The organism is Streptomyces sp. NPDC101181, assembly GCF_044767975.1.
Taxonomy (GTDB): Bacteria; Actinomycetota; Actinomycetes; order Streptomycetales; family Streptomycetaceae; genus Streptomyces.
On sequence record NZ_JBIWOX010000014.1, the window covers coordinates 1 to 56,663 of the forward strand.

At 72.3% G+C, this 56,663-nt stretch carries 48 protein-coding genes (1 of these 48 running past the window's edge); 14 read left to right on the forward strand and 34 right to left on the reverse strand.

The genetic code is table 11. The features are described from left to right. Positions 1–173: 173 nt before the first annotated feature. Positions 174–1,370, reverse strand: coding sequence for a glycoside hydrolase family 64 protein (locus ACIRRU_RS20650; protein ID WP_403682519.1), 1,197 nt, complete (start codon positions 1,368–1,370; stop codon positions 174–176). 387 nt (positions 1,371–1,757) lie between these two features. Between ACIRRU_RS20650 and ACIRRU_RS20655 the strand changes: the two genes are divergently transcribed. Next, entirely contained in the window at positions 1,758–2,690 is a 933-nt protein-coding gene (locus tag ACIRRU_RS20655; RefSeq protein ID WP_403682521.1) for an FAD-dependent oxidoreductase, read from the forward strand. Between the two features lie 325 nt (positions 2,691–3,015). Here ACIRRU_RS20655 and ACIRRU_RS20660 read toward each other — a convergent pair whose 3' ends face one another. Together ACIRRU_RS20660 and ACIRRU_RS20665 are read right to left on the reverse strand one after the other, a co-directional pair. After that, positions 3,016–4,797: a BCCT family transporter gene (locus tag ACIRRU_RS20660; protein ID WP_363200105.1), complete on the reverse strand. Its 1,782-nt coding sequence runs from the start codon at positions 4,795–4,797 to the stop codon at positions 3,016–3,018. Positions 4,798–4,869: 72 nt separating this feature from the next. Further along, entirely contained in the window at positions 4,870–6,273 is a 1,404-nt protein-coding gene (locus tag ACIRRU_RS20665; protein WP_403682523.1) for a M14 family metallocarboxypeptidase, read from the reverse strand. A 159-nt stretch (positions 6,274–6,432) separates the two neighbouring features. On the opposite strand from ACIRRU_RS20665, the gene ACIRRU_RS20670 reads away from it, so the two are divergent. Beyond that, on the forward strand, positions 6,433–7,536 hold the full coding sequence (locus tag ACIRRU_RS20670) for a hypothetical protein (protein ID WP_403682526.1): 1,104 nt from the start codon (positions 6,433–6,435) through the stop codon (positions 7,534–7,536). Positions 7,537–7,574: 38 nt separating this feature from the next. Here ACIRRU_RS20670 and ACIRRU_RS20675 read toward each other — a convergent pair whose 3' ends face one another. Next, on the reverse strand, positions 7,575–8,441 hold the full coding sequence (locus ACIRRU_RS20675; RefSeq protein ID WP_403682529.1) for an oxygenase MpaB family protein: 867 nt from the start codon (positions 8,439–8,441) through the stop codon (positions 7,575–7,577). A gap of 176 nt (positions 8,442–8,617) precedes the next feature. Between ACIRRU_RS20675 and ACIRRU_RS20680 the strand changes: the two genes are divergently transcribed. Then, positions 8,618–9,349, forward strand: coding sequence for a MerR family transcriptional regulator (locus ACIRRU_RS20680; RefSeq protein ID WP_403682532.1), 732 nt, complete (start codon positions 8,618–8,620; stop codon positions 9,347–9,349). A gap of 32 nt (positions 9,350–9,381) precedes the next feature. Here the strand turns inward: ACIRRU_RS20680 and ACIRRU_RS20685 are convergent, their stop codons facing one another. The 4 genes from ACIRRU_RS20685 to ACIRRU_RS20700 form a co-directional block, all read right to left on the reverse strand. After that, the gene (locus ACIRRU_RS20685; protein WP_403682534.1) at positions 9,382–11,553 is read right to left on the reverse strand and encodes a 3-hydroxyacyl-CoA dehydrogenase NAD-binding domain-containing protein; all 2,172 of its coding nucleotides are present in this window, start codon (positions 11,551–11,553) and stop codon (positions 9,382–9,384) included. A 44-nt stretch (positions 11,554–11,597) separates the two neighbouring features. Then, positions 11,598–12,812 (reverse strand): acetyl-CoA C-acetyltransferase, encoded by a 1,215-nt coding sequence (locus ACIRRU_RS20690; protein ID WP_363200111.1) that lies wholly within the window; start codon positions 12,810–12,812, stop codon positions 11,598–11,600. A 43-nt stretch (positions 12,813–12,855) separates the two neighbouring features. Then, the gene (locus ACIRRU_RS20695; protein WP_403682537.1) at positions 12,856–13,998 is read right to left on the reverse strand and encodes an acyl-CoA dehydrogenase family protein; all 1,143 of its coding nucleotides are present in this window, start codon (positions 13,996–13,998) and stop codon (positions 12,856–12,858) included. A gap of 170 nt (positions 13,999–14,168) precedes the next feature. Then, on the reverse strand, positions 14,169–15,299 hold the full coding sequence (locus ACIRRU_RS20700; RefSeq protein WP_363200113.1) for a CaiB/BaiF CoA-transferase family protein: 1,131 nt from the start codon (positions 15,297–15,299) through the stop codon (positions 14,169–14,171). 210 nt (positions 15,300–15,509) lie between these two features. Here ACIRRU_RS20700 and ACIRRU_RS20705 point away from each other — a divergent pair, with 210 nt between their 5' ends. Further along, entirely contained in the window at positions 15,510–16,700 is a 1,191-nt protein-coding gene (locus tag ACIRRU_RS20705) for a saccharopine dehydrogenase family protein (RefSeq protein WP_403682539.1), read from the forward strand. A gap of 49 nt (positions 16,701–16,749) precedes the next feature. Here the strand turns inward: ACIRRU_RS20705 and ACIRRU_RS20710 are convergent, their stop codons facing one another. Further along, positions 16,750–17,436, reverse strand: coding sequence for an endonuclease V (locus tag ACIRRU_RS20710; protein WP_363200115.1), 687 nt, complete (start codon positions 17,434–17,436; stop codon positions 16,750–16,752). 103 nt (positions 17,437–17,539) lie between these two features. Here ACIRRU_RS20710 and ACIRRU_RS20715 point away from each other — a divergent pair, with 103 nt between their 5' ends. The 5 genes from ACIRRU_RS20715 to ACIRRU_RS20735 all read left to right on the forward strand — a co-directional run bounded on the left by ACIRRU_RS20715 (position 17,540) and on the right by ACIRRU_RS20735 (position 23,900). Beyond that, a complete protein-coding gene (locus tag ACIRRU_RS20715) occupies positions 17,540–17,827 on the forward strand; it encodes a YciI family protein (RefSeq protein ID WP_363200116.1) in 288 nt (95 codons plus the stop codon). Between the two features lie 325 nt (positions 17,828–18,152). Next, positions 18,153–18,569, forward strand: a complete 417-nt coding sequence (locus ACIRRU_RS20720) for an SsgA family sporulation/cell division regulator (protein ID WP_403682542.1) — start codon at positions 18,153–18,155, stop codon at positions 18,567–18,569. Between the two features lie 225 nt (positions 18,570–18,794). After that, complete coding sequence (locus tag ACIRRU_RS20725; protein ID WP_403682544.1) at positions 18,795–20,426, forward strand: ABC-F family ATP-binding cassette domain-containing protein; 1,632 nt, start codon at positions 18,795–18,797, stop codon at positions 20,424–20,426. 76 nt (positions 20,427–20,502) lie between these two features. After that, a complete protein-coding gene (locus ACIRRU_RS20730; protein WP_403682547.1) occupies positions 20,503–22,794 on the forward strand; it encodes an ATP-binding cassette domain-containing protein in 2,292 nt (763 codons plus the stop codon). 131 nt (positions 22,795–22,925) lie between these two features. Then, complete coding sequence (locus ACIRRU_RS20735; protein WP_403682550.1) at positions 22,926–23,900, forward strand: acyl-ACP desaturase; 975 nt, start codon at positions 22,926–22,928, stop codon at positions 23,898–23,900. Positions 23,901–24,050: 150 nt separating this feature from the next. Here the strand turns inward: ACIRRU_RS20735 and ACIRRU_RS20740 are convergent, their stop codons facing one another. The 3 genes from ACIRRU_RS20740 to ACIRRU_RS20750 form a co-directional block, all read right to left on the reverse strand. After that, the gene (locus ACIRRU_RS20740; protein WP_363200121.1) at positions 24,051–24,305 is read right to left on the reverse strand and encodes a WhiB family transcriptional regulator; all 255 of its coding nucleotides are present in this window, start codon (positions 24,303–24,305) and stop codon (positions 24,051–24,053) included. 79 nt (positions 24,306–24,384) lie between these two features. Further along, complete coding sequence (locus ACIRRU_RS20745; RefSeq protein WP_403682553.1) at positions 24,385–25,179, reverse strand: VOC family protein; 795 nt, start codon at positions 25,177–25,179, stop codon at positions 24,385–24,387. 147 nt (positions 25,180–25,326) lie between these two features. Further along, positions 25,327–26,406, reverse strand: a complete 1,080-nt coding sequence (locus ACIRRU_RS20750) for a multicopper oxidase domain-containing protein (RefSeq protein WP_403682556.1) — start codon at positions 26,404–26,406, stop codon at positions 25,327–25,329. A 270-nt stretch (positions 26,407–26,676) separates the two neighbouring features. Between ACIRRU_RS20750 and ACIRRU_RS20755 the strand changes: the two genes are divergently transcribed. Together ACIRRU_RS20755 and ACIRRU_RS20760 are read left to right on the forward strand one after the other, a co-directional pair. Further along, positions 26,677–29,181: a ThuA domain-containing protein gene (locus ACIRRU_RS20755; RefSeq protein ID WP_403682559.1), complete on the forward strand. Its 2,505-nt coding sequence runs from the start codon at positions 26,677–26,679 to the stop codon at positions 29,179–29,181. After that, the gene (locus ACIRRU_RS20760; RefSeq protein ID WP_403682560.1) at positions 29,178–31,415 is read left to right on the forward strand and encodes an OmpL47-type beta-barrel domain-containing protein; all 2,238 of its coding nucleotides are present in this window, start codon (positions 29,178–29,180) and stop codon (positions 31,413–31,415) included. The genes ACIRRU_RS20755 and ACIRRU_RS20760 overlap by 4 nt, the downstream gene beginning before the upstream one ends. Positions 31,416–31,434: 19 nt before the next feature. Here ACIRRU_RS20760 and ACIRRU_RS20765 read toward each other — a convergent pair whose 3' ends face one another. Both ACIRRU_RS20765 and ligD read right to left on the reverse strand, forming a co-directional pair. Further along, positions 31,435–32,514 (reverse strand): ABC transporter permease, encoded by a 1,080-nt coding sequence (locus tag ACIRRU_RS20765; RefSeq protein ID WP_403682563.1) that lies wholly within the window; start codon positions 32,512–32,514, stop codon positions 31,435–31,437. Then, positions 32,511–33,551, reverse strand: coding sequence for a non-homologous end-joining DNA ligase (ligD, locus tag ACIRRU_RS20770; protein ID WP_403682565.1), 1,041 nt, complete (start codon positions 33,549–33,551; stop codon positions 32,511–32,513). The genes ACIRRU_RS20765 and ligD overlap by 4 nt, the downstream gene beginning before the upstream one ends. Positions 33,552–33,628: 77 nt before the next feature. On the opposite strand from ligD, the gene ACIRRU_RS20775 reads away from it, so the two are divergent. Together ACIRRU_RS20775 and ppk2 are read left to right on the forward strand one after the other, a co-directional pair. Then, positions 33,629–34,690, forward strand: a complete 1,062-nt coding sequence (locus ACIRRU_RS20775; RefSeq protein ID WP_403682568.1) for an ATP-dependent DNA ligase — start codon at positions 33,629–33,631, stop codon at positions 34,688–34,690. A gap of 104 nt (positions 34,691–34,794) precedes the next feature. Then, on the forward strand, positions 34,795–35,748 hold the full coding sequence (gene ppk2 / locus ACIRRU_RS20780) for a polyphosphate kinase 2 (protein ID WP_403682570.1): 954 nt from the start codon (positions 34,795–34,797) through the stop codon (positions 35,746–35,748). A gap of 124 nt (positions 35,749–35,872) precedes the next feature. Here ppk2 and ACIRRU_RS20785 read toward each other — a convergent pair whose 3' ends face one another. After that, on the reverse strand, positions 35,873–36,601 hold the full coding sequence (locus ACIRRU_RS20785) for a hypothetical protein (RefSeq protein WP_403682573.1): 729 nt from the start codon (positions 36,599–36,601) through the stop codon (positions 35,873–35,875). Between the two features lie 218 nt (positions 36,602–36,819). On the opposite strand from ACIRRU_RS20785, the gene ACIRRU_RS20790 reads away from it, so the two are divergent. After that, positions 36,820–37,239 (forward strand): ATP-binding protein, encoded by a 420-nt coding sequence (locus ACIRRU_RS20790; RefSeq protein ID WP_403682576.1) that lies wholly within the window; start codon positions 36,820–36,822, stop codon positions 37,237–37,239. Here the strand turns inward: ACIRRU_RS20790 and ACIRRU_RS20795 are convergent. The 19 genes from ACIRRU_RS20795 to ACIRRU_RS20885 all read right to left on the reverse strand — a co-directional run. Beyond that, positions 37,194–37,637, reverse strand: coding sequence for an STAS domain-containing protein (locus ACIRRU_RS20795; protein ID WP_403682579.1), 444 nt, complete (start codon positions 37,635–37,637; stop codon positions 37,194–37,196). The genes ACIRRU_RS20790 and ACIRRU_RS20795 overlap by 46 nt on opposite strands. Then, positions 37,634–38,725: a B12-binding domain-containing protein gene (locus tag ACIRRU_RS20800; protein WP_403682582.1), complete on the reverse strand. Its 1,092-nt coding sequence runs from the start codon at positions 38,723–38,725 to the stop codon at positions 37,634–37,636. The genes ACIRRU_RS20795 and ACIRRU_RS20800 overlap by 4 nt, the downstream gene beginning before the upstream one ends. Continuing rightward, positions 38,722–40,383, reverse strand: a complete 1,662-nt coding sequence (locus ACIRRU_RS20805) for a PP2C family protein-serine/threonine phosphatase (protein WP_403682585.1) — start codon at positions 40,381–40,383, stop codon at positions 38,722–38,724. The genes ACIRRU_RS20800 and ACIRRU_RS20805 overlap by 4 nt, the downstream gene beginning before the upstream one ends. Before the next feature lie 178 nt (positions 40,384–40,561). Then, positions 40,562–41,839 (reverse strand): lytic transglycosylase domain-containing protein, encoded by a 1,278-nt coding sequence (locus ACIRRU_RS20810; RefSeq protein WP_403682588.1) that lies wholly within the window; start codon positions 41,837–41,839, stop codon positions 40,562–40,564. A 37-nt stretch (positions 41,840–41,876) separates the two neighbouring features. Then, positions 41,877–42,626, reverse strand: a complete 750-nt coding sequence (locus ACIRRU_RS20815) for a hypothetical protein (protein WP_403682589.1) — start codon at positions 42,624–42,626, stop codon at positions 41,877–41,879. 45 nt (positions 42,627–42,671) lie between these two features. Continuing rightward, positions 42,672–43,229, reverse strand: a complete 558-nt coding sequence (locus ACIRRU_RS20820) for a hypothetical protein (RefSeq protein ID WP_403682591.1) — start codon at positions 43,227–43,229, stop codon at positions 42,672–42,674. Between the two features lie 101 nt (positions 43,230–43,330). After that, positions 43,331–44,053: a hypothetical protein gene (locus ACIRRU_RS20825; RefSeq protein ID WP_403682593.1), complete on the reverse strand. Its 723-nt coding sequence runs from the start codon at positions 44,051–44,053 to the stop codon at positions 43,331–43,333. Between the two features lie 20 nt (positions 44,054–44,073). Continuing rightward, the gene (locus tag ACIRRU_RS20830; protein WP_403682595.1) at positions 44,074–44,595 is read right to left on the reverse strand and encodes a hypothetical protein; all 522 of its coding nucleotides are present in this window, start codon (positions 44,593–44,595) and stop codon (positions 44,074–44,076) included. Further along, entirely contained in the window at positions 44,592–45,824 is a 1,233-nt protein-coding gene (locus ACIRRU_RS20835) for an MCE family protein (protein ID WP_403682596.1), read from the reverse strand. Before ACIRRU_RS20835 ends, ACIRRU_RS20830 begins: the two co-directional genes overlap by 4 nt. Beyond that, positions 45,821–47,056 (reverse strand): MCE family protein, encoded by a 1,236-nt coding sequence (locus ACIRRU_RS20840; protein ID WP_403682598.1) that lies wholly within the window; start codon positions 47,054–47,056, stop codon positions 45,821–45,823. Before ACIRRU_RS20840 ends, ACIRRU_RS20835 begins: the two co-directional genes overlap by 4 nt. Further along, positions 47,053–48,204, reverse strand: a complete 1,152-nt coding sequence (locus tag ACIRRU_RS20845) for an MCE family protein (RefSeq protein WP_403682601.1) — start codon at positions 48,202–48,204, stop codon at positions 47,053–47,055. Before ACIRRU_RS20845 ends, ACIRRU_RS20840 begins: the two co-directional genes overlap by 4 nt. A 1-nt stretch (position 48,205) precedes the next feature. Then, a complete protein-coding gene (locus ACIRRU_RS20850; RefSeq protein ID WP_403682603.1) occupies positions 48,206–49,225 on the reverse strand; it encodes an MCE family protein in 1,020 nt (339 codons plus the stop codon). Further along, positions 49,222–50,253 (reverse strand): MCE family protein, encoded by a 1,032-nt coding sequence (locus ACIRRU_RS20855; RefSeq protein WP_363200144.1) that lies wholly within the window; start codon positions 50,251–50,253, stop codon positions 49,222–49,224. Before ACIRRU_RS20855 ends, ACIRRU_RS20850 begins: the two co-directional genes overlap by 4 nt. Beyond that, a complete protein-coding gene (locus tag ACIRRU_RS20860; protein ID WP_403682607.1) occupies positions 50,250–51,551 on the reverse strand; it encodes an MCE family protein in 1,302 nt (433 codons plus the stop codon). The genes ACIRRU_RS20855 and ACIRRU_RS20860 overlap by 4 nt, the downstream gene beginning before the upstream one ends. Further along, positions 51,551–52,354, reverse strand: coding sequence for an MlaE family ABC transporter permease (locus ACIRRU_RS20865; RefSeq protein WP_403682609.1), 804 nt, complete (start codon positions 52,352–52,354; stop codon positions 51,551–51,553). The genes ACIRRU_RS20860 and ACIRRU_RS20865 overlap by 1 nt, the downstream gene beginning before the upstream one ends. 5 nt (positions 52,355–52,359) lie before the next feature. Next, the gene (locus tag ACIRRU_RS20870; protein ID WP_403682612.1) at positions 52,360–53,247 is read right to left on the reverse strand and encodes an MlaE family ABC transporter permease; all 888 of its coding nucleotides are present in this window, start codon (positions 53,245–53,247) and stop codon (positions 52,360–52,362) included. Further along, a complete protein-coding gene (locus ACIRRU_RS20875) occupies positions 53,244–54,230 on the reverse strand; it encodes an ABC transporter ATP-binding protein (RefSeq protein ID WP_403682615.1) in 987 nt (328 codons plus the stop codon). Before ACIRRU_RS20875 ends, ACIRRU_RS20870 begins: the two co-directional genes overlap by 4 nt. Positions 54,231–54,560: 330 nt before the next feature. Further along, positions 54,561–56,063 (reverse strand): DUF6801 domain-containing protein, encoded by a 1,503-nt coding sequence (locus ACIRRU_RS20880; protein WP_403682618.1) that lies wholly within the window; start codon positions 56,061–56,063, stop codon positions 54,561–54,563. 330 nt (positions 56,064–56,393) lie between these two features. After that, positions 56,394–56,663: the end of a hypothetical protein gene (locus tag ACIRRU_RS20885; protein WP_363200150.1), read on the reverse strand. The gene runs 387 nt beyond the window's last position; the window shows 270 of its 657 coding nt (coding positions 388–657); the start codon falls outside the window, past its right edge; the stop codon is at positions 56,394–56,396.

The window sequence follows — 56,663 nt, forward strand, 5'->3', positions numbered from 1 at the left end:
GGGGGGTTTGTGGGGGGCCCCGGGCCCGGTCCGCCCCCCCCCGGCCCCCCGCCCCCCCCCGGGCCCGCCCGGGGGGGGCGGGGGGGGCCGCCCCCCCCCGGGGCCGGGAGGAGCGGACCGGGAAGAGCTGTCCGGAGGATCAGGCCGAGGCGCGGCCGGCCGGAGGGCGGTGGTCAGCTGAAGCGGTCGAGCGTGATCAGCGCCTCCTGCGGATCGCCGTCGTGGACGAGCGACTCGTGGGCCCCCACGTCGTCGAAGGCGAATCCGTACGCCTTGCCGTCCACCATCTGCGCGTGGATGTGGCGGGAGTAGTGGTTGGTCACGGAGTCCTTGTAGAAGTTCGCCGCGTTGTTGTCGGGGTGGTTGGTTCCGTTGAGCAGGGTGGAACGGTTGAAGCCCGCGCACAGGGTGCGGGAGATCGGGCCGCGCACCTGGTCGTTGGGGGCGTCCAGGTGCTTGTAGCAGCCGAAGACGCTGTCGGAGTCCGGCTTCTGGAACGAGGTCACGACGGCGCCCGCGCCGTTGGTGAAGTCCATGACGTTGCCCGAAACCCGCCCGTAGTACTTGGTGTTGGGCTCGTGCGCGAACGGGGTCACCGTCAGCACGGATGTGCTGTAACGGCTCCAGACCCGGTTGATGTAGTCGTTCATGATCCCGGCCGGCAGGGCACCGCTCCCGACACCGTGCCCCGGGGACAGGGCGCGCAGCACCGTTCCGTCGGACCGGGTCTGGATCAGGCCGGACCAGCCGCCGGACTGGTTCCGGAGGTTGTTGAACACCGCGTTGTAGCCGCCCTGCTTGAGCTTGCCGGTGCTCCTGACGGCCCCGCCGGGCGCCCTGACACCCACGGAGTACGGGGCGGAGAACATGTCGACCTGGGTGCTGTTGATCCACAGACCCGCGTCGTTGAGCGTGTACTCGGTCCAGTTGAACAGGATGTTCCTGTTCGGATCGCTGGGGTTCTGCACCGCGGGCTGCACGAGACCGCCGGTGGTGACCTTGAACACGAGCTTCTGACCGTACGAGAAGTAGACACGGCCGGAGAACTTCGGCATCCGGATCGTCACCGACTGCCCGTTGCGCGGTCCGGCGATCGACGCGTCCGGGGCCGGGGTGGGCGGGTTGCCCCCGGCCGGCCAGGGGTGGAAGGTCCCGTTCGCGTCCGCCCAGCCCTGGCGGCCGGTGGAGAGCTGCGTTCCGAGGTTGTAGATGTAGATCTGGTCCGCGCGTCCCGAGTCGTTCTTGATGGTCAGCGGGATGGTCGCGGGCACCGCCGCCTCGGCCGGGGTCTGGGCGACCCCGGTGGTGAGGCCCAGGGCCAGGGCCAGGGCGGCGGTCAGCGCACCGAGGCATCTTCGTAGAGCGGGCATGCTCGTCCTCCTCGTGGGGCGGAAGCGGGGGTGGAGCGGGGGCACATCACCTGGAGTCGCCTGGAGCATGAGAGCGCTCTCAGAATCCTGCCGGGGGCGGTCGCTGTCAACGAGCCTGTCTCAACTTGTTGAACTCGTACGGGAGATGGGCCGGTCTGCGCCCTGCGGGGCCTACGGCCGCCGAAGCTTCGGATCTCGCCCTTCGGGCGCTTCGGGCGCGCGCTTCCGGCGCCCCGGACCACGCCCTTCCGGGGGTCCGGGCACGCGCTCACGGGTCCGCCGGCCTCGCCTTCCGGTTCCGTCGGCCTCGGGAGGATGCCGCTGGCCCCGGGATTCCGCCGTCGGTTAGCGTCCGGTCAGCGACGCGCGCGAGCCGAGCGGGAGGGAGTGACCGTGGTGACGGATGTGATCGTGGTGGGCGGCGGGGTCATCGGTCTCACCACCGCCGTGACGCTGGCCGAACGCGGAGCGCGGGTGCGGGTGTGGTCGCGGGACCCCGCCGGGGCGACGACCTCCGCGGTGGCGGGTGCGCTGTGGTGGCCGTACCGGATCGAACCGGCGGACCGGGTCGGCGCCTGGTCCCTGGCGACGCTCGCGGTGTACGAGCGGCTGGCCGCCGCTCCGGAGGAGACCGGCGTACGGCTGGTGCCGGGTCTGCACGGCGGGGAGCGGTTCGCCGCGCTGGGGGCCTGGGCGGCGGAGCTGAGGGGCGCGGTGGAGGTGCCCGAGGGGCTGCGGGTCACGCTGCCGCTGCTGGACATGCCGGTGCATCTGGCGTGGCTGGAGCGGCGGTTGACGGCGGCGGGCGGGGCGGTCGAGCGGCGGGCGGTGGCGGGGTTCGACGAGGCGGCGGAGGTGAGTCCGGTGGTCGTGAACTGCACCGGGCTGGGGGCGGCCGGGCTGGTGCCCGACGCGGGGGTGCGGCCGGTGCGCGGACAGCTGGTCCTGGTGGAGAACCCGGGGATCGACGAGTGGTTCACGCGGGCCGATCCGGGCTCCGCCGCGACGACGTACTTCTTCCCGCAGCCGGGGCGGCTGGTGCTGGGCGGCACGGCCGAGGCGGACGACCCCCGCCCGGAGCCCGACCCCGGGACCGCCCGGGAGATCGTGGCGCGGTGCGCCGTCGTACGCCCGGAGATCGCCGGGGCCCGGGTGCTCGGACACCGGGTGGGACTGCGTCCGGCGCGGGAGGCGGGGGTCCGGATCGAGGCGGAGCCCCTGCGGGACGGCGGTCGGCTGGTCCACAACTACGGCCACGGCGGCGCGGGGGTGACCGTGGCCTGGGGGTGCGCGCGGGCGGCGGCGGCGCTGGTGGGGTGAGCCGACGAGACACCCCCGGGCCGGGCGCGGCACCACCGGGCCGAGCACGGCGTCCCTAGGCCGGGCGCGGCACCACCGGGCCGAGCACGGCGTCCCCGGGCCGGGCGCGGCACCACCGGGCCGAGCACGGCGTCCCCGGGCCGGGCGCGGCACCACCGGGCCGAGCACGGCGTCCACGGGCCGGCCGGCGTGGCACCACCGGGCCGAGCACGGCGTCCACGGGCCGGGCGCGGCGTCCACGGGCCGGGCTCGGCACCACCCGGACACGGCCGGAGCCCGCGACCGGCGGGCGGTCGCGGGCTCCGGGCGTGGTGCGGCGGGGTGGTCAGTCGGTGGGGCGCTTGTCCACCGAGGTGGCCGTGGAACCCGAGCCGCCCGGCTCACCCGACTCGTGCTTGTGGCGCTCGTCCGTGACCGGCGCGGCGCCGGGGCCGATGCGGATCTCGAAGTCGCCGTCGTACTTGGCGTGCCCCTCGATCACCGCGGACTCGACCGCCTCCACACCGAACTCCTCGCGGACGATCTGCGGGTCCCTGCGCAGGTCGCGCATCAGGGCGACGCACATGAGAATCATCACCACGGTGAAGGGCGCGGCGACCAGGATGGTGAGGTTCTGGAGCCCCTCCAGGGCGTTCTCCTTGCCGTCCCCGATGAGCAGCATGATCGCGGCCACGGCACCGGTGACGACACCCCAGAAGATGACGACGTACTTCCCCGGTTCGAGAACGCCCTTCTGGGAGAGCGTGCCCATGACGATCGAGGCGGCGTCCGCGCCCGAGACGAAGAAGATGCCGACCAGGACCATCACGAGGATGCAGGTGGCGGTGGCGATCGGGAACTCCTGAAGGACGCCGAAGAGCTGCGCCTCGGGAGTGTCCGCCCCGGTGAGCTTGTCGGCCTGGTCGAGCTTCATGGCGGAACCGCCGAAGACGGCGAACCAGATCAGGCTGACGGTGCTGGGGACCAGGATGACGCCGCCGACGAACTGGCGGATCGTGCGGCCGCGGCTGATCCTGGCGATGAACATGCCGACGAAGGGCGTCCAGGAGATCCACCAGGCCCAGTAGAAGACCGTCCAGCCGCCCAGCCATTCGGCCACCTCGCCGCCGCCGGTCGCCTCGGTGCGTCCGACGAGCTGACCGAGGTCGCTGAGGTAGGCGCCGAGCGAGGTGGGCAGCAGGTCGAGCACGAAGATCGTGGGACCGGCGATGAAGACGAAGACCACCAGGAGCAGCGCCAGCACCATGTTGATGTTGGACAGCCACTGGATGCCCTTCTCCACACCCGACACGGCGGAGGCGATGAAGGCGACTGTCAGGACGGCGATGATGGTGACGAGCAGGCCGGTCCCGGCCTTGGTCATCCAGTCCAGTTCCTGGATTCCGCTGCCGATCTGGAGCGCGCCGAGGCCCAGCGAGGCCGCCGAGCCGAAGAGCGTCGCGAAGATGGCCAGGATGTCGATGACGCGCCCGACGCCGCCGTAGGCGTGCCGCTTGCCGATCAGCGGCTCGAAGACCGCGCTGATGGTCTGCCGCCTGCGCATCCGGTAGGCGCTGTAGGCGATGGCCAGACCGACCACCGCGTAGATGGCCCACGGGTGGAGCGTCCAGTGGAAGAGGGTGGTGGCCATGGCCGTCTGCATGGCCTCGGCCGCGTCCGCCGGGTCGGTGCCGGGCGGCGGGGTACGGAAGTGGGCCAGTGGCTCGCTGACACCGTAGAACATCAGGCCGATGCCCATACCGGCGCTGAACATCATCGCGATCCACGAGATGGTCCGGAACTCCGGCCCCTCGCCCTCCTGGCCGAGGGTGATCTTCCCGTAGCGGCTGACGGCGAGCCACAGGGCGAAGATCACGAAGCCGGTGGCGGCGAGCATGAAGGCCCAGCCACCGTTGTGGATCAGCCCGGTGAGCAGCTTGCCGGAGACCTTCTCCAGGGAGTCGGTCGCCGTCGCACCCCAGATGACGAAGGCGAGGGTGAGGATCGCCGTGACGCCGAAGACCACCCGGTCGGTGGTCGGGGCACTGTTGCTGGCCGGCTCAGGGGGGAGGTCCGCCGTGACCGGCAGCACCTCCCGCCCGTCCGTGGTCTGGTCATCCTGGGACACAAGGGCACCTTTCGGAAAGTCTTGAAAACGCTCTCCGTAGGCAGTACCACACCTGCCCGGGATCCAGAAGGATCAACAAGCCGTTATCGGTTGACCGTTTGCGAAGTGATATGTCGCGCGCTGATCGAGAAGCAGCGGAATCAGGTTGCGAGCAGACTGACGCAACGGCACAAACACGCCATCTCTCCTCTGTTCAACCCGGACGCCATGGAGAGCCAGTTCGTCCCGCACGTCCTTGTACGCGGCCGCGTCCAGCCGGTAGCCGCACGGCGGGTCGGCGAGGATCTCGTCGGGCTCGGCCGGGTCGTTGTCGGCGCCGCCGAGGTGGACGGGGCCCCGGTAGGCGAGTCCGGCCAGCCGCGAGAGGGCGGTGGCCCCCCGGAGCCGGGCGTGCTGCTCGACGGTGAAGTCGAACAAGCCGCCGAGCGCTGTCACCTGGGAGTGCACCCTGCGCCGCTGGTTGAGCGCCGGATCGGCCTTCTCCGCCGCGCTCAGCGCGTCGACCCGGGACTCGATGAGCAGACCGGCCGCGTGCTTGAGCCCGGAGGCGTTGCGCAGGATGCGCTCCTGGCCGTCGCCCGCGGTCTGCTTGACGGGCTCGCCGGTGGCGGGATCGGTCCAGATGCCGTAGTGCCCGCTGCTGTAACCGCCGGCTGTCGCGGCGGTGCGGACGTAGCGTTCGGAAAGGGTCCGTGAGGCCTGGTGGACCCGGTCGTGGACGTTGAGGTTCCGGGGCCAGAGGACGAACAGGTCCTTGTCGTAGTACGGCGGGGTCGCGCCGTACTCGTGCAAGTCGTAGATCACGTCCGGCCGTTCGTCGCGCACGACGGCGGCGACCGCCCGTGCCTCCGCGGTCTCCAGGGCGATGTGGTCGCGGTTCACGTCCACGCCGTCGGCATTGCCCCGGGTGTCCGCGGCCCGCCCGTCGGGGTTGGCCGTGGGCAGTACCAGCAGGCGCGTACGGGAGAGCAGGGCGCGGGTCTCCCGGTCCTCGGCGAAGGCCAGGTCCCGCAGCGTGGTCAGACACGCCTCACGCCCGGCGGGCTCGTCCCCGTGCTGGCTGCACACCAGCAGCACGGTGGTGGCGGCGGGGCGCTGCCGGCCGATCTGTACGAGGTTCAGGGGCCGCCCCTCGCCCGTCGTGCCGATCCGCTCCAGGGAGACCCGGTCGCTCCCCCGGTCCACCGCCGCGAGGAACGCCCGCTCCTCCCCCTCGTCGGTCCAGCGGGCCCCCTCGCTCGTCTCGAACCCGGTGCGCGGCGGGGGCGGCGCGGCTTCGGCGGGCGCGATGGCGAAGGGAACGGCCAGCGCGGCCAGCGCCGCCGCCACCACCGCCCGGCGCCTCGCCCGCACGGCGCGGAACGGCGCGGCGCCCTCCGGCCGTACGGCGCTCTGCGGCCGGGAGGGCCCCGGGACCGGCGCGAGCCAGGGGTGCGGGCTGAGCATGCGGAGTGCGCGGGCGACGCGAGGGTTCATCGGTGGCTGCCTCCCGTACGGGGGCGGACACCAAGATGCCCGCCGGGCCTGTCGGCGTGAGCGGACGTTACCTTGGTCAACTCCCTTGCGACAGAGGGCCATGACCGCACCCGGTGGTGTCGTCCGCACGGCCGCCCGTGACGACGGAATGGCGATCGTGTGACAGGACCGCCCGGGAGCGCCCGCGATCCCTACTACCCGGCCGGCGGAAACGGCGGCTACGACGTCTCCCACTACGACCTGCGGCTGAAGTACCAGCCCACGACCGACCTGCTGGAGGGCACGGCGACGATCATCGCCACCGCCACGCAGGATCTGACCCGCTTCAACCTCGACTTCGGCCTCGCCGTCTCCGAGGTGCGGGTGGGCGGCAAGAAGGCCCGGTTCGCCACCAGCGGGGACCACGAGCTGGAGGTCACCCCGGCGGACCCGCCGGCGAAGGGCGGTCCCGTCGCGGTCGTCGTCCGGTACGCGGGCAAGCCCTCCGAGCTGAAGATCAACGGCTGGACCGCGTGGGCCAGGACCCCGGACGGCGGGGTCGCCGCACAGGAGCCGGAGTCGGCCGTGTGGTGGTACCCGAGCAACGACCACCCGCTCGACAAGGCCACGTACGACATCTCGGTCTCCGTGCCGGACGGCACCCAGGCGATCAGCAACGGGGTTCTCCAGTCGCAGAGTTCGAAGCTGGGCCGGACGCGGTTCACGTGGCGCTCCGACAAGCCGCAGGCCACGTATCTGTCGACGCTGGCGATCGGCAGGTTCGACATCACCACCGACCGGACCGCCGACGGCCCGCCGGTGCTCAACGCCTACAGCAAGGATCTCGGCCCCCACGCCGGTGCGGCCCGCGCGAGCATCGAGCGGACCACCGAGGTCGCCGAGTGGCTGACCGGGGTGTTCGGACGACGGGTGGAAGGACACTGGATCAAAGAGGGCTTCGCCCGCTACAGCCAGTGGCTGTGGTCGGAGAAGGAGGGCGAGGGCACCGCGCAGGAACTGGCGGACCACGCCTACGCCCAGCACCCGGCCGACGACCCGTTCTGGGAGGTCGAGCCGGGCGACCCCGGTCCGGACGACCAGTTCGACATCGCCGTCTACGACCGGGGCTCGCTGGCCCTCCAGGCGCTGCGCAACGAGGTCGGTGAGGACACCGTGCATGACCACGGAGACCGGGGCGGCCACGCGGGGCACTCCGGTCAGGATGGGCACAGCGGACACGCCCGGCACGACGCCCGGGGCCGCACGGGCACCGGGCACCGCTGACGGGGGACGCGCCCCGGGTGCGTCGGAGCGGGCAGCGGTCAGCCGTTCCGCCGCGCTCGGGCGCGCCACGCGGCGCGGGCTTCCCGCGCCCTCGGCAGGTAGCGCAGCCGCGCGGGCAGGGCGGGCACCACACACCGCAGTACCGCGCACATCCGCCGCAGCCGCCTCTCCTGACCCGCGGTCCACGGCAGGCCGATCGCGGCGCGGGCGTCGGGCGGCATGAGCCCGATGGTGACGAAGCGCCGGAAGCGGGCCAGCGGCGGCAGCAGCACCGGCCACACACCCCGTAGTGCGAGCCGGAGCGGCCAGGGCCCCCGGTCGGGTGCGGGGACGGGCTGGTCGGTGGCGACCAGTTCCCGGACGACGGGGGTGGCCTCGACCTCCCCGGCGAGCGCCTTCTGCCAGTACGGCCAGAACTCCTCGATGGTCGGGGGCATGTCCCGGTCGTGGAGGCCGAGGATCCGGCCGACCTGGAGCCACTCCCGGTAGAGCGCGCGCTCCTGGGCGGGGCTCAGGGGCCGGATCAGATAGCGGGCGGCGTGGCGGTAGACGGGGAACCCGGTGGCGTGCACCCAGGCGTAGTGCGCGGGCGTCAGGGCGTGGTAGGAGCGGCCCCGGGTGTCCGTGCCCCGGATGGTGCGGTGGAGCCGCCGCAGCCTGCGGCCCTCCGCGGCGGCCTCCGGGCCGCCGTAGACCCAGAGCTGGAGCGAGCGCAGCGAGCGTTCGCCGCGCCCCCAGGGGTCCGTACGGAAGACGGAGTGCTCGTCCACGCCCGCGCCCACGGCCGGGCGGGCGACCTGGAGGGTGAGGGCGGCGGGCAGCATCAGCAGGGCGCGGATGTCCCCGGACAGGCTCCAGAGCACGCCGCCCGGCGGCGGCGGCAGGGGGTCCGTCTCGTCGCTCATCCCGGGCTCCCGCCGTGGTGGCGGGCCTGCCGTGCGCGGCCCGCTCCTTCTGCCTCCATGATCCCGCACCCCGGGCGGCCCGCGGGGTGGACGGGGTCGGCCCGGTGGCGGACACTTTCACAGTGCTGGTGAGACACCGGCACTGTCCGACACGAGCTCGATCGCGGGGAGCAGGGATGGGAACGGGGACCGACGGGCCGACGCTCACGGTGGACGAGCTGGCGGCGCGGGCCGGGGTCACCGTGCGCACCGTGCGGTTCTACAGCACCCGGGGCCTGTTGCCGCCCCCGGCCATCGGACCGCGCCGGGTCGGGCACTACGGACCCGACCACCTCTCGCGGCTCGCGCTGATCGAGGAGCTCCAGCACCAGGGCATGACCCTGGCGGCGATCGAACGCTATCTGGAGCAGCTGCCGCCCGACCTGAGCGCCCACGATCTGGCGATCCACCGGGCCCTGGTCGCGGCCTGGGCCCCGGACACGGCGGAGGACATGAGCCGGGCCGAGCTGGAGCGGCGGGCCGGGCGGGCGCTGTCGGAGGCGGACGTGGAGCGGCTGGCGGCGATGGGCGTGCTGGTCCGGCCGGAGGGGGGTCGCGGGGCGTACCGGGTGGATCCGGGGCTGCTGCGGCTCGGGGTGGAACTGCTGGACGTGCCCGTCGCCCACGAGACGATCCTCGCGGCCCGGACCGTGCTGCTGGAGCACACCCGCTCCGCCGCCCAGGAGCTGACCCGGCTGTTCCGGGACGAGGTGTGGAACCCCTACCGGGAGCGCGAGGGCGATCCGGAGCACGTGGCGGCGATGAAGTCGCTGTCGGCCCATATGCAACCCATCGTCGTGCAGGCGCTGGTGACGGCCTTTCAGCGGTCGCTGAAGGAGGAGCTGCGGGCCGCGTTCACCGCGGAGTGACGGTGGACGCGGCCCGGACACCGGCCCGCGGCTCAGTCGTGGAAGGTCTCGCCCTTCTCCGCCTTCTCCACCAGCAGCGCGGGCGGCAGGAATCGGTCGCCGTAGCGGTCGGCCAGCTCACGGGCGCGGGCCACGAAGCCGGGCAGGCCGCCCTGGTAGCCGTTGATGTACTGGAGGACGCCGCCGGTCCACGGCGGGAAGCCGATGCCCATGATGGAGCCGATGTTGGCGTCGGCGACGGAGATGAGGACGTTCTCCTCCAGGCAGCGGACACTGTCCAGCGCCTCGGAGAAGAGCATCCGCTCCTTCATGTCCTCGAACGGCACGTCCGCGTCGGGCCGGGTGAAGTGCTCGCGCAGGCCGGGCCAGAGGCCGGTGCGCCTGCCGTCCTCGTCGTAGTCGTAGAAGCCCGCTCCCCCGCTGCGGCCGGTGCGCCGGAACTCGTCGACCATGCGGTCGATGACGGCGTCGGAGGGGTGTCCGGGCCAGGCGCCGCCCGCTTCCTCCACCGCCCGCCTGGTCTCGTCGCGGATCTTCCGGGGCAGGGTCAGGGTCAGCTCGTCCATCAGGGAGAGGACCTTGGCCGGGTAGCCGGACTGGGCGGCGGCCTGCTCGATCGACGCGGGCTCCACGCCCTCACCGACCATCGCGACGCCCTCGTTGATGAACTGGCCGATAACGCGCGAGGTGAAGAAGCCGCGTGAGTCGTTGACGACGACCGGGGTCTTCTTGATGCGCCGCACCAGGTCGAAGGCGCGGGCCAGCGCCACCTCGCCGGTCCGCTCGCCCTTGATGATCTCGACCAGCGGCATCTTGTCGACCGGTGAGAAGAAGTGCAGCCCGATGAAGTCCGCCGGGCGGGAGACGCCTTCGGCGAGGACCGTGATCGGGAGGGTGGAGGTGTTGGAGCAGAGCAGCGCGTCCGGCTCGACGACGTCCTGGATCTCCTGGAACACCTTGTGCTTGAGGGTGGTGTCCTCGAAGACGGCCTCGATCACCGCGTCGCAGCCCGCGAGGTCGGCGACCTCGCCGGTGGGGGTGATCCGGGCCAGCAGCTCGTCGCGCGCGGCCTCGGTCGTACGTCCCCGGGAGAGCGCCTTGGCGAGCAGCTTCTCGCTGTAGGCCTTGCCCTGTGCGGCGGCCTCGGTGGAGACGTCCTTGAGGACCACGTCGATCCCGGCCCTGGCGCAGGAGTAGGCGATGCCCGCGCCCATCATCCCGGCGCCGAGCACGGCGACCTTGCGGACGGGGCGCTCGGGGACGTCCTGGGGTCGGCTAGCCCCGGAGTTGACGGCCTGGAGGTCGAAGAAGAACGCCTGGATCATGTTCTTCGCGACCTGGCCGGTGACCAGCTCGGTGAAGTAGCGGGCCTCGATGGTCAGGGCGGTCTCGAAGTCGACCTGGGAGCCCTCGACGGCCGCCGCCAGGATGTTGCGCGGTGCGGGCATCGGCGCCCCCGCGAGCTGCTTCTTCAAGTTGGCGGGGAACGCGGGGAGGTTGGCCGCGAACTTCGGGTGGGACGGGGTGCCGCCCGGGATGCGGTAGCCCTTGACGTCCCACGGCTGCTGGGACTCCGGGTTGGCGTCGATGAAGGCGCGGGCCTTGTCGAGCATCTCCTCGCGGGTGGCGGCGACCTCGTGGACGAGGCCGTTCTCCAGGGCGCGCCGCGGGGTGTACTGGGTGCCCTGGAGGAGCACCTTGAGCAGGGCGTCGGCGATGCCCATGAGGCGGACGGTGCGGGTGACACCGCCGCCCGCCGGGAGCAGGCCGAGGGTGACTTCGGGCAGCCCGATGCGGGAGCCGGGGGTGTCGAGCGCGATGCGGTGGTGGGCGGCGAGCGCGATCTCGTAACCGCCGCCGAGGGCTGCGCCGTTGAGGGCGGCGACGACGGGCTTGCCGAGGGTCTCGATGCGGCGCAGCGACTTCTTGATGGCGGTGCCGGTGTCGAAGGCGGCCTGGGCGTTCTCCGGGCCGACCTTGATCATGTCCTTGAGGTCGCCGCCCGCGAAGAAGGTCTTCTTGGCGGAGGTGTAGATGATGCCGCGGATGGTGTCCTTCTCGGCCTCGGCGCGGTCGGCGACGGCCGCGATGGAGTCCTTGAAGGCCTGGTTCATCGTGTTGGCGGACTGGTCGGGGTCGTCCAGGACGAGGGTGACGACGCCGGTCTCGTCCTGTTCCCAGCGGATGGTGGTGCTCTCGGTCATGTCGGTGTCTTCTCCGTAGGCGGGGGTGGCCGGGCTGGGAGCGGTCAGACGCGTTCGACGACGGTCGCGACGCCCATGCCGCCGCCGACGCAGAGGGTGACCAGGCCGAACCGCTGGTCGCGGCGCTCCAGTTCGTCGATGACCGTGCCGAGGATCATCGCGCCGGTCGCGCCGAGGGGGTGGCCGAGCGCGATGGCTCCGCCGTTGACGTTGACCTTGTCCAGGCTGAGGCCCATGTCCCTGACGAAGCGCAGGACGACTCCGGCGAAGGCCTCGTTGATCTCGACCAGGTCGATGTCGTCGATGGTGAGACCGGCCTTGGCGAGCGCCTTGCGGGTGGCGGGAGCCGGTCCGGTGAGCATGATGGTGGGCTCGGAGCCGGAGACGGCCGCGGAGACGATCCGGGCGCGCGGGGTGAGGCCGTAGCGCTCGCCGACCTCCTTCGAGCCGATGGCGACGAGGGCGGCGCCGTCCACGATGCCGGAGGAGTTGCCCGCGTGGTGGACGTGGTCGATCTTCTCGACCCAGTGGTACTTCTGGAGCGCCACCGCGTCGAAGCCGCCCATGTCGCCGATGGCGGCGAAGGACGGCTTGAGCCCGGCGAGGGAGTCGGCGGTGGTGCCGGGGCGCAGGTGCTCGTCGCGGTCCAGGACCAGCAGGCCGTTGCGGTCCTTGACGGGGACGACGGAGCGGGCGAAGCGGCCGTCCTTCCAGGCCGCGGCGGCGCGGTCCTGGGAGAGCGCGGCGTACTCGTCCACGTCGCGGCGGCTGAAGCCCTCGATGGTGGCGATGAGGTCGGCGCCGATGCCCTGCGGGGCGAAGCCGGTCTCGAAGCTGGTCATCGGGTCCATCGCCCAGGCCCCGCCGTCGGAGCCCATCGGCACCCGGGACATCGACTCGACGCCCCCGGCGAGCACCAGGTCCTCCCAGCCCGAACGGACCTTCGCGGCGGCCAGGTTGACCGCTTCCAGGCCCGAGGCACAGAAGCGGTTCTCCTGGACGCCCGCGACGGTGTCGGGGAGTCCGGCGGCGATGGCGGCGATCCGGGCGATGTCGGAGCCCTGGTCGCCGAGGGGGCTGACCACGCCGAGGACGATGTCGTCGATCGCGGCCGGGTCGAGATCCGGGAAGCGGCCCCGGAGTTCGTGGATGAGGCCGACGACCAGGTCGATCGGCTTGGTGCCGTGCAGGGCGCCGTTGGCCTTGCCGCGGCCGCGCGGGGTGCGGATCGCGTCGTAGACGAATGCTTCGGTAGTCAATTCAGCTGCCTTTCGGGGGTGGTGGGGGCGGGAGGTCCGGGGCTCAGGCGAGCAGCGAGCGGCCGATGATCTCCTTCATGATCTCCGTGGTGCCGCCGTAGATCGTCTGGATGCGGCCGTCTGTGAACGCCTTGGCGACCCGGTACTCGCTCATATAGCCGTAACCGCCGTGGAGTTGCAGGCAGCGGTCGGCGACGCGCTTCTGGAGTTCGGTGGCCCACCACTTGGCCATGGAGGCGTGGACGGCGTCCAGCGTCCCCGCGGAGTGGTCGGCGATGCACCGGTCGAGAAAGGTGCGGGTGACGGCGCACTCGGTGGCCATCTCCGCGATCTCGAAGCGGATGTGCTGGAGTTTGGCGAGCGGACGTCCGAAGGCCTCGCGTTCCTTGACGTACCGCGTGGTGATCTCCAGGAGGTGTTCGGCGGCGGCGATCCCGGCGACCGCTATGCCCATCCGCTCCTGGGCGAGGTTGGTCATCAGGTGGATGAACGCGCCGTCCGGTTCGCCGAGGAGGTTCTCCTTGGGGACGCGCACGTCCTTGAAGAACAACTCGGCGGTGTCCTGGGACTTCTGGCCGATCTTGTCGAGGTTGCGGCCCCGCTCGAAGCCCTCCGCGCCGCGCTCGACCACGAGGAGGGAGAGCCCCTTGGCCCCGCCCTCGGGGGTGGTCCTCGCGACGACGATCACCAGGTCGGCGAGGATGCCGTTGGAGATGAAGGTCTTGGAGCCGTTGAGCAGCCAGTGGTCGCCCCGGTCCTCGGCGGTGGTGCGGATGGCCTGGAGGTCGGAGCCCGCGCCCGGCTCGGTCATCGCGATGGCGGTGATGGTCTCGCCGGTGCAGAAGCCGGGGAGCCAGCGGCGCTTCTGCTCGTCGGTGGCGAGAGAGGTGAGGTAGGGGCCGACGATGTCGTTGTGCAGGCCGACCGCGAGACCGGCGGCCCCGGCGCGGGTGAACTCCTCGGCCAGGACCGCGCTGTAGCGGAAGTCGTCGCTGCCGCCGCCCCCGTACTCCTCCGGGACGGCGAGGCCGAGCAGCCCGGCGCGCCCGGCGGCGAGCCAGGCGTCCCGGGAGACGATGCCGTCCTGCTCCCACTGCTCGTAGTACGGGAGGACCTCCTTGGCCAGGAAGGCCCGGACGGTCTCGCGGAACGCGTCGTGTTCCTCGGTGAAGATCTGCCGTTGCACGGGGTCTCCTAGGGGGTGTCTTGCTGGTCGGGCCGGATGAGGGAGCGGGGTCCGGTGTCGTGCGTCGCCAGGCGGAGGAGGGAGTGGGCGCGGAGCGTCGGAGACCGACGACAACGCCGCGAGGTGCGGCATCAGGCCCCGCGAGCCCGGCATGATCAGCAGGACACCCCCTAGTGGTGAGGGGCGGGCCGGAGCCCGGGGACGTCCCAGTCGGCGGCGACGGCCTCGGTGTCCGCGCCGGGCAGCGCGGGCCCGCCGCGGACGGAGACGGGGGTGGCCGAGAAGCGGGGGGCGGGGGCGGGCTGGGTCAGGCCGCCGTGCTCGACGAAGGTCGCGCGGGCGGCGAGGTGCGGGTGGTGCGGGGCCTCGCGGAGCGAGAGGACGGGGGCGACGCAGGCGTCGGAGCCGTCGAAGAGCGCGGTCCACTCGGCGCGCGTGCGGCTGCGGAAGCGGTCGGCGACGGCGGCGCGCAGTTCGTCCCAGCGGGCCGGGTCGCCCCGGTCGGGGGCGGTGTCCGGGAGGCCGAGGAGGCGGGTGAACTCGGCGTAGAAGCGCTGTTCCAGCGGCCCGACAGCCATGTACTGCCCGTCGGAGGTCTCGTAGCAGCCGTAGAACGGGCAGCCGCCGTCCAGCAGGTTCGCCCCGCGCCGGTCCTGCCAGCCACCCGCGGCGAGCATGCCGTGGATCATCGTGGCGAGGTGGGCGGCGCCGTCCACGATGGCGGCGTCGACCACCTGGCCCTCGCCGTGGGCGCGCGCGTGCTGGAGCGCGGCGAGGACGCCGACGACGAGGTAGAGCGAGCCGCCCGCGTAGTCCCCGAGCAGGTTGGCGGGGACGGTGGGCGGCGCGTCCGGTCCGCCGATCATGGACAGGGTGCCGGTGAGCGCGATGTACGCGATGTCGTGCCCGGCCCGGTCGGCGAGCGGCCCGTCCTGGCCCCAGCCGGTCATCCGCCCGTAGACCAGCCGTGGGTTGCGGGCCAGGCAGGGCCCGGGACCCACGCCGAGCCGTTCCGCGACACCCGGGCGGTAGCCCTCGACGAGGATGTCGGCGCGCTCGACGAGGTCGAGGGCGCGGGCCGCCCCGTCGGCGCTCTTGAGGTCGACCAGGACGGAGCGTTTGCCGCGGTTGGTGAGGTCGTACGCGGGGTCGATGCCGAGCCCCGCCCCGCCGGGACGCTCCACCCGGACGACATCGGCGCCGAGGTCCGCCAGCAGCATCGCCGCGAACGGTCCGGGGCCGATGCCCGCCAGTTCGACCACCCGGACACCGGTCAGCGGTCCGTGCGCGGTGTTGGCCATCCGTGAGCCCCCAGGGGTGTGACACAACCGATGTAACACCCGTGATGCTAAGAAGGCGCCCGGCTCCGCACAACCCCTGCGGCAGAGCAAGCGCTTGGTTCTTCCCCTCGGCGTCCTCCCGCGCCCGCGCCGCCCGGAGGCTCGCCGCCTCGACCGCCTCCGCTAGCCTCTGCCTGCCACGTCGGACCCGTCCCCCAGCCGGAGGTACCCGTGAACAGGCAGAGCGACGCGACCCGCCCCCTGGACATCGTCCTTTTCGGCGCCACCGGTTTCGTGGGGGCGCTGACGGCCGAATACCTGGCCGCCCACGCCACCTCCGGGCTCCGCTGGGCGCTGGCGGGCCGCAGCCGCGACAAGCTGGAGCGGCTGCGGGAGAGGCTCACCGTGACCGCGCCGGGGTGCGCGGACCTCCCGCTGGTGGTGACCGACGCGGACGACGCGAGCGCCCTGGCCGAACTGGCCGCCTCCACCCGGGTGGTGGCCACCACGGTGGGTCCGTTCATCCGGTACGGCGCCAAGCTCGTCGCCGCCTGCGCCGAGGCCGGGACGGACTACGTGGACCTCACCGGCGAGGCGGAGTTCATCGACCGCTCCTATCTCGCGCAGGACACCCGTGCGCGGGAGACCGGGGCGCGCATCGTGCACGCCTGCGGCTTCGACTCCGTGCCGCACGACCTGGGGGCGTACTTCACGGTGCGACAGCTGCCCGAGGGCGTGCCGTTGACCGTCGACGGCTTCGTCCGTACCGACGCGGTGTTCTCCGGCGGGACGTTCGCCTCGGCGCTGACCGTGATGGGCCGGGGCACCCGGATGCCGGCCGCCGCCCGGGAGCGGCGGCTGCACGAGCCGCGCCTGGTGGGCCGCCGCGTCCGCACCCCGCTGGGCCCCCCGCACTTCAGCGGGGCCACGGGGAGCTGGGCGCTTCCGCTGCCGACGGTGGACCCGGCGGTCGTGGGCCGCTCGGCGCGGGCCCTGGAGCGGTACGGACCCGACTTCCGCTACCGGCACTTCGCCTCGGTCAGGACGCTGCCGATGGCCCTCGCCGCCCCGGTGGCGGCCGGCGGGCTGTTCGCCGCCGCGCAGGTGGAGGGCGTACGGGAGTGGCTGACGCGCCGCTACGAGCCGGGGCGGGGGCCGGACGAGGAGCGTCGGGCACGGAGCTGGTTCACGGTCCGGTTCGTCGGCGAGGGCGGCGGACGGCGGGTCTTCACCGAGGTGTCGGGCGGGGACCCGGGCTACGGCGAGACGGCGAAGATCCTCGCCGAGTCGGCGCTCTGCCTCGCCCTGGACGACCTGCCGGAGACCTCCGGTCAGGTCACCACGGCGGTGGCGATGGGCGACACGCTGCTGGAGCGGCTGACGGCGGCGGGGCTGCGCTTCCGGGTGGCGGCGGTGCGGTAGGGGCACGGACACTCGGCCCGGCAGAACCGCCGGGCCGCCGGGCCCCGCCTCACATCTCCTTCAGGGTCCTGCGGCACAGGGCGTCCGCCCGGCGGGTGCTCTCGGGCTGACGGTAGCGGCCGGAGAGACGCAGGATGTGGGCGCAGGCGTTGTCGAGGCCGATGCGGTGGCCCACCGAGACGAAGACGGGGTTGGTGTTCTCCTGGGTGCGCAGGGCGCGGCCCACCACCTCCTCGCCGTCCAGCAGCGGGCTCCCGTCGCCGCGCCGGGGGCCGGGGGCCTCGTAGGTGAAGGTGAACGGGTTCTTGCCGACGCCGATCACCGGCAGCCCGGTGAGCACGCCCAGATGACTGGCGAGCCCGAAGCGGCGCGGGTGGGCGAGCCCGTAGCCGTCGCAGACCAGCAGCCCGGGGCCCTCGGTCAGCCCGGCCAGGGCTTCCAGCACCGCGGGGATCTCCCGGAAGGCCAGCAGGCCGGGAACGTACGGGAAGGGGACCTTGCCGACCGCGGTGGCCTCGTCGACGGTCTCCAGGGTCGCGGCGTCCAGCACCACGGCCGCGGCGACGACGACGTCCCGCTCGTCGTCGTAGGCCACGTCCACCCCGGTGACCAGGCCCGTCCCGGGCTCCGGACCCGGCTCGTCCAGGATCACCCGGTCGCGCAGCCGGTCCTGGATCGCCCGGCCCTCGGCTTCGTCGGCGGGGGTCTCGTGGGCGGGGGTGGAGGAGGTCGTCATGTCCGGCAGCCTATGCGGTGCCGGGCGGGCGTCCGGTACGCGGTCACCGGGGCTCGCGGAGGCGGAACGGGCAGCCCCGGGGGCGTCCCGTAGCCTGCCGGTCATGTTCGTACTCGAATTGACCTACACGGCCCCCGTCGAGCGCGCCGACGCGCTGATGGAGGAGCACGTCGCCTGGCTCGACGCGCAGTACGCGGCGGGCGTGTTCATCGCGTCGGGCCGCAAGAACCCCCGGGACGGCGGGGTGATCCTGGCGGTCGGCGAGGACCGGGCGGCGATCGAGCGGATCACGGCGGCCGACCCCTTCGCCGCGCACGGCGTGTGCGCGTACCGGATCACCGAGTTCATCGTGACGAAGACGGCTCCCGGGCTGGAGCCCTACCGGCAGTAGCCGCCCGGAGGGCCCCGGCCCGCGTCGTGGGTCGGCGGGACCAGGGGGACGCGGTTGTCGGGGCCCGGCCCTGTCGGCGAGCCCGGCGTCAACGGCGGAACGCCCCGGGGCCCGTCGTCGGCTTGCCGCGCGACGCCTGACCCCGGGGCCTGTCCGGGGTGCGTCGCCGCGGGCCGGGCAGGAGTGCGGGGTGTGCGGCCGACCCGGCGCGGTGGAGAAGGAGCGGTGACGCAGCTCACGTCGTACACCGGTGCACGCATCGTGGAGTTCCGACGTCTACTCCCATGCCGGGAACCGTTCACCCAGCCGCGAGAGGGAGCAGGCCGTGTCCAGTGTCATCGAGCAGTCCGTGCAGGCCCGCATGGTCGCGTCCGCGCCGCGGATGGAGACCCTGCCCGCGACTCTTCAGTACGACCGCCGGTATCCCTTCGCCGTACGCATGGCGTTCCCGGCCCCGGCGACCCTGGAGGGCGCGGAGGTGTGCTGGGAGTTCTCCCGCGAGCTGCTGACCGAGGGGGTCGACTCCCCCGCGGGCCAGGGCGACGTGCGGGTGCGGCCGTACGGCTACGAGCGGACGGTGCTGGAGTTCCACGCGCCCGAGGGCATCGCGATGGTCCATGTGCGCACCGAGGAGCTGCGGCGTTTCCTGGAGCGTGCGCAGGAGTTGGTGCCGGTGGGCGACGAGCACCGCCATCTCGATCTGGAGCGGGGCCTGACCGCCCTGCTCGACGGCCCCCGCTGATCCGGCGGCTCGCGGCCGGGCCGTAATCCGGTTGCCGCGCCCGCTGCCCCGCCCTACCTTCGAGATGTCCCTGGTGTCGTCGATCGGAGTGGGACGTTGCTGATCTGAGGTCCTGTGCACACCGTGCAGCGCCCGCCGCGCCTCGTCGTGGCCGGAGCGCCCGGGTGCGATCTCAGCCTCTCCAGCCGTCCTCCGTCCTCCCCTCGACGTACCAGGGAGTTCCGTATGCCCGCGAACGACACCCACATCAGCTGTGCCGCCCTCTCCTTCTCCTGGCCGGACGGCACCGAGGTCTTCCGGGACCTCGAACTGGCCTTCGGCCCCGGCCGCACCGGCCTGATCGGGCTCAACGGGTGTGGCAAATCAACCCTGTTGCGGCTTCTCGCGGGTGAACTCACCCCCGCCGCGGGCCGGGTCACCGTCCGCGGTGAGCTGGGGTACCTCCCGCAGACCGTCGTCCTGGACACCTCCCTGCGGGTCGATCAGGTGCTCGGCGTCGCGGAGCGGCGCGCGGCGCTGGAGGCCGTGGAGTCGGGCGCCGCCACCGAGGAGCACTTCGCGGTGATCGGCGACGACTGGGACGTGGAGGAGCGGGCCCGCGCCATCCTGGACGGGCTCGGTCTGGAGGCCGTGGGGCTCGACCGCACCGTAGGGGAGATGTCGGGCGGCGAGTGCGTCCTGCTGCGGCTCGCCGCGCTGCTGCTGGCCCGGCCGGGGGTGCTGCTGCTCGACGAGCCGACGAACAACCTGGACGCGCACGCCCGGCGGCGGCTGTACGACGCGGTCGACGCCTGGAACGGGGCGCTGCTCGTCGTCAGCCACGACCGGGCGCTGCTGGAGCGGGTCGAGCGGATCGCGGACCTGCGCGAGTCGGCGGTCACCTGGTACGGCGGGAACCTCTCGGCCTACGAGGAGGCACTGGCCGTCGAGCAGGAGGCGGCACGGCGCCTGGTGCGGGCCGCCGAGTCGGACGTCCAGCGGCAGCGGCGCGAACTCGCCGAGGCCCACGTGAAGCTGGCGCGGCGCAAACGCTACGGACAGAAGATGTGGGACACCAAGCGCGAGCCCAAAGTGGTGATGGGGCAGCGTAAACGCTCCGCCCAGGAGTCGGCGGGCAAGCACCGCATCACGCACACCGAACGGCTGGCCACGGCCCGGGAGCGGCTGGACGAGGCGCGGCTCGCGGTGCGGGAGGACGAGGAGATCCGCGTAGAGCTGCCCCGGACCCGGGTGCACCCGGGCACCGACGTGTTGCTGCTGCGCGATCCGGTACCGCCCTACGGACCGCCGCTGCGGGGCGAGTTGACGGTGCGGGGCCCGGAGCGCATCGCGCTGACCGGGCGCAACGGCGCGGGCAAGACGGCGCTGCTCCGGATGATCGCGGGCGAGCTGGCCCCGCTGTCGGGCGAGGCGAGCGTGCTGGTCGGGACGGGGTTCCTGCCGCAGCGCCTCGACGTCCTGGACGACACCGCGTCGGTGGCCCGGAACGTGGCGCGGGCGGCCCCGGAGCGCAGCGAGAACGCGGTCCGGGCGCGGCTGGCGCGGTTTTTGTTCAAGGGGGCGGCGGCGGACCGCCCGGCGGGGACCCTGTCGGGCGGGGAGCGGTTCCGGGCGACCCTGGCGACGCTGCTGCTGGCCGAGCCGGCACCCCGCCTGCTGCTGCTCGACGAGCCGACGAACAGCCTGGACCTGGCGAGCGTACGGCGGCTGTCCGAGGCGCTGGAGGCGTACGAGGGCGCGCTGATCGTCGCGAGTCACGACGTGCCGTTCCTGGAGTCGGCCGGGATCACCCGCTGGCTGCGGCTGGACGGCGAGCTGCGCGACACCACCCCCGAGGAGGTGCGGGCGGGGCATTGAACAGGCCGTGGCCGTAGAGGCGGATCCCCAGAAAAGGCGACAGAAGCTGTCGGGTATCGCCTCTAGCGTCATCGGTATGGATCACAGCACCGAGCGCGGCATCGTCATCACCGGAGCGCGCGAGAACAATCTGCGCGACGTCTCCCTCACCCTCCCCAAGGGCCGGATCACCGTCTTCACCGGGGTCTCCGGGTCGGGCAAGTCGTCGGTGGTCTTCGACACCATCGCCGTGGAGTCCCAGCGGCAGCTGAACGAGACCTTCACCTCCTTCCTGCGCAACCGGCTGCCGAAGTACGAGCGGCCCCGGGCCGAAGCGATCGAGGACCTGTCCGTGGCCGTCGTCATCGACCAGAAGCCGCTGGGCGGCAACGTCCGCTCGACCGTGGGCACGGCCACGGACATCTGGTCGGTGATCCGGGTGCTGTTCTCCCGGTACGGCACGCCGAGCGCGGGCGGGGCGACCGCCTACTCCTTCAACGACCCGGCGGGGATGTGCCCCGCGTGCGACGGGGTGGGACGGACCGTCCGGCTCGACCTGGACCGGGCGGTGGACTGGTCGAAGTCGCTCAACGAGGGTGCGCTGCTGCTGCCGGGGCTGGGGGTCGGCAGCTGGGAGTGGAGCCTGTACGCGGGGTCCGGGCGGTTCGACAACGACCTGCCGCTGTCCGCGTACGGCGAGGAGGAGCGCCACACGCTGCTCCACGGCAGCGGGTTCACCGTCCGGGTGGACCTGCGGACGGGCTCGGCGGACACGCGCTTCGAGGGGGTGGTCGAGCGGTTCGACCGGCTCTACCTCAAGCGCGACACGGCCTCGCTGTCGGAGCGGCGCCGGGCGGCGGCCGACCGGTTCACCGTGGAGCGGGTCTGCGAGGCGTGCGGAGGGGCGCGGCTGAACGCGGCGGCGCTGGCCACCCGGATCGACGGGCTCTCGCCCGCCGACTACGGGCGGATGGAGGTCACCGAACTCGTCGGCGTGCTGGAGCGGATCGAGGACCCGGTGGGCGGTCCGATCGCCGCCGCCGCCCGGGAACGGCTGGAGCGGCTGGCCGACGTCGGACTCGGGTATCTGAGCCTGGGCCGGGAGACGACCACCCTGTCGGGGGGCGAAGGTCAGCGGCTCAAGATGGTGCGCCATCTGGGCAGTTCCCTGACCGGGCTGACGTTCGTCTTCGACGAGCCGAGCGTGGGGCTCCACCCGCGCGACGTCGGCAAGCTGGGCGATCTGCTGGTGCGGCTTCGTGACAAGGGCAACACCGTGCTGGTCGTCGAGCACGATCCGGACGTGATGGCCGTCGCGGACCACGTGGTCGACATGGGACCACGGGCCGGTGCGGACGGCGGGCACGTCGTCTTCGAGGGGACGTACGCGAAGCTGCGGGAGGCCGACACCCTCACCGGCCGGTGTCTGCGCCGCCGGACCCCGCTCAAGGAGAGCGTCCGCTCCCCCACCGGGTGGCTCCCGGTGCGCGGGGCCGCTCTGCACAACCTCAAGGGGATCGACGTGTCGTTCCCGCAGGGCGTGCTGACGGCGGTGACCGGGGTGGCGGGCTCCGGCAAGTCCACCCTGGTCTCCCGGGTGTTCACGGCGGCCTACCCCCAGGCGCTGGTCGTGGACCAGAGCGCGATCGCCGCCTCCTCCCGCTCCACCCCCGCCTCGTACATCGGTGCGCTGGACGCCATCCGCAAGACGTTCGCCCGGGAGAACGGGGTGGACGCGGGGCTCTTCAGCTTCAACTCCGCCGGGGCCTGCGCGGGTTGCTCGGGGCGCGGGACGATCACCACGGACCTGGCGTTCATGGACCCGGTCACCACGACCTGCCCGCGGTGCGAAGGGCGGCGGTTCCACGACGACGTCCTCAAGCACCGGGTCGGCGGCAAGTCGATCGTGGAGGTCCTGGAGATGACCGCGGCACAGGCGATGGGGCTGTTCGAGGACCGCGCGCTGTTGCGGAAGCTCCGTACGCTCCACGAGGTCGGGCTGACCTATCTGACGCTGGGGCAGCCGCTGAGCACCCTGTCGGGCGGCGAGCGGCAGCGGATCAAGCTCGCCACCCACCTGCACCGCACCGCCGGGGTGTACGTGCTGGACGAGCCGACGACCGGGCTGCACCTGGCCGACACGGGCGCGCTGGTGGACCTGCTGGACCGGCTCGTCGACGCCGGGAACACGGCGATCTGCGTGGAGCACAACCTGGACGTGGTCAAGCGGGCGGACTGGGTGATCGACCTCGGCCCGGAGGGCGGCCGGGGCGGCGGAGAGGTCGTGTTCGAGGGCACACCGGCCCATTTGCTCACGGACCGCACGTCCGTCACCGCCCGCTTCCTGCGGCGCGACACCGGCTGGGAAGAGCCTGTTCCAGCCGCTTGAACTGCGCCTATCACGCTGCGTAGCGACCCCTTGCCGGGAGCGGGCTTGGCTTACCCCTTACGGTCGCCTTAACCTACGGTCTCGTAACCTACGAGGCCGTAGGTCATTACTCCCGTCCCCAGGAGCTCCCCGTGACGATCGCCTCTCCCCACCTCGGCAGCGCGAAGGCGTGGACCGACGCCCACCTGCTGTACGCGCTGGAAGAGGTGGTCGAGAAGGAGATCGACCGGCACCTCAAGGTCGCCAAGGACTGGATGCCGCACGAGTACGTCCCGTTCTCCGACGGGCGCAACTTCCCGGGCGTCTTCGAGGACGGCGAGGCCTGGGCCCCGGATCAGTCCAAGGTCAGCGAGGTCGGCAAGATCGCCCTGGTGGTGAACCTCCTCACCGAGGACAACCTCCCCAGCTACCACCACGAGATCGCCACCCTCTTCGGCCGCGACGGCGCCTGGGGCGCCTGGGTGCACCGCTGGACGGCCGAGGAGGGCCGCCACGGCATCGTGATGCGCGACTACCTGCTCACCTCGCGCGCCGTGGACCCGGACAAGCTGGAGCAGTTCCGCATGGCGCACATGGCGGAGGGCTTCGAGTCGGACAACCGGCACTCGATGCTGCACTCCGTCGCGTACGTCGCCTTCCAGGAGCTGGCCACCCGCGTCTCGCACCGCAACACCGGCCACCAGTCCGGCGACCCGGTGTGCGACCGGATGCTGGCCCGGATCGCGACCGACGAGAACCTGCACATGATCTTCTACCGCAACCTCCTGCGCGCCGCCTTCGAGCTGGCCCCGGACCTCACCATGCAGTCCGTGCGCGACGTCGTCGTCAACTTCCGCATGCCCGGCCACGGCATGCCCGGATTCGAGCGGGCCGCCGCGCAGATGGCGATCGGCGAGATCTACAACATGCGCATCCACCACGACGACGTGATCCAGCCGGTGCTGCGTTACCTGAAGGTCATGGACATCGACGGGCTCGGCCCGGAGGGCGTCCGGGCGCAGGAGGAGCTGGGCCTGTACATGAGCGGTCTGGACAGCGAGGCCGCGAAGTTCGACGAGAAGCTCGCCGCCCGCAAGGCCCGGATGGCGGCGCGCGGCCGCGCCTGAGCGCACCCCACCCCCGCGGAACCGCCCCGCGGATGCCCCGCGCCCCGCGGCGGCATCCGCCGGGCGCGGGCCAGTCGGTCCAGGGCGATGGTGGGGGTGAACGGCCGCCCGCCGTGCGGTGTCCGGTCCCCCTGGGGGAGGGAGTGCGCTTCAGCCGCGGTCGCGGCCCTTCCTGCGGAGTTGTTCCCGCTCCTTCTCGGAGAGTCCGCCCCAGACGCCGAAGCGCTCGTCGTTGGCGAGGGCGTACTCCAGGCACGCCAGGCGCCCCTCGCAGGCGTTGCAGAGCTGTTTGGCCTCGCGGGTCGAGCTGCCCGGAGCCGGGAAGAAGAACTCGGGCCCGGCCTGCGCGCACAGCGCGCTCTCCTGCCAGGCGAGCGCGTCGTCGGTCACGGTGTTGATGAGCATGCGGCCACGGTGCCGGGCGCCGATAAACGACTGATCAACGATCCGTCGATCCGCCCCCGGCCCGCCGCCCGACCGGGGGTCACTGCCGGGGCTCGGGCGTCATCACGGCGAACACCGCTCCGTAGGGGTCGGCGACGTTGGCCATCGTGCCGACGCCGGGGACCTCCATCGCCGCCAGCGTCTCGCTGCCGCCGAGCCGCCTCGCCTCGCTGACCACGGCACCGACGTCGGCCACGTGGAAGTACACCAGCCAGTGGGGGCCGAGCGCCGCCTCGGAGGGGACGTCCCCCATCCTGACGAGTCCGCCGAACGACGCCTCGGGTCCCGCGCTCGCCGGGTGGACGGTGGTGTAGGCGTAGTCGGTGCCCTCCACCTTCATCTCGTCGGTCCGCCAGTCCAGGACGCTGCCGAAGAAGGCGGCCGCCGCCGGGACGTCCGGGGTGTAGAGCTCGGCCCAGAGGAACGAGCCGGGCTCCTGGACCACGCCGAAGCCCGGGTGCTCCTTCGGCTGCCAGAGCCCGAAGTACGCCCCGGCCGGGTCGGTGAAGCCGCCCATGCGGCCGTGGTCGAGGACGTCCATCGGCTCGAACGCGGTCCTGCCGCCCGCCCGCGTCACCGCCCCGGCCGTCGCGTCGACGTCCGAGGACCGGAAGAAGACGGACCAGGCGCTGGGCGCCACGTCCTCGGAGACCTCCATCACCCCGCCGGCGTACCGGTCGTCCAGGGTGAACATGCCGTAGCCGCCCACCTCGGGGCCGCCGGGGACGAGGCCCCAGCCGAACAGCTCGCGGTAGAAGGCGGCGGCCCCGTCGAGGTCGGGGGTGCCGAGATCGATCCAGTCGGGAGCGCCTTCGGGGAAGGTCGGGCTGGTCATGGCGTGCACCTCCGTCGGTCCGGCCGGCTCCGCTCGTCCTGGGGGCCGCGGTGACTTCCTCTCCCATCGAGTCTGGCACCGGGAGCGGGCCGCCGCAGTCCGCGCGGGTCCGGCCGGGCCCCGGCCCCCGGAGGCGGGGCCGGGCCGTCAGTGGTGGTGCTGGTGCTCGGCGGTGTCCGCCGCGCCGCCGGCCTTCGCGTCCGCGGCGCTCTGCTTCGCCGTGCCGCTGTCCTTCGCGGCGGCTCCGCTCTGCTTCGCCGTCCCGTGTCCGCCGTGGTCGGGGTCGTATCCGGGAATGGTGCCGTCCGGCTTCTTGATGAGGAGCAGCCCGGCCATCCCCATGTCCGAGTGGCTCTGGACGTGGCAGTGGTACATCCACGCCCCCGCGCCGACGCGTTCGCCCGCGATGATCTGGAGGCCGAAGGAGTCGGCGGGTCCGCAGATCTTGTTGTCGATCACCCGGCTCGGGTCGTCGGGTCCGGTCAGGATGCCGGTGCGGTTGTCCGCCCAGCGGTGCCCGTGGATGTGGAAGGTGTGGTAGAACTCGCCGTGCGTGATCATCACGAATTCGAGCCGGTCACCCACCGTGGCCTCGAAGTTGACGCTGTTGTGCGCGGTCTTGTTGTTGATCATCATGTCGTTGAAGACGACCGTGCACGTCTGGTCGGGCAGGATGTCGCCCTTGCGGCGCACCACCAGCGGCCCGTACAGCCCCTTGCGGATACCGCCGGTGCCGTGGTCCGTGCCGACGACGTGGTCGTGGTAGTGCCAGTAGCCCGCGCTGCCCGGCTCGTAGCTGCCGTCCTTGCGGCGGCCCGGGACGTGGGTGCGCCAGGTGTAGGTCCGGGTGCCGCCGGGCTCGACGTGGCTCTTGTTCATCCGGGTGCCGTCGTTGGCGATGTCGTAGTCGACGCCGTGGACATGGAGGCTGGCGTCCACATCGGTGAGGTTCTGGAACTCGATGTGGATCGTGTCGCCCTCGTTCAGCTCGATCAGGGGGCCGGGGATGGACGCCTTGCCCTTCTCCAGACCGTAGCCCAGCTCGCCGTTGGGCAGCTTCTCGGCGTACATCTTGATGCGGCGCACCGCTCCCCCGGCCGGGGCGGTCCGCGGCCCCTTCTCGGCGGAGCTTGCCTCCACCGTGCCGAGCGACAACGATGTCACCCCGGTCGCCGCGGCGGCCGCGCCACCGACCAGCATCCGTCGGCTGAAGGTCCTTCGGTCCATGGCGAACTCCCCGCTGCGATAAGGAACCTGGTGTGACCACCGGGACGCCGGAGGTCTCCGGACGTGCCGGAACGGGCCACACCGTAGCCGGGCCCACTCCGTTTATCCACACTCAGGACAAAGTTCGTGCGATTGCTGCCATACCTATTGGCGGACCGCGAAAAGAGGTCTAGCTTCATGCGCTGTCGCAGTGAACCAGAAGGCAGTGACCCAGAGTTAGCGACCACAGTCACCGAGAGGTGCAGTGACCACAGAGGGGTGGGTGACCACATGCAGCGCGCACCACATCACCGGTCCAGATCACGACGCGGCCTCGCGGCGGCCGTGGCGGCCGGCGCACTGACCGTTTCCCTGCTGAGCGCGGGGGGACCGGCCAGCGCGGACACGTCCCCGGACCGGGACCTGGTGGAGAGGATGGCGACAACGTTGTCCCTGCCGTCCCCGCCGGGGGCGAAGAACCAGGTCAAGGTGTTGGTATTCCACGCCTCGGCCGACGACGAGGCGTCGTACACGGACGCCGGGATCGCGGCGATCGAGAAGATCGGCCAGAGCGGCCCGGAGGGCGGCCGGTTCACCACCGTCGCCACGGACAACCCGAACGTCTTCACCAACGGCAAGCGGCTCGGCTCGTTCCACGCCGTCGTCTTCCTCACGGGTGGCGGGGACGTCCTGGACCCGCAGCAGGAAGCCGGGCTCGAGGCGTACATGGAGGCGGGCGGCGGCTTCCTCGGCATCCACGACGCGGCGCGCACCGAGCCGTACTCCGACTGGTTCACCGGCCTGGTGGGCGCCCGTCCGGCGGCGGACAGCCCGACGGCCGTGCAGCGGGCGACGGTGGAGGTCGGCGACCGGGTCCACCCGGCGACCAAGAACCTGCCGCTGGAGTGGAAGCGCCCCGACAAGTGGCTCAACTGGACGAAGAACCCGTCCGGTGACGTCCACACCGTCGCGCGCGTAAGGGAGTTGACGTACAAGCCGGGCGCGGGCGCCAACGGCTGGGACCACCCGGTCTCCTGGTGCCGCGACTACGACGGCGGGCGGTCCTTCTACACGGCGATGGGCGGCACCGCGGACAGCTTCGCGGAGAGCGACTTCCGCGACCACCTGCGCGGCGCGCTCGCCTGGACGAACCGCACCTCGCAGGCCGACTGCAAGGCGACCATCACGTCCAACTACACCGCCGAGCGGCTCACCCAGCCCAACCAGCCGGGTCAGAACGACCAGATCGGCGAGCCGCACGGGCTGGTGACCGCACCGGACGGGAAGGTCTTCTACATCGGGCGCGGCGGGGCCGACAGCTCGCAGCCGGTCGTCACCGACTGGGCGAACCCGAACATCGGCAAGGGCAAGGGCGAGGTCCACGTCTACGACCCGGCGACGAAGAAGGTCACCCTGGCCGGTGCGCTGGACGTCTTCGGCAACAAGGGCGGCGGCGACGAGCTGACCAAGAACGAGGAGGGGCTGCTCGGGATCGAGCTGGACCCGGACTTCGCCTCCAACGGGTGGGTGTACCTGCACTACACCCCGCACGCGAAGATCGACCGGGACAAACGCATGGCGACCCGTCAGGTCTCGCGCTTCACCTACGACGCGGCGGCCGGGAAGCTGGACCTGGCGTCGGAGAAGGTGCTGCTCGGCTGGCCGGTGCAGATCAACAGCTGCTGCCACGCGGGCGGCGGCATGGCGTGGGACTCGAAGGACAACCTGTACATCGCGACCGGTGACAACAACTCCTCCGGTTTCAGCGGCGGTTACTCCGGCAACAACCCGGAGCCGAACTACAAGGGCATGGCCTTCGCGGACGCGCGCCGCACCTCGGGCAACACCAAGAACCTGAACGGCAAGATCCTCCGTATCCACCCGGAGGACGACGGCACCTACACCCTGCCGTCCGGCAACCTCTTCACCGGCAAGGAGCCGGACGAGGGCGGCGGCAAGACGCGCGGTGAGATCTACGTGATGGGCGTGCGCAACCCGGCCCGGATCTCGGTCGACCCGGCGACGGACACGCTGTACGCGGGCTGGGTCGGCCCCGACGCGGGCGAGCCGAGCACCACCTGGGGCCCGGCGAAGTACGACACGTTCGCCGCGATCACCAAGGCGGGCAACCACGGCTGGCCGTTCTGCATGGGCAACAACCAGCCCTACCGGGACCGCAATCTGCCCGACCCGACGAAGCCGCTGGGCTGGTACGACTGCAACGCGCCGAAGAACGAGTCGCCGCACAACGACGGGCTGGTCAAGCTGCCGCCGGTGACCCCGAACACCATTTGGTACTCGCCGCAGGGCGGCGGGGTGGACTACCCGCGGGACGCGAACGGCGTACCGAGCTACAAGGCCGACGAGGGCAAGGAGCTGCTGCCCTGGCTCAAGGGCGGCGGACAGGCCACGATGAACGGCCCGGTCTACCGCTACGACGCGGCGAGCGAGTCCGCCGCGAAGTGGCCGGCCTACTGGGACGGGAAGTGGTTCGTCGGTGACTTCTACGACGCCACCCAGCCCCGGCACGCGGTCGTCACCGACCCGAAGACCGTCGGCAAGGGCGGACTCCCGGTGCACGCCGAGTCGTTGAAGAAGATCATCCCCGTCGGCAACGACGGAATCAGGAACCTGATGGACTGGAAGTTCGCGTCGGACGGGTCGCTCTACGTCCTCGACTACGGGCGCGGCTTCTTCACCTCCGACCCCAAGTCCGCGCTGTGGCGCGTGACCTACAAGGGCGGCGCCGCGACCCCGGCCGCCAAGGACCTCGTCGGAAAGGCGGCGGCGAAGTGAGACACCCCTCACTCCTGACACGGAGGCGGCAGCGTCCGCCGAGCTTCTGGGTGGCCGTGCTGGCCTCCCTGCTGATGGTCCTCGGACTGACCTCCACGGCCGCGTACGGCAAGGGGGGCGAGGCCCCCGAGGCCAAGGCCGCCGACCAGGTGCTGAACTGGACCGCGGGCGACCCGATCGACCACTACCTGACCGCGCCGCAGACGGCGGTGGCGGGCAAGGCCACCATCGTCTTCGAGAACAGCGCGGCCACCGGCAACACGACGAGCATGCCGCACACCCTGACGTTCAGCACGTCGGACCCGGAGCACAACAACGACGTCCAGCTGAACATCCTGGCCAACCCGGGCGACGCCGAGGGCGGCAAGCACAGCGTCGAGGTGACCCTCACCCCGGGTACCTACCTCTACTACTGCTCGATCCCCGGCCACGGGCAGATGAAGGGCGTGCTCACCGTCACCGAGGGCGGCGGTGAGGACACCGAGGCCCCGGCGACGTCGGCGAAGGTGGACGGCGACCAGAACGGCGACGGCGCCTACATCGGCCAGGCCACGGTCACCGTGGAGGCCACCGACGCGGGCTCCGGCGTGGACACCGTCGAGTACGCCCTGGGCGCCGACGGCGAGTGGCAGCCCTACACCGCGCCCGTCGTGGTGAACGAGGTCGGCGAGCACACCGTCCGCTACCGGGCCACCGACAAGGCGGGCAACGCGGCCGAGGAGAAGTCCGTGGACTTCGCGGTCGCCGCCCCGCCGACCGACGACGAGACGCCGCCGGAGACCTCGGCGACCGTCACCGGCGAGAAGGACGAGGCGGGCGCCTACCTGGGGATGGCCACCGTCACGGTGACCGCGTCCGACACCGGGTCCGGCGTCAACACCATCGAGTACGCGCTGGGCGCCGACGGCGAGTGGCAGCCCTACACCGCGCCGGTGATGGTCCACGAGCTGGGCGAGCACACCGTCCGCTACCGGGCCACCGACCGGTCGGGGAACGTCGCGGAGGAGAAGTCCGTCGACTTCACCGTCGTGGAGCCGCCGTCGGACGACCAGACGGCTCCGGAGACCTCGGTGAAGGTCGAGGGCGACAAGAACAGCGACGGCGCGTTCATCACCAGCGCCAAGGCCACCGTGACCGCGACCGACGACGACTCGGGCGTGGACAAGGTCGAGTACAGCCTCGACGGCGGTCCGTTCCTCGCGTACACCACCCCGGTGATCGTCGACCGGGTGGGCCACCACTCCATCGCCCACCGGGCGACGGACAAGGCGGGCAACACCTCCGAGGCGAAGAAGGTGTCGTTCACCATCGCCCAGGGCGGCGGGGTCCCGGCGCCCAACTGCGCGGAGTTCGACGAGCGGCACACCGTCTTCGTCGGCACGGTCGACACGGGCGTCCCGAACCGGATCACCCGTAACCGCTGCACGATCAACGAGCTGATCGAGGACGAGAAGGACTGGTCCTCGCACGCGCTGTTCCTCAAGCACGTGAAGTCGGTGCTCGACAAGCTCAAGAACGACGGCGTGATCGACCAGCGCGAGCACAAGGCGGTCAACCAGGCCGCCAAGAAGTCCGGCATCGGCAAGCCCGGCCAGTCCGAGGGCTACACCAAGCTCTTCGACGGGACGGCCGCCTCGCTCGCCAAGTGGGAGCACGTGGGCGGGGGCAAGTTCGAGCTGAACGAGGAGGAGGGCTCGATCACCAGCTCCACCACGGTGAACGGCATGGGCATGCTGTGGCTGCCCAACCGGGCCTACGGCGACTACTCCCTGAAGCTCCAGTGGCGCGACGACGCCCCGGGCTCGGGCAACGCCAACGGCGGGGTCTTCGTCCGCTTCCCGAAGGTCCACGACCACCCGGAGGAGTCGCGTCCGGAGTGGGTCGCCATCAAGTACGGCCACGAGATCCAGATCAACGACCGGCCGGACGGCGACATGTACAAGACCGGCTCGGTGTACGGCTTCGACCGGGTGGGTCTCGGCGGCGCCGGGGTCACCCCCAAGGGCACCTGGAACGACTACGAGATCAAGGTGGTCGACCAGCACTACGAGATCTACCGCAACGGTGTCCTGATCAACGAGTTCGACAACACCGGCGGTCAGCTCTTCGAGCCGCCGCGCGGTGACGACCCGGGCACCGACGGGCGGCGGTTCGCCGCCGGTCACATCGGGCTCCAGGTCCACGGGGTGACGGACGTCATCTCCTACCGCGACATCCGGATCAAGGAGCTGTAACCACCCGTAGTCAGCAGTCTCAGGAGGCCGTGGCCGCATGCTCAGGCGTGCGGGCGCGGCCTCCTGGGTGCCGGTGGCGCCACACCCAGAAGACCGTGCATGAGACCAGCGCCCAGGCGGCCAGCACCAGGTACGGGAAGACGAACTGGTGGCCCTGGTAGTAGACGGCCGTGTGCTGGGCGTTGACGGAGGCGCCCGGGGGCAGCCAGCGGCCGATGTGGCCGAGCAGGGAGGGCAGCAGCGGCCAGGAGACCGCGCCGCCGGACGAGGGGTTGCCGAGCAGCACCATGACGCCCCAGGTGGGGATCATCGCCCAGCGGCCCAGGAGGGTGTTGAACATGGTGAAGACCATGCCGGAGGTGAACATCGTGAAGGCCAGGATCAGCCAGGACTGGACGAACGGCAGGTTCACCGCCCCCAGCCACCAGTCCACGGCCGCCGCGATCGCGAACCCGCCGAGCAGGGCGTACGCCACGGTGAACGCGATGCGCTCGGCGGGGTTGAGACCGCGGGCGTGGATGCTGAGCTGGATCGCGCCGAGGAAGCCCATGATCACGGCGGCCAGCGAGATGTAGAAGAGGGCGAGCCCGCGCGGGTCGCCCCGCTGGAGCGGCTTGACGTCCTGGACGGTGACCCGGGTCCCGGTGGCGTCGCCCACGTCGAGGGCCGCCTTGCCGAGGAGTTCGGCCACCGAGGCGCCGGAGGCCCCGGCCACGTCGAGCGCCACCCCGCCGCCGTCGCCCTCGCCGGCGCGTACGACGGCGAAGACCTTCTGCTCGTCCAGGACGCGGCGGGCCGCGGTGGCGTCCGGGTAGTCGCGCAGTTCGAGCGAGGCGTCCAGCGCCTTCTCCATCCCGGCGACGAACGCCGCGCCGCGCTCCACCGCCGGGCGGCTGACCAGGGCGGCCGGGATGCGGTGCGGGGTGGGGTCGGCCATCGCGTACGTGTAGGAGCCCGCGAAGAGACCGGCCGCGGCGGCGATGATCAGGACCAGGACGGTCGCGGGCAGGAACGGGGAGTTCTTGTACGCCTCCCAGTGCTCGCGGCGGGTCCGCGGCCGCCGGTGCGAGCCGTGCCGCCCGGCGTCGCCCTCGCTCACGCCCCGCCGCCGGGCTCGCCGCCGTCCGCGTCGTCGTGGCGGGCGCGGCTGGGCTGGACCCGCTTGGGCTCGCCGGGCATCTTCGGGTACTCCGGCGGATAGGGCAGGTCCCCCAGCCCGCGCTCCCTCGCGTCCCGGTCCGCCAGCTCCAGCAGCCCGTCGAGGCGGAACGCCTCCTGGTCCATGGCGGCGTGGACGTCGCCCACCTCGGCGTAGCGCGCGGGCATCGTCACGATGTCGAAGTCGCGCGGTTCGGCGTCGTCGATCTCCTCCCAGCGCAGCGGCGCGGAGACCGGGGCGTGCGGGAAGGGGCGGACGGAGTAGGCGGAGGCGATGGTGCGGTCGCGGGCGGTCTGGTTGAAGTCGACGAAGATCCGTTCGCCGCGCTCCTCCTTCCACCAGGCCGTCGTCACCCGCTCGGGCATCCGCCGCTCCAGCTCCCGCCCGGCGGCGATGGCGGCGCGCCGGACCTCGGTGAAGGTCCAGGCGGGCTCGATGGGGACGAAGACGTGCAGGCCGCGCCCGCCGGAGGTCTTGGGCCAGCCGCGTACCCCGTGGTCCTCCAGGACCGCGCGCAGCTCGTGGGCGGCCCTCACCGCGTCGGCGTATCCGGTGCCGGGCTGCGGGTCGAGGTCGATGCGCAGTTCGTCGGGGTGGTCGGTGTCCCCGGCCCGGACCGGCCAGGGGTGGAAGGTGAGCGTGCCGAGGTTGGCGGCCCACAGGACGGCGGCCGGTTCGGTCGGGCACAGCTCGTCGGCGTGGCGGCCGCTGGGGAAGGCGATGCGGGCGGTGGGGATCCAGTCCGGGAGGTTCTTCGGGGCGCGCTTCTGGTAGAAGAAGTCGCCCTCGACCCCGTCCACGAAACGCTGGAGGGTGGTCGGCCGGTGGTTCAGGGCGCGGGTGATGCCGGGCCCCACGGCGAGGAAGTACTCGGCCACGTCCCTCTTGGTGTAGCCCTTCTCGGGGAAGTACACCTTGTCCGGGCTGGACAGCCTCACGGCCCGTCCTCCCGCGTCCAGCTCCACCGCTGCTCCCATGACGGCCACCGTAGGCGGCTGGCACATATGCCGCATATCGGGAGGCACGGGCGGGGTGGGGCGGGCAGAATCGGGGCATGGACCTGCCGGTGATGCCGCCCGTGAAGCCGATGCTCGCCAAGTCGGTGACCAAGATCCCGCCGGGCATGAGCTACGAGGCGAAGTGGGACGGCTTCCGCGCGATCGTCTTCCGGGACGGCGACGAGGTCGAGATCGGCAGCCGCACCGGCAAGCCCCTCACCCGCTACTTCCCCGACCTGGTCGACGCCGTACGGGACAACCTGCCGCCGCGCTGCGTGATCGACGGGGAGATCGTCGTCGCCCACGAGGGGCGGCTCGACTTCGACCGCCTCAGCGAACGCATCCATCCGGCGGACTCCCGGGTGCGGATGCTGGCCGAGCAGACCCCGGCGAGCTTCATCGCCTTCGACGTCCTCGCGGCCGACGACACCTCCCTGCTCTCCACCCGGCAGGCGGACCGGCGCGAGGTGCTGCGGGCGGCGCTCTCCGGCGCGTCCGCGCCCGTACTCCTCGCCCCGTCGACCACGGACATCGAGACCGCCCGGGAGTGGTTCGACCGGTACGAGGGGGCCGGGCTCGACGGGATCGTCGCCAAACCGCTCGACCTGCCCTACCGCCCCGACACCCGGGCGATGTACAAGATCAAGCACGAGCGGACCGCGGACGTCGTGGTCGCGGGGTACCGCGAGCACAAGAGCGGCCCGGTCGTCGGCTCGCTGCTGCTGGGCCTGTACGACACCGCGGGCGTGCTCCAGCACGTCGGGGTGTGCGCGGCCTTCCCGATGAAGCGGCGCGCCGAACTGGCCGCGGAGCTGGCCCCGCTGCGCTGCGCGTTCGACGAGCACCCGTGGGGCGCCTGGGCCAACGCGGCGGCCCACGAGCGGTCCCGGCTGCCGGGGACGCAGAACCGCTGGTCGGGCAAGAAGGACCAGTCCTGGGTCCCGCTGCGGCCCGAGCGGGTCTGCGAGGTGGCCTACGACCACATGGAGGGCGACCGGTTCCGCCACACCACGCAGTTCCGCCGGTGGCGTCCGGACCGGTCCCCCGCCGGGTGCACGTACGCGCAGCTGGAAGAGGTCGTCTCCTACGACCTCGCCGAGGTGCTGGCGGGCGGCTGAGCCGGGAGCCGGAGGAGGCCGGTCGCCGCCCGGGGACATGAGCGGCGGCGTTGGGGGCATCCGGCTGCGACGGGGCACACGCCGAGACGAACGGGGACGCGACGATGACCGACGGTCCGCAGGAGCTGCTGAAGGGGCTGACCGTGGACGGGCGGCGGCCCGAGCAGCCGGTGCTGCTCGACGAGAAGGGCCGCCCGCTGAAGACGTGGCGGGAGAACTACCCGTACGAGCGGCGGATGAAGCGCGTGGAGTACGAGCAGGACAAGCGCCTGCTCCAGATCGAGCTGCTCAAGCTCCAGCGCTGGGTGAAGGAGAGCGGGCAGCGGCTCGTCGTCCTCTGCGAGGGCCGGGACGCGGCGGGCAAGGGCGGCACCATCAAGCGGTTCACGGAGCGCCTCAACCCGCGCGGGGCGCGCATAGTGGCCCTGGAGAAGCCCACCGAGCGGGAGACCGGGCAGTGGTACTTCCAGCGCTACGTGGCCCATCTGCCGACGGCGGGCGAGATCGTCTTCTTCGACCGGTCCTGGTACAACCGGGCCGGGGTGGAGCGGGTGATGGGTTTCTGCACGCCTGAGGAGTACACGCGGTTCCTGGACCAGGCGCCGCGCTTCGAGCGGATGCTCGTCGACGACGGGGTGCTGCTGGTGAAGTTCTGGTTCTCGGTCTCCCGCGACGAGCAGCGGACCCGGTTCGCGATCCGCCAGGTCGACCCGGTGCGCCAGTGGAAACTCTCGCCCACCGACCTCGCCTCGCTCGACCTGTGGGACGACTACACCACGGCGAAGGTCGAGATGTTCCGGTCCACGGACACCGAGCACGCGCCGTGGACGGTGGTGAAGAACAACGACAAGAAGCGCGGCCGCCTGGAGGCCATGCGCAGTCTGCTGTCGCGCTTCGCCTACGACAGCAAGGACGAGAAGGCGGTCGGCGTGCCGGACCCGCTGATCATCGGCCCTGCCGACACCCTGCTGGAGGCGGGCGAGGAGCCGACGGACCTCTCCCCCACCCCCCTGGCCGACCGGCCGCACGGTCCGGGCGACCACCCCGAGGACGACTGACCCGGCCCTCCGGCCCCGGTCCCCGCCGCCCGGAAGAACCGGGAAGGGCGGCGGGGACACCGGGGCCGGAGCGCGGTTCAGGCCGGTTCCCCGCGGAGCGCGGACCGGCCGGAGAGCGGTGGTGTCACGGGGTGATCTTCTTGGGGTCGACCACGTCCCCCGCGGCGGGCTCCTGGACGTCGAATTCCTTGTCGAAATCGCTCAGGGTGACCTCACCGGGCGCCTTGCCGCCCTTGGTGACCGCCTTCAGGATGTACGGCTTTCCTTCGGTGGCGACATACATCGTGATCTTCTCGCCGCCTGCCTTCTCCTTCTCCAGGGCGAGCGCGGAACGGCCGTCGATCTCGGTCGTGTCGCCCTTCTTGAGTCCCTCCCGCTCGGACTTGTCGCCGTCGAGCGAGGCCAGCAGCGCCTGCTTGTCGCACATGCCTTCGGTCCCGGCCTGTCCCGGCTCGGACTTGACCCACTTGTCCTGGAGCTGTTTCACCACCCCGTCGGTGCCGGGCTTTCCCTGCAAGCTGTTCTGCCAGAACTTCTCATCGCCCCGGACATAAACGCTCTGGCCCACCTGGAGCACGTCGGCCTTGGCCCCCTTGCCGCTCATCTCGCCCTTGCAGCGGTCCTTCTCGTCGACCTGGAAGTCGAGGCCCAGTTCGTTTCCGTCGGGCTGCCGGGTATTTCCCGCCACCCGCAGCGAGGTGGTGTCACGGGTCGCCTTGACGGCGTCGGCCGCGATGGTGTCCGCGCTCTTTCCGCCGAATGCCTCGTCGCCGTCCTTCTCGCTGCCGCACCCCACGAGCGCGGTCGCCCCCACAGAGACCGCGAAAACCGCCACGAAGAACTTCCTGAGCATGATCTTTACCCCTCCCACGATCAAAATCCGGCCCGTGCGGGCCTCCAGCGGCACAGGTACCCGGAGTAATGGGAATATCACCGGAGACTTTCCGGGCGGCGCGGGGGCTTCGCTGAGCGGGTGTCAGGCATGGACCCGTCGGCAGCGGGAATGCGGTGGTTTCGACGGTGGACGCAAGAACCCCACGACACCCCACGACAGCGGAAGGAGGAACCGGCGTGTACACCACCCCTCCCGCTCCGGAGACGGACGGTACGGCCACGAAGCCGCCGCAGACGGCGGGCGAGGCACGCGACGTGGTGACCCGGCTGCTGGCGGCGGAGTTCAGCGAGCTGTCCGACGAGACCCTGGCGAACGTCGTCGTCGCCGACGCCCTGCTGGTGACCTCGGAGATCGTGACGAACGCGCTGCGGCACGGCGGCGGGCTCACCGGCTTCTCGGCCCGGATCACCGACGGCGGACTCCGTCTGGTCGTCGACGACGCGGATCCCCGGCATCCCGTCCTACGGGAGCCGCCCGTCGGTTCGGTCGGCGAGGGCGGTTACGGCTGGCCGCTGGTGCACCGGCTCACCAAGGAGCTGTCGGTCACCGCTCACGAGGGCGGCAAGCGCATCGTCGCCGTGGTGTCGCTGATCTGATCCACGGCCTCCTCGTCGGACCCGGGGGCCGCCGCACGGCCGTCCCCCCGGTTCTCCTGACGGCCCTCCGCGCGGGCGAACAAGTGCTGGATTCCGGTGATCCGTATGATCCGCTCCAGGAAGGGCGGCGCGTTGTCGACGTGCAGGCGCACGCGACGGGCCGCCGCGTCCCGGTGGACCTGGAGGAGGGCGGAGACACCCATGGAGTCGCACAGACTTAGCCCGGCGCAGTCCAGGTACAGATCGCGCGCGTCCGGCGCACCGGCCATGCCGTCCACCGCCCGTGAGACGAGCTGGTGGCTGGTGTCGTAGTCCAGGTCCCCGCTGAGGCGCAGCCGTACCCAGTCCCGGCCCTCCTCGGCGGTGACGGTGAAGAGGGGACTCGGCAGGGCGGTCATGCGGGGGCTCCGGATCGCGGGTCGTCGGTGGTCTCTGCCTCGGCCAGGTACCGGCACGCCAGTTCGAGCATACGAGTAGCCCGGGGGAAGTCCTTCAGCTCGGCGCCCAGGGCGTCCAGGGCGGGCCGCAACGAGCGGGCGGGCACGCCGCGTGCCCTGAGCACGTCGGCGGTCCACGAGATGAAGTCGGTGAAGAGGGCGTCGCTGTCGGTGTAGAGGGCGACGCCGAGGAACTCCACTATGTGGGCGACGTCCTCGGCCGTGCGCTCGCGCTGCGGGACGGAGTAGTTCGCCATCGCCGGGTAGTTCCGGTCCAGGTGGGCGAGGACCACCCGCACGAGCCGGGCCCTGGCCCGGACGACGAGGGTGTACTCCTGGTCGGCGAGGTGGTCCAGGCCGTCGCTCTCGCGTCGCCCGACCGCCAGGTCGGGGGCCGGGATACCGCGGGCCAGCCGCCGGGCCGCGGCACGCGCGTCGGGCGCCCAGGCGTCGGCGCCCAGCAGCCGGGCGTAGCGGCCGTCCGCGCCGAAAGCGGCGCCGCCGGCCAGCACGGGCACGCCCACGGCCTGGCACGCGGTGATCGCGGAGTGCGCGACGGGCAGCCGGGTGGCGATGGACGACGAGAGGGCCACCGCGTCCGCACGCGTGTTGTGCAGGTGGGAGACCAGGTGCGGCGTGGGCACCTGGGCGCCGAGGAAGTCGACCTTCCACCCCCGCAGGGTCAGCACCTCGGTGAGCAGCCGGGCCGGCAGGGCGTGCCACTCCTGGTCCACGCAGGCGACGGTGACGCGGCCCTCGTAGGGCTCGGGCCGGTGGGCCGGGTGGTGGGCGAGTGCGGCGATGACGCGTTCGACGATCGCGGTCGCGGCGTGTTCCTGGGCGACGCTCAGCCGGGCGGCCTGCCAGGCCCGGCCGACCCGCGCCTGGACGGGGGCGATGACGTCCAGCAGCAGCGTCTCCGCGTCGGTCCCGGCGTCCAGGGCACTCAGCACGATGTCCGCGGCACGGATCTCGTCGCGGGTGGTCACCGCGGCCCACAGGTCGCCGCGCAGGGTGTCCAGACCGGTGACGTCGACGGTGGTGGTCATGAGGTGTACCTGCCCCGGGTGTGTCCGTCCACCGCGCTGAGGTGGGTGGTCTGCGGGGCGGTGATGGCGACCACCGCGAGATCGTCGTGACCTCCTTCCCGCAGCCACTGCGAGGCCAGCATCTGGACGTACTCGACCACCGCCTCGCCGGGCATGCCTCCGCACTCCGCGAGGGCCCGCCGCAGCCGGGCCTCGCCGAAGAGCTCGTCGCCGAGCGGGCCGCCGCGGGCCTCGGTGATCCCGTCGGTGTAGAGCAGGCACGTCTCACCGGGCAGCAGGACCGTCTCCACGGTGTGCGCCGTGACCTGGTCCAGCGCGCCGACCAGGCTGCCGTGGGTGGGCACCTCCTCCACCCGGCCGTCGCCCCGCACCACGAGGGGGGCGGGGTGGCCCGCCGAGGTCAGCCGCAGGTGCACCTGGTTCCCGCTGCGCAGGACGGAGGCGAGGACCAGGGTCGCGAAGCGGGTGTTGTCCGCGTTGAGCAGGGCGCCGTTGAGGAGTTGCAGGACCCGCTCGTGGTCGTCGGCCATCGGCATCAGGGCCTGGAGCGTGTTGCGGATCTTGCCGGTGAGGACGGCGGCGTCCAGCCCCTTGCCGCAGACGTCGCCGAGCACCACCAGCGACGGGTCGGCCTCGGTGCCGCCCGGGTGGACGTCGTAGAAGTCGCCGCCGACCCGCTCCCGGGCGTCGGAGGGGCGGTAGCTTCCGGCGAACTCCACGCCGTGCACCCGGTGGAGCCGGGGCGGCAGCAGGTCGCGCATCAGGGTCCGGGTGATGCTGTGCTGTTCGGCGTAGAGCCGGGCCGCCGAGAGGGCCGCCCCGGCGCGGGCGGCGAACAGCCGGGCGAACGTCTCCTCGCTCTCGCTGAACTCCCGGCGGGTCTCCGAACGCAGCAGGATGAGCGCCCCGGCGGGCACGCCGTGCCCGGGGAGCGGGGTGACCACGACCGAACCGGGCGTCGCGACGAAGCCCTCGGGCAGCACCCAGTCCGGCAGGAGGGCGGGGTCTATCCACCGGGAGGGGACCGGGGGGAAGCCTTTCAGCGCCTCGGCGAGGCCCGGGACGCCGGAGGGGTCGGCCGCGATCAGCGTCCGGACGGCCTCCTCGCCGCGTACGGCACGGGTCACCGGCAGTTGGCGGCCCGCCGCGGGAGCCACGACCACGGCCGCGTCGGCGAGGAAGCCGGAGGCCAGCCGCGCGGTGGCGGCCATGCACCGATCGGCGTTCAGCGAGGAGAGCAGGATGTTCGACGCCTCGGCGAGGAAGGTGGTGCGCTCCCGCTCGGCGGCGAGGGCCTCCTCGGCGTCGAGCCGGGCGGTGTGGTCGACCAGCCACCACACGACGTTGCCGTCCGCCCGCCGGGTGGGGTGGGCCTCGAACCGGCGGCCCTGGAACTCGCCCGGGACCGCCCGCCGCTCCGCGCCGCCCTGGTGCACGGTGTCGTCGGACACCTCGGCGGTCGCCCGGACCAGCCAGGCGAGACCGTCCGGCAGCGGCGCTCCCTGCCGGACGCCCGGGATCAGGCCCGGGTCGCCGTCGACCTGTGCGGCGGTGCCGTCCCGGTCGACGACGAGCACCGCGTGCGGCGGCCTGCCCCAGGAGGCCGGAGTCAGCCGGTCCTTCGTGGGGGCGCCGGTGTTGCCCTTGGGTGAAGCCATGAGGGGGGACCCGCTTGCGGCGAGTCGCACCACCTTCCGGTCGGACGGATTGTTGCCTTGGGGCAAACATCTCGAAGGGGGCCCGAAATAGCAACCCGATCCCGGGTCCGTCCACCCCGCGGGTGTCCCACGCCACAAGATGCCTACGTCACTCTTTCGAGACCTTCACATGATCGGCTCAGGCGGCGTCCTCATCGGCCGGTGTACACGGATCGTCTGTTACGCCGCCTTCACGCACTCCGACAGTATCCGACCTCATTCCGGTGCCCGACTGGGGTGCGGGTGTGGTCGGGGTGCCGCTCGGGCAGCCCGGCCCGGTCGGGCCGGGCGTGGGGCTCGGGCCGGGCGTGGGACCCGTAGGCCCGGGGGTCGGTGCGGGATCGGTCGGGCTCGGGTCGGGGTCGGTCGGGCCAGGGGTGGTGGGGGTCGGAGTGCCGGGGGCGGAGGGGCTCGGGCCCGGTGATGCCGTCTCGGCCGGCCCCGGTGCCGTGGGCCCCGGCCGCGTGGGCGTGGGGCTCGGCGGGCGGGTGGGGCGCGGGCCGACGACGATACCGCCGTCGCCCTTGCCGGGCTTCGCGGCGGTGCCGGGGACGACCGGACCCACGGGGCGCCGGGGACCGCCCGGACCCGCGGACGCGGGGACGACACCCCGGCCGTCGGTGACCGGGTGAGTGCCCTCCCGGTAGAACTCCAGCCAGGACAGCACGGTCCGCAGATAGGCGGCGGAGCGGTTGTAGCTAAGGATCGCCCGGTCCAGGTCGGCGCGGCGGCTCAGATCGCGGGGCCCCGCGCAGAGGTAGTGCCCGGCGGCGAGCGCCGCGTCCCAGACGTTGTGCGGGTCCTTGCGGCCGTCGCCGTCGCCGTCCGCGCCCCAGGCCGCCCAGGTGGCGGGGATGAACTGCATCGGCCCGACAGCCCGGTCGTAGGTCCGGTCGCCGTCGTAGGCCCCGTCGTCGGTGTCCCGGATCAGGGCGAAGCCTCTTCCGTCGAGCGCGGGCCCGAGGATCGGGGCGAGGGTGGTCCCGCGCGCGTCGACCCGGCCGCCGGACGCCTGCCCGGACTCCACCTTCCCGATCGCGGCGAGCAGGTGCCACGACAGCCGGCACCCCGGGTCGCTGCGGCCCACCGCGCTCTCGGCCCGGCGGTAGGCGGCCAGGACGGTGGCCGGGATGCCCGCGTCGGCCCACGCCCGCACGGCCACCGGACCGGGCCGTACGTCCGCCGTCCGGGCTCCCGGCGGCGGCTTCGGGCCGCGCAGGGGCGGCAGTTCGGTGTGGTAGGCGTCGTCGCCCGGCACCTCGGACCACACCACGTCCGGAGAGGTGGCCGCCGTCCTCTCCTGGCGGGGCACGGGCGGGGCGGATCCCGGCGCCTGGGACGCGGTGAGCGCGGCCATCGCGGCCACGGCGGCGGCCGTGGTGGTGAACCGGCGGCGGGCCGGTCGCTGGAACCTCATCTGTGCTCCCCTTCTCCCCCGTGGGCCGGGGCCCGTCTCACCGGGTGAACGTGTCGATGGCGGCGATCAGCCAGGTGTCCCCACGCCGCACGGCGTCCACCGCGAACATGGCCGCCGCGTACGTGGTCTCCTCGTCCTTACCGGTACGGGTGTTGCGCTGGTCGGCGAAGACCAGCAGCCGGGCCCGGTCGCCGTCGAGGAACTCCACCCCGCTCTCGGTGACGGTGGTGGTGAGGACGAGCTTCTGCCGCGGGGCCTGCTCCCGGACCTCGGCGAGCATGTCCTGGTGCTGGCGCACCGCCCGGCCGGTGAGGTAGGTGTCCGCCGCCCGCTCGGACCGGGCGGGCGAGGCGTAGTCGTACGAGAACACCGCGTCGACCGCCTCCGTGATCCGGCCCTTCGCCTCACTGGTGCGGCCGATGTCGGTGAGCGCGGCGTTCTGCCGGGCGGGCTCCTCGCGGAGGTCCGCCGCCGAGACGAACGCCTGGACCGCGAAGGCCCCCAGCAGGACGGTGAGCACCCCCAGTACGACGGGCAGTGCGGCCCGGGTACGACGGGGACGGCGACGCGGACCGGGCTCCGGGGCCGGGGGCGGGTCGTCGGCCGGAGGCTCCTCGCGTCGGGTCCCGTCCGGCCGTGCCGCCTCCGCTCGAAGGCCGTCGGCCCGGGGGGTGTCCGTCGGCGCGGTAGGCGGGCCGGTGGCCGCGTCCGCGTCGGTCGCCGTCGTACGGGGTGGGGCCGCCGCGAGCCGGCGGCGGCGGTTGACCAGGTGGCGGGTGGTCGGCATGGGGCGGGTCCTTCCGGGGAACGGTGGGTGCGCGAAGGGGCCGGGTCAGTCGGCCGTGCCGCCGACGGGCGCCTGTCCGAGCGCGCTGAGCTTCCAGCCCGACGCGGTCCGGGTGAGGCCGCCGAGCAACCGGCTTTCCTTCACCGCCGGTTCGCCCTTCGGTGCGGTCACGGTGACCCGCAGCGCCACCATCACCGCCGCCCGGCCCGCCCGTCGGTCGAGTTCGGTCACCGCCCCGGAGAGGACCTTCGCGGTGCTGACGGTCTTCGCCTCGGCGATCTGCCGCGCGAACGCGTCGCGCCCGTCGACGAGTTGACGGTGAAGGTCGCCGGTGGTGGACGCCTCCCAGCTGTCGAGCCCCTTCTCGAGCGAGCGGTGGTCCAGGGTGTTCATGTTCTGCACCGCCTGCTCCCCCGCCGCCAGCGCGTCGTCCCGCGCCTGGGCGAAGGCGGCCGCGTCGTCGTGTGCGGCGTCGTAGCGCTGCCAGCCGCCCAGACCGGCGGCCACGGCCGCGCAGAGAGCCAGCGCCGCCGCGACGGCCGTCAGCGGACCACGCCTGCCTGCCCGGCGCCGCTCCCCCGCCGTGTCCTGACTTCTCGTCATGTACCGCTCCTTTGCGGTCATCCCGTTTCTCGCCATGTGCTCGCCCTGTCCCTCCCGCATCCGCCGCACCGCCGGGGTGCGTCCACGCTTCCCGGCCGCTGTCACAGGGCGCCGATCCCGACGATCCGCCAGCGCCCGTCGCGCAGTTCGGCGGTGATGGCGAGCTGGGCGGTCGCCGTCGTGGCGGCGCGGCCCCGGCGCTCGTAGACCTGGTCGAGGAAGACCAGGAGGCGGGCGCTGCTGTCGGTCAGCCGGATGACCCCGGCCCGGACCACCTGGGTGGTGAGCGTCAGCTTCTGGTCGGCGGACTGCCGCTCGACCTGCCCGAACAGCGCCGCGTACTGCTGGAGGGCCTTGCCCGCCAGCACCTCGGCGGCCGCTGCCTTGGCGACGGCGGTGGAGTCGGGGCCGTAACTGAAGACCCTGCCGAGCGCGTTGCTGACGTCGCCCGTGACCCGCGCGGTCGCCTCCGTGTCAGTGAGCGCGAGGTTGGCGGTCGCCGGGGTGTCGTGGAGCCGGCGCCCCTCGATGTGCAGGGCCGCACCCGTGACCAGGAGCGCGAGGGCCAGGAGGATGCCGAGGGCGCGGGGCCACCGGCGGTGGGGGGCGTCGTCCGGCTCGGAGCCGTCCGGGTGGCCGCCCTCCGGCGCGTCATCCGCCAGGCCGGGCCGCTCCTCCCGCGTGCCCTCCGCCTCCGTGGAACTTTCCACAAGGCCGGCCTCGCCGGTCGGGGTCGCTTCGCCGGTCGGGGTCGTCGCTTCCGCGGTCTCCGGGGCCGCGCCTGTCGCCGCTGCCGCGTCCGTGGTCGTGCCGTTGTCCGTCATGACCGCTTCCCCCCGCCGGTTCATCGCCCACCGCCCGGCCCGATCGCGGTCAGCGCCTTGACCTTCCAGCCGTCGCCGGTCCGGGCGAGGGCCGCCCCGAACCGCTTGCGCTGGGTGCCCGCCGCACCGGTGCGCGGGGTGACCTCGACGTCGACGGTCGCGATGAGTTCGGCCGTGCCGGTGCGCTCGTCCAGTGCGGTGAGCGCGGCGGCGGTGACCTTGCCCCGGGCGGTGTCACCCGCCGTCGTGAGGGTCCTGGCGTCGGCCTTCGCGGTCCGCTTCAGCTCGTCGTGCAGCGCTCCGGTGGAGGCGTCGAGCCAGCCGCGGAGCCCGGCGTCCACCCGTGTGCCGTCCGTGCCGTCCAGGGTGTTCAGCGTCGTCAGGTGCCGTCTGCCCTCGGCGAGGGCCGCGTCACGGGCCTTCGCGTAGGACAGGGAGCGGTCCTCGCGCGCCTGGTGGTAGGACCAGGCGCCGAGAGAGCAGAGCAGCGCGGCCACCAGCAGGGCGGCCCAGCCCGCGGCGTACCGGCGTCTCGGGGTCATGAGCCGCCTCCCAGGCCGAGCAGCCCGGCCATGCCGTCCGCCGGGGGCGGGGTGGCGGGGGTCCCGCCGCCGGTGCCGGGCAGCCGCGTCGTGTTCGGTACGACCGGTTCGGGAACCGGCCCGCCCCTGGGGGCGTTGGCGCTGCCCCGGACGTTGATGCCGGTGCCGGGCGACGAGGTGCACCGGGCCGCGGTGTTGACGGCGGGCCCGGCGGAGGTGTCGAGGCCGTTGCGGTAGAGGGTGCCTCCGTATCCGGCCGTGCAGGGCAGCGGTTCGAAGAAGGTGACGGACATGCCGAACCGGGCGCCGTCGGCGTCGACCGCGCTCGCCCCGGCGGCGGCGACGGCGGGGAGCTTCACGAGGAGTTCCTCCAGTCCGCGCTGGCGGGTGACGGCGACCTCGGACGTGGTGAGGAGGTTGGCGACGACGACGCCGAAGGCCGGGTCGAGGTCGCGCAGGAGTCCGCTGATCTGGGTGGCGGCGTCCGGGGTGGCCGCGATGAGGCGGCGCAGGTCGGCGTCGGACCCCTTGAGTTCGGCGGCCAGTTCCGCGGCCCCCGAGGCGAACCCCTTGAGGGCGCGGCCCTGTTCGGCCTGGGTGCGGAGCACGCGTTCCCCGTCGGCGATCAGCTTCGTGGTGACCGGCAGGGCCCGGTCGGCGGCCTGGACGAAGTCGCCCCCGGTGTCCAGCAGGACCTGGAGGTCCTCGCCCCGCCCCTCGAAGGCCGCCCCGAACTCCTCGACCACGGTGCGCAGGCTCTCCGGGTCGACGGACCTCGCGAGGGCGTCGACGCTGCTGAGGACGGTGGTCGGAGGTGCGGGGACGGTGGTGTCGGCCGCGTCGATGACCGAGCCGTCGCCGAGGAAGGGGCCGTCCCGGCGGGTCGGGCGCAGGTCGATGTACTGCTCGCCGACCGCCGAGAGGTTCGCGACGACGGCGGTGAGGCTGTCGGGGACCGGCGGGGCGTCCTTCTCGATGCGCAGGTGGGCCTCGACCCCGTCGTCGGTCAGTTCGATCGGGCCGACCCGGCCGATGGAGACCCCCCGGTAGGTCACGTCGGAGTGGGTGTACAGGCCGCCGGTCTGCGGGAGCTGGACCGTGACGGTGTAGTACCCGCGCACTCCGGCGTACGGTCCGAGACCGGCGTAGCGCACGCCCAGGTAGCCGAGGGCCAGTACGGCGACGACCAGGAAGGCGAGGTTCTTGAGGTGGACGGCACGGGTGATCACGGCGTCGCCCCCTTCCCGGTTCCGGGAGCCTTCGGGTTCCCGGACGCGTCCGGTGGGCGTGCGGTGCCGGACACGGCGGGCAGCGGCAGGGGCAGCGGGAGGCCGCCCCGGGCCGCCGGGCCGTCGGCCCCGCCCGTTCCCCCGCCGTCGTCCGGGGGCTGCGGGATGCCGGGGTCGCCGGGGGTGAGGGCGGGGATGATCCGCGTGCCGGGCAGGGCCGTGACGTCCAGGTAGACGTTGAGGTAGTCGCCCTTGACCCCGCGCAGCACCTCGTCCGTGAAGGGGTAGGTCAGCAGCACCTGGAGGGAGTCGGGGAGGTCCTGGCCGGAGTCGGCGAGGGCCTTGAGGGTGGGGGCGAGGGCCTTGAGGTCGGCGATCATGTCGGCTTTGCTCCGGTTGACCGTGTCGACGGCCACGGTGGAGAGGGTGTCGAGGGAGCGCAGCATGGTCAGCAGGGAGCCGCGCTGCCTCTCCAGGACCTTCAGGCCGGGGCTGAGCCCGGTGAGGACGGTCCCGACGTCCCGTTCACGGGTGGCGAGGGTGGCGGAGAGCCGGTTGACGCCGTCGAGGGCCTGGGTGATGGCTCTCTTGTTGGCGTCGAGGTCGGTCACCAGGGTGTCGACCCGGCGGAGCACGGAGCGGATCTGTGGTTCCTGGCCCGCGAGTGCCTTGTTCAGCTCGGTGGTGATGGTCCTGAGCTGGGCGACGCCGCCCCCGTTGAGGAGCAGGGACAGGGCTCCGAGGACCTCTTCGACCTCGGGGTTGCGGTTGGTGCGGGAGAGCGGGATGCGGCCGCCCGCCGCCAGTGAGCCGCGCGCGGTGCCTTCGGGGGGTGGGGCGAGCTGGATGAACTTCTCGCCGAGCAGGCTGGACTGTTCGAGGCGGGCGTAGGCGTTGGCGGGGAGCTCGACCTTCCCGTTGACGCGCAGGGTCACCCGGGCGCGCCAGCCGTCCGGGGCGAGGTCGATCCCGGTGACGCGCCCCACGGCCACGTCGTTGACCTTGACCGAGGACTGCGGGGCCAGACTGAGGACGTCGTCGAACTCGGCGGTGACCTCGTAGGGCCGGTCGCCGAGGTCGGCACCGCCGGGCAGCGGGATCTGCTCGATGCCGGTGAGGGCGGGGGCGTCGGGGCGGACCACCACCAGGGCGATCAGCGCACCGGTGGCGAGCAGGGCGGTGGCCGTGACGGCCGCCCGTACGGCGGTGGTGCGGCGGGTGTCCTCGTTCATCGCCGGGCCCCCTTCTCCTCGCCGGGCCGCGCGCCGGCCCGGTCCTCGCGCTGCTTCTCCGGGGTGCCGTAGACGGTGCCGACCTCCGGCAGCGGCAGGGCGGGCAACGCCTTGCGGCGGGCCGCGTCGACCGGTGCGAGACCGTCGAGCCGTCCGCTCGCGGAGGCTCCGGGGTCGACGAGCGGTCCGCCCATGGACAGCTCGTTGAGGTTGGCGCGCCCGTTGAGGGTGCGGTGGGCCGGGTCGTAGGCGTTCAGCGCGTTGCCCGCGGCGAGCGGCAGGGTGTCCATCGCCTCGGCGATCGAGGCGCGCTGGTCGGCCAGGGCCTGGGTGAGGGGGACGAGGGCGTCGACGTTCTTCTTCAGCGCGCCCCGGTTCTGGGCGATGAAGGTCTTGACCTGGCCGAGGGCGGTGCCCAGTTCGCGCAGGGCGGCGCTGAGGTTCTTCTTGTCGTCGGCGAGGAACGTGGTGACGGAGTTGAGCTGCTGCTCGGCGGTGCGGACGTCGCCGTCGTTGTCCTTGAGCATGGTGGTGAAGGACTGGAGGTGGGTCAGGGTGTCGAAGAGGTCGCCGCTGCTGCGGTCGAGGGTCCTGGTGGCCTTGCCGAACTGTTCGAGGGAGTCCCCGATGGCCTTGCCGTTGCCGTCGAGGTTCTTCGCCCCGGTGTCCAGCAGCCGGGCCAGCGCGCCGTCGGCGTTGGCTCCGTCCGGGCCGAGCGCGGTGGACAGCCGGGTGATGGAGGCGTAGAGCTCGTCCACCTCGACGGGGGTGGCGTTGCGGGCGGCGGGCAGCACCGCTCCGTCGTCGAGCCGCGGCCCGCCGTCGTAGGCGGGGGCGAGCTGGATGTAGCGGTCGGCGACGAGGCTGGGGGCGACGACGACAGCGTGGGCGTCCTGGGGCACCCTGATCCCCCGGTCCAGCCGCAGGACGACCTTCACCTCCTCGCCCCGGGGTTCGACGGAGTCGACTCTCCCGGCCCGGACGCCGAGGATGCGCAGGTCGGACCCGGCGTATACGCCGGTGACCCGGTCGAAGTAGGCGGTGACGGTGGTCTTCCCGTCCTCCTTCAGGGCGTTCGCTCCGGTGGCGGCCACGACCGCGACGAGGCCGAGTCCGGCGGTGATACCGACGATGCGGGTGCGTCTCATGTCAGCGGCCCCCTCGCTGCCGGGGCGGCAGGCATCCGGTCGCCGGGGGCGTCCCGGCGGGGAGGTAGTTCTTCGGCACGACGCCGCAGACGTAGGTGTCGAACCAGCGTCCGTTGCCGAGGGTGTTGCCGACGAGGCGGCTGTAGGAGCCGGTCAGGGCGAGCACCTTGTCCAGGCTCGCGCGGTTCTTCACCAGGACGGCGGTGACCCGGCCGAGCGCGTCCAGGGTCGGCTTGAGCTGTTTCCGGTTGTCCTGGACGAGCCCGGTGAGCTGGGTGCCGAGGTCGCGGGTGCCGGTCAGCAGCAGGTGGATGGAGTCGCGGCGGGCCTGGATCTCGCCGAGCAGCAGGTTGCCGTCCTCCAGAAGCGTTTCGAAGCTGCCCTTCTTCCCGGCGAGGGTCTTGCTGAGCCGTTCGCTGTTGCGGAGCAGCGCGGCGAGCTGGGCGTCGCGTTCGGAGACCGTACGGGAGAGGGCGGAGAGTCCGTCGGCGGCGCTGCGGACGTGGGGCGGGGAGTTCTTGAACGCGGCGGAGATCGCCTCGAAGCTCTTGGCGAGGCGGCCGGTGTCGATCTCCTCGATGGTCTCCCCGAGCCCGTTGAACGCCTGGGTGACGTCGTACGGGGAGGTGGTGCGGCTCGCCGCGATCCGGGTGCCCGGGTCCTGGGGCGCGTCGCCGAGGGGGTCGACGGCGAGGTACTTGTCGCCGAGCAGCGTCTTGACGGCGATGCCGACGGTGGAGGAGTCACCGATCCAGGCGTCCTCGACCCGGAAGTCGACCCGGACCTTCGCGCCGTCGAGCGAGACTCCGGTGACGTCGCCGACCTTCACTCCGGCGATCCGCACCTCGTCGCCCTCGGTGAGTCCGGCGGATTCGGTGAAGTCGGCGCTGTAGCCGGTGCCGTGGCCGACGAAGGGCAGGGCGTCGGAGCGCCAGGCGGCGAGGGCGAGGAGGGCCAGGACGAGGAGTCCGACGATGCCGACGGCGACCGGGTCGCGTTCCCGGACGGGGGTGAGGCTCATGCCAGGCACCTCGGCTGGGTGATCGCGATGCCGGTGGGCGGCGGGCTGCCGTCGTCGTGGGTGACGCCGCTGACCCGGGCTTCGCAGAGGTAGAGGTTGAGCCACGATCCGTAGGAGGTCAGCCTGCCGACGGCGGCCATCTTGTCCGGGGTCTTGTCGAGGAAGTTCTCGATCTGCGGGGTCCCCTTCTCCAACTGTCCGCTGAGTCGCCCGAGCTGGCGGATGGAGTCCTTGAGGGGGCGGCGGCCGTCCTCGAGGAGGCCCGCGGTGACCGTGGTGAGCGCGCCCATGGCCGTGACGGCCTCGCCGAGGGGTTCGCGGTCGCCGGAGAAGCCGGTGACGAGCTTCTGGAGGGTGACGACCAGGTCGTCGAACCCGGCTTCCCGGTCGTTGACCGTCCTGAGCACCGTGTTGAGGTTGCTGATCACCTCACCGATGACCTTGTCCTTGGCCGCGACGGTGGTGGTGAGCGAACCGACGTGGCGCAGCAGGGAGTCGACGGTCCCGCCCTCGCCCTGGAGGACCTGGACGATGGATCCGGCGAGCTGGTTGACGTCGGGTGGGGAGAGTCCCTCGAACAGCGGCTGGAAGCCGTTGAAGAGCTGCGTGAGGTCGAGCGCCGGGGTGGTCCGGGAGAGCGGGATGGTGTCGCCGGGTGCGAAGGACCGGCCGACGGGTCCGGCGCTCCGGTCGAGGTCGACGTAGCGCTGTCCGACCATGTTGAGGTACTTGATGGACGCCGTCACCGAGGCGGGCAGCTCCCGCCCCTTCCGTACGCCGAAGGTGACCTCCGCGACCCGTCTCTCGGCGACCCGCACCGACTCGACCCGGCCGACCTTCACCCCGGCGATCCGGACGCTGTCGCCGGGGATGAGCCCGGTGGCGTCGGTGAACCGCGCCCGGTACGTGGTGGTGTCGCCCACGCCCGTGTTCGCGACGGAGAGCCCGAGGACGGTGGTGGCCAGTACGGTGACGACGATGAAGACGAGGGACTTGGTGAGAGGGCCCGCGAGCGAGCGGCGTGTCATCGGAGCCTCACCTCCGTGCCCCGGAAGGCCGGGCCGATGAGGACGCTGCTCCAGTCGGGCAGGGCGGCGGGCCCGGTCTTCAGCGAGGGAGCGACCAGTTCGTTCACGAGACGTGACTCCTGGGGCGAGTTGGGCAGCCCGAGCGCCGTGCTGGTGCCCGTGTCCGGGCCGGGGCGCGCGGGCGGTGCGGTGACGTCGGCGCTCCGGCCGCGCGTGTCGGCGGTCGGCGCGCCCTGTCCGGTGTACGGGACGGAGTAGCAGCGCGGTCCGCCGGTGGCGTCGTAGACCGGGGTGTCGCGGCCGGGGACGTACTTCCCCCGCGAGGGGACGGGCTGGACGGACACGTGGAGTCCCGGCCGGCCGGTTCCCTTGCCGAGGGCCTTGTCCATGGCGGGCACGAATCCGGCCAGGGTGCGCAGGGTGCAGGGGTAGGAGTCGGCGTAGGCGGCGAGGAGTTCGAGGGTCGGGCGGCCGGAGGCGGACAGCCGGATGAGGTGGTCCTTGTTCGCCCGCAGGAAGGCGGTGGCGTCCCGCGCGGTGGCGGTGGCCGCCCCGTAGAGCCCGGCGAGCCGGGCCTCCTGGTCGGCGAGGGTGGAGCTGGTGGTGGTCGCGTCGGTCAGCGCGTCCAGGACGTCCGGGGCGGCGTCCGCGTACACCCTGCTGACCTTGACGAGTTCCCTGATGTCGGCGTTGAGGGTCGGGAGTTGGGGGTTGAACTTCTTCAGGTGGCTGTCCAGCGTCACCAGGGTCTCGCCGAGCCGCTCGCCGCGCCCCGCGAGGGCCTGGGAGACGGCGTTGAGCGTCGCGGCGAGCTTCTCGGGTTTCACGGCGGTGAGCAGCGGGAGCACGTTGTCCAGGACCTGTTCCAGCTCGATGGCGTTGCTGGAGCGGTCCTGCGGGATGACCGCCCCGGCCCGCAGCGCGGTGCCGGAGGGGACGCGGGGCGGGACGAGGGCGACGAACCGCTGGCCGAAGAGGGTGGTGGGCAGCATCTGTGCGGTGACGTCGGCGGGGACGCGGCCGATCCGGTCCCGGTCGATGGCGAGGGTCAGACGGGCGCCCGCCCCGTCGGCGGCGATGGCCCGGACCTGGCCGATGACGACGCCGCGCAGCTTCACGTCGGCGTTCTCGTGCATCTCGTTGCCGACCGGGCCGGTGCGCACGGTGACGGTCGCGTCGTCGGTGAAGTCCTTGTCGTAGACCGCGACGGACACCCACACCAGCACGGCGGGCACCAGCAGGAAGACGGCTCCGGAGAGCCGTCGGCGTACGGCGTCGGCGGTGTTCCCCCTGCGCATCAGCCCGCCACCTTCACCGTCGTCGTGGCGCCCCAGATGGCGAGCGAGAGGAAGAAGTCGGTGACGCTGATCAGGACGATCGCGTTGCGCACCGACCGGCCGACGGCCACGCCGACCCCGGCCGGCCCGCCGGTGGCGCGGAAGCCGTAGTAGCAGTGGGCGAGGATCACCAGCACGCTGAAGACCAGCACCTTGAGCGCCGACAGCAGGACGTCGTCGGGTGAGAGGAAGAGGTTGAAGTAGTGGTCGTAGGTGCCCGCCGACTGGCCGTTGAACAGGATGGTGATGGAGCGGGAGGCGAGGTAGGAGGAGAGCAGCCCGATCGCGTACAGCGGGATGATCGCGACCACTCCCGCGATGATCCGGGTGGTGACGAGGTAGGGCACGGAGCGCACACCCATGGCCTCCAGGGCGTCGACCTCCTCGTTGATCCGCATCGCGCCGAGCTGGGCGGTGAAGCCCGCGCCGACCGTGGCGGAGAGCGCGAGTCCGGCGACCAGGGGGGCGATCTCGCGGGTGTTGAAGTAGGCGGAGACGAAGCCGGTGAAGGCGGAGGTGCCGATCTGGTTGAGCGCCGCGTACCCCTGAAGGCCGACGACCGTTCCGGTGAACAGGGTCATGGCGACCATCACGCCGACGGTGCCGCCGATGATCCCGAGCCCCCCGCTGCCGAACGCGACCTCGGCCAGCAGCCGTTGCACCTCGCGCGGATAGCGGCGCAGGGTGCGGGGAACCCACAGCAGGGCCTTGACGTAGAAGGTGAGCTGGTCGCCCGCCCGGTCCAGGGCGCTGAGGACAGCCATCCGCCTCAGCTCCCCTTCGCGGGGACGATCTGGAGGTAGATCGCCGTGAGGACCATGTTGACGAAGAACAGCAGCATGAAGGTGATGACGACGGACTGGTTGACCGCGTCGCCGACGCCCTTGGGGCCGCCGCGCGGATTGAGGCCGCGGTGGGCGGCGACGATGCCCGCGATGAAGCCGAAGATCAGCGCCTTGAACTCGCTGATGTACAGGTCGGGCAGCTGGGCGAGGGCGGAGAAGCTCGCCAGGTACGCGCCCGGGGTGCCGTTCTGCATGATGACGTTGAAGAAGTAGCCGCCGAGCGTGCCGACCACCGAGATCAGCCCGTTGAGCAGGACGGCGACCAGCATCGTGGCGAGCACCCGGGGCACGACGAGGCGCTGGACCGGGGAGACGCCCATGACCTCCATCGCGTCCAGTTCCTCGCGGATCTTGCGGGAGCCGAGGTCGGCGCAGATCGCGCTGCCCGCCGCGCCGGAGATGAGCAGCGCCACGATGATCGGGCTGGCCTGCTGGATCACGGCGAGGACGCTGGCGCCGCCGGTGAACGACTGGGCGCCGAGCTGCTGGGTGAGCGAGCCGACCTGGAGGGCGATGACCGCGCCGAACGGGATGGAGACGAGGGCGGCGGGCAGGATGGTGACGCTCGCGACGAACCAGAACTGCTCCACGAACTCCCGCGCCTGGAACGGCCGGCGGAAGACGGCCCGGGTCACGGCGGCGGCGAGCGCGAAGAGTTTCCCGCTCTCCCGGAGCGGGGCGAGCAGCCGGGACGGGCGCCGCCGCGCGGGGGCCTTGTCCGGGGAGGTTCCGTCGGAGGCGGCCGTGGTCGGGGAGTCCGACGAGGGTCTTCCCGGCGGCTCGGGCGGCCGCACCGGCATCGGGGCGGTCACGCGCGCACCCCTCCCGCCGCCGGGGCGTAGCTGTCGAGGATCGCCGTACGGGCGGCCTCCGGCAGCTGGCCCAGCATCGACATGACCCGCTCGCGGCGGCGCAGCGCCCCCTGGCGTGCGGGCATCCCGGGCGAGGGCTCCAGCTGCGCGACGACGGTGCGGGGCACGGGGTGCGGGGAGAGGGCGCCGTGCCGCTGCTCGGCGGCGAGGGTCGCGGCGTCCTTCTCCTCGGACATGCCGATGGGGCCTTCGCGGCGCCCGGCGAGGAACTGCGATACGACCGGAGTGTCGCTGGTGAGCAGCACCTCGCGGGGACCGAAGGTGACAAGGTTGCGGCGGAACAGCATGCCCATGTTGTCGGGGACGGTCGCCGCGATGTCGAGGTTGTGGGTGACGATGAGCATCGTCGCGTCGATCTGGGCGTTGAGGTCGATGAGCAGCTGCGAGAGGTAGGCGGTGCGGACCGGGTCGAGGCCGGAGTCCGGTTCGTCGCAGAGGATGATCTGCGGGTCCAGGACCAGTGCGCGGGCCAGGCCCGCGCGCTTGCGCATTCCGCCGGATATCTCGCCCGGCAGCTTTTCCTCGGCGCCCAGGAGCCCGACGACGTCGATCCGCTCCATGACGATACGGCGGATCTCGGACTCCTTCTTCCGGGTGTGCTCGCGCAGCGGGAAGGCGATGTTGTCGAAGAGCGACATCGAGCCGAAGAGCGCCCCGTCCTGGAACATGAGGCCGAAGAGTTTCCGGGTCTCCATGATGTCGCGTTCCGGACTGTTCACCATGTCGACACCGTCGATGAGGACGCTCCCCTGTTCCGGCTTCAGCAGTCCGATGACGGATTTCAGGAAGACGGTCTTTCCGGTGCCGGAAGGACCGAGCATGACACTCACTTCACCGGCGGGCAGGGTGAGAGTGACGTCCTGCCAGATGTTCTGCTCTCCGAAGGACTTCGTCAGGCCCTCGACGACTACTTCGATTCCCATCGGGCCTCCCTCGAACGTGGTGGTGGACGGGGTCGTCGTCGGCTCCCCGGCACGGCGGGAAGGCGCTGCGGACCGGCACGCCAGGGACGCTACGGTCCGGTAACCTGGCCGCGCAATACTGCGTACGGATTTTCCTCGACGTTCCTTCACGACCGGCCGCCACTTGTTACCGAGTGAGTAATTCCGGCGCCAAACCTGTCGAATGACGATGAGTTGTCCGGCTCGGCGAGCAGCTCGACGAGAGAAAAGGGAAGGGCCCTTCCGGTCCCGGTGGGGACGGAAGGGCCCTTTCTCCGTTCGCTGCGGACGACAGTGGCTCGTCCGGTCATTTCACCGTTCGGGATCCGGCGCCCTCGGCGGGCAGTCCGGGCCCTCCGGATTGGTCGCGACGCACAGCGGCGCCTGCGTCATCTTCGTGTAGTTGTCGGCCTTGCTCCCGACGCTGGAGACGGCCGCGGTGAAGACCGGGTCGAGGTCCTCACCGACGCCGCATCCCTCGAAGGGCGGGATGCGCGCGTATCCGGTCAGACTTCCGCCGTACGCCACGAGATAGCCCGCGGGGGGATAGCTCTGGCCGTATCCGCGCAGCACCTGCTCGAAGGGGCGTTCCGTGCGGCAGTCGGGTCCGACGTCCAGCGGCACCCCGTTCACCTCGACATCGGAGAGCCGCAGGGAGAGCTGGGCGGTGACCGTCGTCTCCTCCGGGTAGGTCGGCGTGTTGGTGACCGTGTGGGTGTGGATCGCGGCCGGGGGCCCCACCTGCTCCAGCGTCATCGTCGCGGTGGTCGGCATGAAGCCGAAGCTGAGGAACGTGGCCTTCGCCGGAGGCAGTTGACGCCGCCCCTGGTAGTCGAAGTCCACCTCGGAGGTGACGTCCACCGTCGAGGCGCAGGAGTCGTTGATGTAGCGCTTGTTGAGCACCACCTTCATGAACGCGGGCCCCAGCGCCGCCGCCCCGTCCAGCTTCACGGCGTTGGCGTAACCGGCGGCGTAGGTCTCGGCGGTGGTCATCACCAGCTCGGGCGGGATCTCGATCGGGCAGCTGCCCGGGTCGTCGTCGGCAAGCGCCGCGCGCCGCTCCTCGGTGAGGGCGTCGATCTTCTCCCGGGCGGTGGGCGGCAGCCCGTCGGCCGGAGGGTGTGGCCTCGGGGGTGTGGTGGGGTCGCTCCCGGTGGGGGCCGGGTCCGGGGACGGGGCGGGGGCGGTCGGCTCCGGATCGCCGGTGACGGTGATGGTGGCCAGGGCCCGCGCCTCGCCCGGCAGCGGATCACACCGGACGTCGAGCCCCGGGGGCGAGGTCGGCTCGCCCCCGTCGCGGAACGAGGACAGGGAGAGCTGGAGAGCCGCCGGTGTCAGGGTGGCCGGTCCGGCCGTGCCGAAGGAGACCGTCGGCACGTCACCGGTGGCGGTCAGCGTGAGACCGCCCTCCTGCGGGAGTGCCGTCGCGGGGGCGTTCAGGTCCTGCCAGGAGGCGTCGGCGGTCCGGTCACCCACGGCGGCGCGTACGGTGAGGCGGGCGGCGGCCGACAGCGTGGCCGCTTCCAGTCCGGTGAACCGGGTGAGTGCGGACGACTCCAACTCCACGTCCAAGGAGACGTGTTCGGGCCGGATCTCCTCGCCCGTACGGACGGACGTGGGCAGCACCGCCGAGACGAGGACCGCCACCTCCTCGGGCCCGGAGGGCAGGGCGCAGGAGTAGCGGAGGCCGACCTCCGAGGTCTGTTCGGCCGCCGCGGACTCGGCGCCCGGGATGAGCGCGGTGGCGACGAGCAGCGTCGCGCCCACGGCCCAGTGGATCGGCCGTCCGGCCGCGGCACGTAGGTCAACGGTCATACGGATGGGTCCTTCCGGCGCACGTGTGCCCTGGGCGGGATGACGCGGTGAGCGGTGCCGCTTCTCGGTGACGGTCCGGGGAGGGGGCGGACGCCGGTACGACCGGTACCGTACGCACGGCTGAGGGCGCCTGGGAAGGGCCACGATCCCCAACACCCGTGCGGAGGAAGGACTTTGGCAGCCGATGACAATTTGCCGTCGGCGACTTGTCCTCCGGTGCGCGGATCTCCCGCCCCGCCCGTCCGGGACCGCGTACGCGACCGACCCCGGGAGCCCGTCGGCGAACCGGCCGGGCACCGGGGTCGGTCGGGGATCGTCAGCGCCGACGGGTCACCCGCTGATCACCGGGGACTTCCCCGAGGCGGTGTTCACGATGGTGTACAGGCCCTGGAAGCTGGCGGTGGCGCCGACGATGCCGCAGCCTCCGCCGACCTTGTTGGCGATGGTCAGGGTGAGCCCGCCGCCCGCCGTGTTCAGCGTGCCGTTGCTGCCCCCGGCGCTCGGGTTGTTGTACTTGGCGGCGACCTTGCCGGTCACGTCGAAGGTGCAGGGGCCCAGGAGGCTGCTGCCGGTCACCTTCGCCTTGATGGTTCTGATCTC

Excerpts from the sequence above, each read along its gene's own strand:
- ACIRRU_RS20650 (WP_403682519.1), bottom strand. The coding sequence starts at position 1,370 with ATGCCCGCTCTACGAAGATGCCTCGGTGCGCTGACCGCCGCCCTGGCC.
- ACIRRU_RS20665 (WP_403682523.1), bottom strand. The coding sequence starts at position 6,273 with ATGAACCCTCGCGTCGCCCGCGCACTCCGCATGCTCAGCCCGCACCCC.
- ACIRRU_RS20675 (WP_403682529.1), bottom strand. The coding sequence starts at position 8,441 with ATGAGCGACGAGACGGACCCCCTGCCGCCGCCGCCGGGCGGCGTGCTC.
- ACIRRU_RS20680 (WP_403682532.1), top strand. The coding sequence starts at position 8,618 with ATGGGAACGGGGACCGACGGGCCGACGCTCACGGTGGACGAGCTGGCG.
- ACIRRU_RS20685 (WP_403682534.1), bottom strand. The coding sequence starts at position 11,553 with ATGACCGAGAGCACCACCATCCGCTGGGAACAGGACGAGACCGGCGTC.
- ACIRRU_RS20700 (WP_363200113.1), bottom strand. The coding sequence starts at position 15,299 with ATGGCCAACACCGCGCACGGACCGCTGACCGGTGTCCGGGTGGTCGAA.
- ACIRRU_RS20710 (WP_363200115.1), bottom strand. The coding sequence starts at position 17,436 with ATGACGACCTCCTCCACCCCCGCCCACGAGACCCCCGCCGACGAAGCC.
- ACIRRU_RS20715 (WP_363200116.1), top strand. The coding sequence starts at position 17,540 with ATGTTCGTACTCGAATTGACCTACACGGCCCCCGTCGAGCGCGCCGAC.
- ACIRRU_RS20725 (WP_403682544.1), top strand. The coding sequence starts at position 18,795 with ATGCCCGCGAACGACACCCACATCAGCTGTGCCGCCCTCTCCTTCTCC.
- ACIRRU_RS20730 (WP_403682547.1), top strand. The coding sequence starts at position 20,503 with ATGGATCACAGCACCGAGCGCGGCATCGTCATCACCGGAGCGCGCGAG.
- ACIRRU_RS20740 (WP_363200121.1), bottom strand. The coding sequence starts at position 24,305 with ATGCTCATCAACACCGTGACCGACGACGCGCTCGCCTGGCAGGAGAGC.
- ACIRRU_RS20745 (WP_403682553.1), bottom strand. The coding sequence starts at position 25,179 with ATGACCAGCCCGACCTTCCCCGAAGGCGCTCCCGACTGGATCGATCTC.
- ACIRRU_RS20750 (WP_403682556.1), bottom strand. The coding sequence starts at position 26,406 with ATGGACCGAAGGACCTTCAGCCGACGGATGCTGGTCGGTGGCGCGGCC.
- ACIRRU_RS20755 (WP_403682559.1), top strand. The coding sequence starts at position 26,677 with ATGCAGCGCGCACCACATCACCGGTCCAGATCACGACGCGGCCTCGCG.
- ligD (WP_403682565.1), bottom strand. The coding sequence starts at position 33,551 with ATGGGAGCAGCGGTGGAGCTGGACGCGGGAGGACGGGCCGTGAGGCTG.
- ACIRRU_RS20775 (WP_403682568.1), top strand. The coding sequence starts at position 33,629 with ATGGACCTGCCGGTGATGCCGCCCGTGAAGCCGATGCTCGCCAAGTCG.
- ppk2 (WP_403682570.1), top strand. The coding sequence starts at position 34,795 with ATGACCGACGGTCCGCAGGAGCTGCTGAAGGGGCTGACCGTGGACGGG.
- ACIRRU_RS20785 (WP_403682573.1), bottom strand. The coding sequence starts at position 36,601 with ATGCTCAGGAAGTTCTTCGTGGCGGTTTTCGCGGTCTCTGTGGGGGCG.
- ACIRRU_RS20795 (WP_403682579.1), bottom strand. The coding sequence starts at position 37,637 with ATGACCGCCCTGCCGAGTCCCCTCTTCACCGTCACCGCCGAGGAGGGC.
- ACIRRU_RS20800 (WP_403682582.1), bottom strand. The coding sequence starts at position 38,725 with ATGACCACCACCGTCGACGTCACCGGTCTGGACACCCTGCGCGGCGAC.
- ACIRRU_RS20805 (WP_403682585.1), bottom strand. The coding sequence starts at position 40,383 with ATGGCTTCACCCAAGGGCAACACCGGCGCCCCCACGAAGGACCGGCTG.
- ACIRRU_RS20810 (WP_403682588.1), bottom strand. The coding sequence starts at position 41,839 with ATGAGGTTCCAGCGACCGGCCCGCCGCCGGTTCACCACCACGGCCGCC.
- ACIRRU_RS20815 (WP_403682589.1), bottom strand. The coding sequence starts at position 42,626 with ATGCCGACCACCCGCCACCTGGTCAACCGCCGCCGCCGGCTCGCGGCG.
- ACIRRU_RS20820 (WP_403682591.1), bottom strand. The coding sequence starts at position 43,229 with ATGACGAGAAGTCAGGACACGGCGGGGGAGCGGCGCCGGGCAGGCAGG.
- ACIRRU_RS20825 (WP_403682593.1), bottom strand. The coding sequence starts at position 44,053 with ATGACGGACAACGGCACGACCACGGACGCGGCAGCGGCGACAGGCGCG.
- ACIRRU_RS20830 (WP_403682595.1), bottom strand. The coding sequence starts at position 44,595 with ATGACCCCGAGACGCCGGTACGCCGCGGGCTGGGCCGCCCTGCTGGTG.
- ACIRRU_RS20840 (WP_403682598.1), bottom strand. The coding sequence starts at position 47,056 with ATGAACGAGGACACCCGCCGCACCACCGCCGTACGGGCGGCCGTCACG.
- ACIRRU_RS20845 (WP_403682601.1), bottom strand. The coding sequence starts at position 48,204 with ATGAGACGCACCCGCATCGTCGGTATCACCGCCGGACTCGGCCTCGTC.
- ACIRRU_RS20850 (WP_403682603.1), bottom strand. The coding sequence starts at position 49,225 with ATGAGCCTCACCCCCGTCCGGGAACGCGACCCGGTCGCCGTCGGCATC.
- ACIRRU_RS20855 (WP_363200144.1), bottom strand. The coding sequence starts at position 50,253 with ATGACACGCCGCTCGCTCGCGGGCCCTCTCACCAAGTCCCTCGTCTTC.
- ACIRRU_RS20860 (WP_403682607.1), bottom strand. The coding sequence starts at position 51,551 with ATGCGCAGGGGGAACACCGCCGACGCCGTACGCCGACGGCTCTCCGGA.
- ACIRRU_RS20865 (WP_403682609.1), bottom strand. The coding sequence starts at position 52,354 with ATGGCTGTCCTCAGCGCCCTGGACCGGGCGGGCGACCAGCTCACCTTC.
- ACIRRU_RS20875 (WP_403682615.1), bottom strand. The coding sequence starts at position 54,230 with ATGGGAATCGAAGTAGTCGTCGAGGGCCTGACGAAGTCCTTCGGAGAG.
- ACIRRU_RS20880 (WP_403682618.1), bottom strand. The coding sequence starts at position 56,063 with ATGACCGTTGACCTACGTGCCGCGGCCGGACGGCCGATCCACTGGGCC.